This is a genomic window from Pseudomonas sp., from assembly GCF_048269965.1.
Classification (GTDB): domain Bacteria; phylum Pseudomonadota; class Gammaproteobacteria; order Pseudomonadales; family Pseudomonadaceae; genus Aquipseudomonas.
Window position 1 is genome coordinate 113,884 of record NZ_JBLWTV010000012.1, and the last position, 41,911, is coordinate 155,794.

The following is a 41,911-nucleotide window of genomic DNA, read 5'->3' on the forward strand; positions in this document are numbered from 1 at the left end:
CGCGCCAGCAAGGGCTCGGCCACTTCAGGCGCCGCCTCACGTTGACCCAATACCAGCGGCAGGGCGCCTGCGGCATCGCCCAGTTCGCCTCCGACGCAGAGCAGATCGCCAACCCGGGCGCCGCTACGCAACAGCGCCTGCCCGGACGGCACACGGCCAAACACGGTCAGCGTCAGGCTCAACGGGCCCCGCGTGGTGTCGCCACCGACCAGCGCCAGTGAACAGCTCTGCGCCATCGTTTGCAGGCCGCGAGCGAACTCGGCCAGCCAGGCTTCATTGGCGCTCGGCAGGGTCAGGGCGAGGGTAAAGGCCAGCGGCGTAGCGCCCATGGCGGCCAGATCACTGGCGGAGACGGCCAACGCGCGCTGACCGAGGAGAAAGGCATCGCAGGATTCGGGGAAGTGCACCCCGGCAACCAGGGTGTCGGTGGAAACCACCAGCTGTTCACCGGCGGGCAACGCCAGCAGTGCGCAGTCATCACCAATACCGAGAACCACTCCGTCGCCGCCCTGAGCACAACGGGCGGCGGCGAAGTAGCGGCGGATCAGCTCGAACTCATTCACGGGCAAGCAACGATCTGCTGCGCGTCGGCCCTGCTGCGTTAAAAGCAGACTCGGAATGCTCATGTGCTACAGCACACTGCGCTTCCTCGCCTGTTTGACTCGCTGGCGCTCGCCCTACGGGCCTGCCTTCGGCTGTTACTCCCGCTGGTCGTTGCGCCTTGCATGGCTCTAGCTCGCAAGATCGTGAATAAAGCATCCCCATGGGCCTCAACGTTTGTTGGCGTTGACTTCGGCGGCACGCAGCTTGGGCGCGAGCTTGTCGAGGATGCCGTTGACGAACTTGTGCCCGTCAGTGGCACCGAACACCTTGGCCAGCTCGATACCTTCGTTGATCACCACCTTGTAGGGGACGTCGACGCGGTTCTTCAGCTCGTAGGTGGACAGGCGCAGGATGGCCAGCTCGACCGGATCGATCTCTTCCAGCGGGCGATCGAGCAGCGGCGTGAAGGCCTCGTCCAGCTCGGTCTTGTGCCGTGGCACGCCGTGCAGGATCTCGTGGAAGTAGGCGCCATCTACCTTGCTGAAATCGTTGTCGACGCGGAACTGCGCCTCGATCTCGTTCAGCGGCTGCCCGGCGATGTGCCAGGAGTACAGGGCCTGCATGGCCAGGGTGCGGGCTTCACGGCGCGCGAGGATCTTGCCGCTGGGGCCCTTCTTGGCCGGCTGGCCGTTACCGGAGTTGCTCACTTGGCCTCCAACTGCGCCAGCAGGCTGACCATTTCCAGGGCAGACAGCGCAGCTTCGGCACCCTTGTTACCCGCCTTGGTGCCGGAACGTTCGATGGCTTGTTCGATGGAGTCGACAGTCAGGACGCCGAAGGCGACCGGTACGCCGTATTCCATGGAAACCTGGGCCAGGCCCTTGGTGCACTCGCCTGCGACGTACTCGAAGTGCGGAGTGCCGCCACGAATGACCGCGCCCAGGGCAATGATTGCCGCGAACTCGCCACGCTGAGCGACCTTCTGGGTAACCAGCGGAATCTCGAAGGCACCCGGCGCGCGGATGAGGGTGATATCGCTCTCGCTAACACCGTGGCGAACCAGGGCGTCGATGGCGCCGCTGACCAGGCTCTCGACGACGAAGCTGTTGAAACGGCCTACCACCAGGGCGTATTTGCCCTTCGGGGCGATGAAGGTACCTTCGATGGTCTTCAGGGTCATGACGGGTCTCACATGGGTTAAAGAGCCGGAGCGGCGGTGCACTCCGAAAATAAAATTCGTTTGGCTGCGTAGCCCGGATGCAATCCGGGGCCAGTGTGCCGATCTTCCCGGATTTCATCCGGGCTACGTGCTTTAGCTCCCCTCTCCCATAAATGGGAGAGGGGTTGGGGCGGCCCCCGTAGGGAGAGGGTTCGGCATTGGCCATAACACCCTCTCCCGCCCTCCGGGCACCCTCTCCCAAAGGGAGAGGGTCATCAGATGCGGCTCTGTCGAGCCGCTTCTTATTTAGAAGGCAGGTATTCTACAACCTCAAGGTCGAAGCCGGATATCGCGTTGAACTTCATCGGCGAACTCATCAGGCGCATCTTGCGCACACCGAGGTCGCGCAGAATCTGCGAGCCGGCGCCCACGGTGCTGTAGGTCGCCGGATTGGCCGGCTGCTGACGGCTGATCAGCGCCAGCAACTCCGGCCCGGTCAGCGGATTGCCCAGCAGCAGCACCACGCCGCTGCCGGCCTTGGCCACTTCCGCCATCGCCGCGCGCATGCTCCAGCGCCCCGGCTGGTTGACCATGAACAGGTCGCGCAGCGGGTCCATGTTGTGCACACGCACCAGAGTCGGCTCTTCGGCGCAGATGGTGCCCAGGGTCAGCGCCATGTGCGCGGTGTTCTCCACGCCATCGCGGTAGGTCACCAGGTTGAACTGGCCCAGTTCGGTGTCCAGCGGCTGTTCGCTGATGCGCTCGACGGTGCGCTCGTGGATCAGACGGTAGTGGATCAGGTCGGCGATGGTGCCGATCTTCAGACCGTGTTCTTCGGCGAACTTCTCCAGCTCCGGGCGACGCGCCATGGTGCCGTCGTCGTTCATGATCTCGCAGATCACCCCGCTCGGTTCGAAACCGCCCATGCGCGCCAGGTCGCAGGCCGCTTCGGTGTGACCGGCACGCGCCAGTACGCCGCCGGGCTGGGCCATCAACGGGAAGATATGACCCGGGCTGACGATGTCCTCGGCCACGGCGTTGCGCGCCACGGCAGCCTGCACGGTGCGCGCGCGGTCGGCGGCGGAGATGCCGGTGGTCACGCCCTCGGCCGCCTCGATGGAGACGGTGAACTTGGTGCCGAAGCCCGAGCCATTGCGCGGTGCCATCAACGGCAGCTTGAGCAGCTCGCAGCGCTCGCGGGTCATCGGCATGCAGATCAGGCCACGGGCGAAGCGGGCCATGAAGTTGATGTGTTCGGCGGTGACGCACTCGGAGGCGATGATGATGTCGCCCTCGTTCTCGCGGTCCTCGTCATCCATGAGGATGACCATCTTGCCGGCGCGGATGTCTTCGATCAGTTCTTCAGCGGTGTTGAGCGCCATCGGGGCGTCTCCTTAATTCTTCAGGTAGCCGTGTTCGGCGAGAAAGCTTTCGGTGAGGCCCGAGGCCTTGGGTTCTGCGGCCTTGTCGCCGAGCAGCAGGCGCTCCAGGTAACGCGCCAGCAGGTCGACCTCGAGGTTGACCTTACGCCCGGCCTGGTAGTCGACCATGATGGTCTCGGCCAAGGTGTGCGGCACGATGGTCAGCTCGAACTCGGCGCCATCGACCGCGTTGACGGTCAGGCTGGTGCCGTCGACGGTGATCGAGCCCTTGTGCGCGATGTATTTGGCCAGCTCGCGCGGGGCACGCACCCTGAACTGCACGGCGCGGGCGTTTTCGGCGCGCGCGACGATCTCGCCAACGCCGTCGACGTGACCACTGACCAGGTGCCCGCCGAGGCGGCTGGTGGGCGTCAGGGCCTTTTCCAGGTTCACCGCGCTGCCGGGCTTGAGGTCGACGAAGGCAGTGCGTGCCAGCGTTTCGCGGCTGACGTCGGCCCAGAAACCGTCGCCGGGCAGCTCCACGGCGGTCAGGCACACGCCGTTGACGGCGATGCTGTCGCCGAGCTTGACGTCACCCAGATCGAGCTTGCCGGTGGCCACGTAGAGGCGCACGTCACCGCCCTTGGGCGTCATGGCGCGAATGCTGCCGATGGCTTCGATTATGCCGGTGAACATAAGCCCTCCGGTTTCACGTTGAAGGTATTTCTGAACAGCATGGACGAACTCCTGTTTTGGTCAAAAACAGGGCAATGCCGATCGATAGGGATTTCGCGGACACGCACGAGGCGCCCGTGGAGGGAATCCCGCTCTCTCTTTATCCGGACTATACCGTCGGCCCCGGAATCACACCGGGTCTGCTGGACCTCGCACGGCAGGAGCCGTGGCGAGCGCTCGCGGGCTAGGTTCTGCGAACCATTACCGCCGGTGGGGAATTTCGCCCCGCCCTGAGAACGTTGCGGCCATATGAATGGCCGCGTGGCGTTTTACCATATTTATCGCTGTGGCGCATGGCTTGTAGGGTGCGCTGCGCGCACCAGGGTCAACCGCCAATATGCCAGGCCAGCGCCTGCTCCCGCGCCCGCTCGAGTCGCTGCCAGCAGGCAGGGAGAGCTTGGAGAAAACTGCGGCGGCCGCGGTGCGCACGGCGCACCCTACCTGGCCTTGGGCACTGCAGTGATCTGCCAATCGTCGCCGACGGCGCGGATATCGAGAATCTGCAGCTCCGGCGCCTCGGCCATGCGGTTGAGCGGCAGCTCGAACAGCGGCCGCGCACTGGAGCCCAGCAGCTTGGGCGCAACGAAGATGCGGTACTCGTCCACCAGCCCGGCACGGGCAAAGGCGCCGGCCAGACGCGGCCCGGCCTCGACCAGCACGTCGTTGACGCCACGGCCGGCCAGCTCCAGCAGCAGCCTGCGCAAATCGACGTGGCCATTGCTGCCCGGCACGGCGAGCAGTTCGTGGCCATCGGCCAGATAGCGATCGCGCGCGGCAGCCGCCGCACAGGTGGCCACCAGCGCCGGGCCGACCTGGAAGAAGGCCTTGCTCAGCGGCACGCGCAGACGACCATCGACCAACACCCGCAGCGGCGGCCGAGAGGCGGCCATGAAGGTGGCTTCGACACCCAACCCCAACTCATCAGGGCGCACGGTCAACCGGGCATCGTCCGCCAGCACGGTGTCGGCACCGCTGAGCACCACGCTGGACTGCGCGCGCAGGCGCTGCACCTCGGCACGCGCCGCCGGGCCGGTGATCCACTGGCTTTCGCCGCTGGCCATGGCCGTGCGGCCATCCAGGCTCATCGCCGACTTGACCCGCACGAACGGCAATCCGCTCTCCATGCGCTTGATGAAACCGGCATTGAGCGCTCGCGCCTCGCTTTCCAGCACGCCGGACAGCACTTCGATACCGGTATTGGCCAGGCGCAACAGGCCGCGACCGGCCACCTGCGGATTGGGGTCCTGCATCGCCGCGACCACCCGGCCGACACCGGCGGCGACCAGCGCATCGGCGCAGGGCGGCGTACGCCCGTGATGACTGCAGGGCTCCAGCGTGACGTAGGCGGTGGCCCCGCGCGCCCGTTCGCCGGCCTGACGCAAGGCGTGCACCTCGGCGTGCGGCTCACCGGCACGGGCATGCCAGCCCTCGCCGACGATCTCGCCATCACGCACGATGACGCAGCCGACACGCGGATTGGGATGGGTGGAGTAGAGGCCTTTGCGCGCCAGCTTGAGGGCGCGCGCCATGAACAAGTGGTCGCGCTCGCTCATCGGCTTTTCGACGGCTCGCGGGCCAGACGCTCGATTTCCTCGCGAAATTCGTTGAGGTCCTGAAAACGGCGATAGACCGAGGCGAAACGGATGTACGCCACCTCGTCGAGCTTGCTCAGCTCGGTCATCACCAGCTCGCCGAGCACCAGCGATTTCACCTCGCGCTCGCCGGTGGCACGCAGTTGCTGCTTGATGCGGGCGATGGCCTCTTCCAGGCGCTCGACGCTTACCGGACGCTTTTCCAGCGCACGCTGCATGCCGGCGCGCAGTTTCTCTTCATCGAAGGGCTGACGGCTGCCGTCCTGCTTGATCAGGCGCGGCATCACCAGTTCGGCGGTTTCGAAGGTGGTGAAACGCTCACCGCAGGCCACGCATTCGCGGCGGCGGCGGACTTGGTCGCCCTCGGCGACCAGACGGGAATCGATGACCTTGGTGTCGTTGGCGGCGCAGAAGGGACAATGCATGGCAGGCGCGGGCTATTGGCGGCAAAGGCGTCATGGTAGCGCATAGAGGCAGCAAGACAAATTAAGCTATGGGCACGCACCTCCAAGAGCCGTACATGCCATGAACCGATACCTGCCCCTCTTGCCACTGGCCCTGAGCGGCCTGCTTGTCGCCTGCGCCAGCGAGCCCACGAACACCGCACCGCCCATGCCAGCACCTGCACCGGTAGAACCCGGCGCTGCGCCGACTCTGGGCCCTGGTCTGCGCGACGAGTTGCTTGGCGTCGCCGCTGGCGCCGATGTCGACCTGGCACTGTTGGGCGTGGATATGCGCGGCAGGCCGCACGCCCTGCTCGGCCAGCTTCATCTGCGTGGCAACGGCGAAGCGCTGCCGTTCCATCTGCCGCTGAACCCGCAGCAGGCGCCTCAGGATCTGCGCCTGGAGCTGCGCGGCCGCGTCAGTCACGCCGGGCGCCTGGTGCAACGTCTGCCGGCGCGCAGCATCGCCGAACTGAGCGATCAGGACCTCGGCGCCCTGCAGCTGGTGCCGGCGCCATGAGGCCACCCGAAGCGCTGCAGCAGGCACTGAGCGACCTGCTCGGCGATGCCCGCCTGGTGGCCGAAACGCTGCCGGGTACCAATATCGCCCTGTGGCTGATCGATGCCAGCAACATGGAGCGCGCCTTCAACCCCGAGGAAACCCGGCGCATTCTCGAAGAGCCGCCCTACTGGTGCTTCTGCTGGGCCAGCGGCCTGGTATTGGCGCGCTGGCTGGCTGAGCGCCCCGAGTGGGTACGCGGCAAACGCGTGCTGGATTTCGGCGCAGGTTCCGGTGTCGCCGCCATCGCCGCAGCCAAGGCCGGCGCGGCGCAAGTGGTAGCCTGCGACCTCGACCCCGTGGCACTGGCCGCCAGCCGCGCCAATGCCGAACTCAATGGTGTGACGCTGAGCTACTCGGCAGATTTCTTCGCCGAAGCGGACCGCTACGACCTGATCCTGGTGGCCGACGTGCTTTACGATCGCGCCAACCTGCCGCTGCTCGATCACTTTTTAAGCCGTGGACGCCAGGCACTGGTGGCCGACTCACGGGTCAAGGACTTCCAGCATCCGCTCTATCAGCGCCTGGCACTGCTGGACGGCTGCACCTGGCCGGACCTGGCCGAACCGGCGGAGTTTCGCGAAGTCAGCCTGTATCATGCGCGACGACCGACGTAGCCCGGATGCAATCCGGGAAACAGGGTGCCAGCCATCCCCGGATTGCATCCGGGCTACAGGCAGTGGCGGCGCCCCCTTGTTTCGCCAGCCACCTGCCCGCATTAATAATGCCATTGCCCTTCTTTTTCGAGACCGACCATGAGCGACTCCCCTTACATCTTCGACATCTCCGGCGCCGCCAGCTTCGAGCAACTGGTGATCGAGAACTCCTTCCACAAACCGGTGCTGGTGGACTTCTGGGCCGAGTGGTGCGCGCCGTGCAAGGCGCTGATGCCGATGCTGGCGAAGATCACCGAGGAGTACGCCGGTGAATTGCTGCTGGCCAAGGTCAACTGCGATATCGAGCAGGACATCGTCATGCGCTTCGGCATCCGCAGCCTGCCCACCGTGGTGCTGTTCAAGAACGGTCAGCCGGTGGACGGCTTCGCTGGCGCGCAGCCGGAAGCGGCGATTCGCGAGATGCTCAAACCCCATGTCGCCGAACCGGCCCCCGCCGCAGCCGATCCGCTGGAAGCCGCCCAGGCGCTGTTTGCCGAAGGACGTTTTGCCGAAACCGAAGCGCTGCTCAAGCAGGTACTGACGGAAGACAACGAGCATGCGGCCGCGCTGATTCTCTACGCACGCTGCCTGGCCGAACGCGGTGAACTGGGCGAGGCGGAAACCGTCCTCAACGCGGTCAAGGGCGACGAACACAAGCAGGCGCTGGCCGGCGCCAAGGCGCAACTGACCTTCCTGCGTCAGGCCGTCGACCTGCCTGACGCCGCCACACTGAAAAGCCGTCTGGCACAGAATGCCGAGGATGACGAAGCGGTGTATCAGCTGGCCGTGCAACAACTGGCGCGCCAGCAGTACGAAGCGGCACTGGACGGTCTGCTCAAGCTGTTCGTACGCAATCGCAGCTACAGCGACGGCTTGCCACACAAGACCCTGCTGCAGGTATTCGACCTGCTCGGCGGCGACCATCCGCTGGTCACCACCTACCGCCGCAAGCTGTATCAGGCGATCTACTGACCTTAGGGGTTTTCACGCAGGGGGCGTCTCCAGGCCTGTGCCCGGTGCGCGCGGCGCACCCTACGGACCACTCGGACAAGACCTTGGCCGGCCACGGATGGCCCTTGTAGGGTGCGCTGTGCGCACCGGCAACTCGCCAATTCCAGCAGGTAATGCCCGGTGCCCGCAGCGCACCCCACGAAGGGCCAGAGCGGGGCGCAACGCCCTACTGCGTCACCCAGTGATAGATCGGCGCATCCGCACCAGTTTCCATGCGGATCTGCTCACAATGACGCAGCCGCACCAGCAGGCGCTTGCCTGCAGCTTCGCCACCCGCCAGCGCAGCCAGCTGCGCCATCAGCCGTGGCCCTTCGACCTGTCCCGCCTCACGTACCAGCTGCAACGCGGTCTGCCACAGCGCATCACCCGCATCCGTCATGGGAGTCGCTGTCATCACATTGGCGACCGGCGTAACCGCCACCTGCTGCGCCAGTTGCGCCCAATCCTCGGCATCCAGCTCCAGTGTCAGGTCCACCGGCCAGTCGCCAATGCGCCCACGTATTCGCACCATGTTCAGCCTCCAATCAGGATCCTGCATGCTCCCATGACGGCAGCAGACTGGCCAGTTCGCCATGAAAGTTGTTATAACGTAACAATCAACACGCACCCACGCCGGAGACAACCATGCGCCACCTGCTGCTCGCCCTGCCCTTCGCCTTGCTGCCCCTGGTCGCCGCCCAGGCTCATGAGCACGGCCATGATCACGACCACGAACATTCCCACGACAGCCTGGGTGCCCATGAGCATGGCGTCGCCAGCCTCAATGCCGCGCTGGACGGCAACCTGCTGGAGCTGCAACTCGAAAGTCCGGCGATGAATCTGGTCGGCTTCGAACATGCAGCCAAGAGCGATGCCGACAAGGCCAAGGTCGCGGCAGCCAAACGTGAACTGGAACAGCCCATCAGCCTGTTTGCCCTGACCAGCGGCGACTGCAAGGCCACTCAGGTCGAACTGGAAAGCCCACTGTTCGGCGACGCAGACCACGACCACGACCACGACCACGACCACGACCACGACGATCATGAGGGCGAACACAGCGATATCCACGCGCACTATCGCTTCGAATGCGCCAAGGCCAACGAATTGAAACAACTGGATCTGGACGAGCTGTTCAAACGCTTCCCCGCCACCGAGAAGATTCAGGTACAACTGATCGGCCCGAACGGCCAGCAGGGCGTGGAACTGACGCCAGCCCAGCCACGTCTGTCTTTCTGATGCCGCAGGGTGGATCGGGGCGCCTAGCTGACGCTCTTTTCATCCACCACGCCCGCGTTGTGGGAGGGCCAGGTGGCGCACCGCTTCAACCGCGAGTAAAGCTCGCCGCCAAAGCGCCTCCTGCAAACCTGCTCCGCAGTCCGCGAGCTCGGTTCAGACAATCAGGCCACCCTACCCGGCTTTTCATGAACGACGATTCGAAGAAACCATGACCCAACCTCTGATCGAACTCGCCGATCTCGGCTTCGCCTGGCCCGGCCAGGCGCAGTTGCTGGATATTCCCCATTTCACCCTGGCGCGTGGCGAGAGCCTGTTTCTCAAGGGCCCCAGCGGCAGCGGCAAGACCACCCTGCTTGGACTGCTCGGCGGCGTGCAACGAGCACAGAACGGCCATATCCGCCTGCTCGGCCAGGACCTGGGCCAGCTCTCTGCCGGCGCCCGTGATCGCTTCCGAGTCGACCACACCGGCTACATCTTCCAGCAGTTCAACCTGCTGCCGTTTCTTTCCGTGCGCGAGAACGTCGAGCTGCCCTGCCGCTTCTCGCGACTGCGCGCCGAACGCGCGCGCCAGCGCCACGGCAGCATCGATGCCGCTGCTGCGGCGCTGCTCGACCACCTCGGTCTGCGCGCCGACCTGCTCGGCCGCCGCGCCGACGAACTGTCCATCGGCCAGCAACAGCGCGTCGCCGCTGCGCGTGCGCTGATCGGCCAGCCGGAGCTGGTGATCGCCGACGAACCGACCTCGGCACTGGACTTCGACGCCCGCGAGGCCTTCCTGCAACTGCTCTTCGCCGAATGCCGCGCCGCCGGCGCCAGCCTGCTGTTCGTCAGCCACGACCAGAGCCTGGCTTCGCTGTTCGACCGCAACCTGTCGCTGGCCGAACTCAACCGCGCCACGCGCCCACAGGAGGCCTGAGATGCATCTGATCCGCATCGCCCTGGCCAGCCTGGCCAACCGCCGTTTCACCGCCCTGCTCACGGTGTTCGCCATCGCCCTCTCGGTGTGCCTGCTGCTGGCTGTCGAGCGCGTGCGTACCGAGGCCCGCGCCAGCTTCGCCAACACCATCAGCGGCACCGACCTGATCGTCGGCGCCCGCTCGGGCAGCGTGAACCTGCTGCTGTACTCGGTGTTTCGCATCGGCAACGCCACCAACAACATCCGCTGGGACAGCTTCGAGCACTTCGCCGAGCACCGCCAGGTGAAGTGGGCCATCCCCATCTCCCTCGGCGACTCGCACCGCGGCTATCGGGTGATGGGCACCAGCACCGCCTATTTCGAGCATTACCGCTACGCCCGCAGCCAGGCGCTGAAGCTGGCCCAGGGCCGTGAGTTTGCCGAAGATCCCTTCGAAGTGGTGCTCGGCGCGGAGGTGGCGCAGGCGCTGGGCTACGACCTCGGCGAAAAGATCGTCCTGGCTCATGGCGTCGCCACCATCAGCCTGGTCAAGCATGACGACAAGCCCTTCACTGTGGTCGGCATCCTCGAACGCACCGGCACACCGGTCGACCGCACGCTGCACATCTCCCTGGCCGGGATGGAGGCGCTGCACATCGACTGGCAGAACGGCATGCCGGCACGTGGCGCCGCGCAGATCAGCGCGGATCAAGCCCGCACCATGGACCTGCAACCCAAGCAGATCACCGCGCTCATGCTCGGCCTCAACAGCAAGATCGCCACCTTCAGCCTGCAACGGGAAATCAACGAGTTTCGCGGCGAGCCGCTGCTGGCCATCCTGCCGGGCGTCGCGCTGCAGGAGCTGTGGAGCCTGATGGGCACCGCCGAGCAGGCGCTTTTCGTGGTCTCGCTGTTCGTCGTGTTGACTGGTCTGATCGGCATGCTCACGGCGATTCTCACCAGCCTCAACGAGCGTCGCCGAGAGATGGCCATCCTGCGCTCGGTGGGCGCGCGCCCCTGGCATATCGCCAGCCTGCTGGTACTGGAGGCTTTCACCCTGGCGTTGGCCGGCGTGGCATTCGGGGTTGCGCTGCTCTATCTGGGCATAGCCAGCAGCCAGGGTTTCGTGCAGGCCAATTACGGCCTGTACCTGGCACTCAATGCGCCGTCGGGTTACGAATGGAAACTGCTGGGTGGCATTCTCGCCGCAGCCGTGGCGATGGGCAGCGTACCGGCCTGGCGGGCCTATCGGCAGTCGTTGGCCGATGGCCTGTCGATCAGGCTCTGAGAGCCTGTTCGCGATCTGCTGCGCGTCGGCGCTACTGCGTTAAAAACAAGCTGGATTGCCAGCCCAGTCGAAAGCCGCTTGTGGCTAACGCACTTCAGTGCGGCCCCGAAGGGGCGAGCGGAGTGAGTAATGCTCATGTACAAAAGTACAGTCGCCCGCGACCCCGGCCGTTCCTCCCTTGTTTTTGCGGGGCCGCTAGCGGTGTTGTATCGCTCTAGCTCGCAAGATCGTGAACAAGGCTCTGAGGGAAAGTTGAGAGCGCCTGACGTACACTGCGCAGGCGCTCTTATTACGAGGTTCCTCATGTCCCGCCCCCTGCTAGCCACCCTGCTGCTGACCCTGGCACTGCCGCTGGCCGCCGCTGATGTGCGCGAACTCACCTGGTCCGAGCTGATTCCGCCGGATGCTCCGCCGCAGGTCATCGACCCCGCGCCGATCCACGACCTCTCGCAACTGGCCGACGCGCTGGCCGAATCCGGTCCGGCCGCCATGCAGCAATCGCCAGCCGCCCCGGTGGTCAAGGAACTCAATGGTCAGCAGGTGAAGCTGCCCGGCTATATCGTGCCGCTCGACGTGACTGACGAAGGCCGGGTGGTGGAGTTTCTGCTGGTGCCCTACTTCGGCGCCTGCATCCACGTGCCGCCACCGCCCTCGAACCAGATCGTGCATGTCACCAGCGAGCTCGGCGTACTGCTCGACGCGCTGTACCAGCCGTTCTGGGTGGAAGGCCCACTGAAGACCGAGCACGTCAGCAGCGAACTGGCCGAGGTCGGTTACCAGATGGAAGCGGACAAGATCTACGCCTACGAGCTGCCCGATAGCTGATACCTGCCGGGGCATTCGTAGGTGGCTGCAGGAGCGGCTTCAGCCGCGAAAATGATTCGCGGATAAATCGGAACGCCGCCCGCCGCTCCTACAGATACGCCACCCAAGAAAAAGCCAGACCCTGGGGCCTGGCTTTTTACTTGGAGCACGACTCAACTGCGACTGGCGACCCGGTTCTCCCGCTCGAAACGCAACTCGCTTTCGGCCCACTGACGCCACGAACGCACCTTGGCCCGCTCGGCGCCACCGCGCTCGGCGCGCGCCAGCGCATCCAGGCCGGCCTGCCAGCGCGACTGCTCCAGTTCCAGTTGAGCGACGTACAGCCAGTGCTTGCCGTTACCGCTGCGCTCGGCCAACGGTCGCAGCACGCGTACGGCCGCAGCGCGATCACGCGCCTGCCACCAGAACAGGCCCAGACGCTCCTGGCGCGCAGCGGTGTTGGCCAGCAGGCCGCTGTCGAGCATCCCGGCGAGCAGCTTGGCGCCCTGCCAGGGCTGATCCGCAGCACCGGCGAGCAGCACCAGGTTGTCCAATTCCGACTCGCTGAAGCGCAGACCTTTGCTGTGCGCCGCACGCAGCGTCGCCAGCGCCTTGTCGTTGCTGCCGGCCATCTGCTGCAAACCGGCCAGCTGGCGCCAGCCCTTGGCATCGTTCGGCTGGCGCGCCAGCAATTGACGCTGCCAGCGCTCGGCCTGGGCGTAGCGTTTCAGATCGGCATTGGCGCCCACCAGAAACTGCAGCCAGATGTCCGCCGCATTGGGATTGGCCTGCACGTAACGCTCGGCCAGCGGTAGCGCCTTGGCCGGCTGGTTCATGCCCTGATAAGCCTGTACCAGCATCTGCAACACCTCTTCGGAGGCATTGCCCTGATTCGGCGCCAGCAGCTCGACGACCTTGGCATAACGACGCTCGCCCAGGTTGAGCTTGGCCAGATTGAGGCGCTCGCCGGCCAGCATCTCAGCGTCCAGCTTGCCGCTGCGCACGGCCTTGTCCAGCCAGTCGATGGCCTGGCCGTTGTTGCCGACCGACCAGGCCACGTAGGCCTTGCTGCGCCAGATGAGCGCTTCCTCGAGGCTGCCGCTCTTGGCCTGGACGTCATCGAGCGCGCGTCGTGCAGCAGCATGGTCGCCCTTCTGCTGCGCAACCTGCGCCGCATTCAAGGCCTTGAACACGGCCGGGTCGACGGTCTGCTGGGCCATGCCAGGCACGGCCGCAGTACCGAGCATCACGAGCAACAACCAACGGTACATGGTCAGCTCCTTTCCAGGCGGAAGTAGAGGGTTTTCACCGCTTCGCGGTCCACCGCCAGACCACCCTCGGTACGCGGCGCAAAGCGCCAGCGAGCGGCAGCACGGCGCGCTTCACGCTCGAAGACGTTACGCGGATTGGCCTCCAGCACGCGGATGTTCTCCACGTTGCCGGAGCGATTGATGGTGAAAGCCAGTTTGACGAACCCCTCGATGCCACGCTGCAGCGCATAGCGCGGATAATCCGGGCGCACATCGTTGAGCGGCATGACTTCACTCTCCATGCCGCCCATCTGCCCGCCGGATTCGGCGGCCTCGCTCGGCGGTGTCGGAGCCGGAGCACCCGGCGCAAGGCCGGACAGACTCGGTGCCGGCGCGCTGTTGACGGCAATACCACTGGCCAGGCTGGGCAGCTGGATGTCCAGCGCCGGCAGGCTGGCATTCGGCGTGGCCGTTTGCGGCGTCGGCGGCGTGGGCGGCTGCGGCGTTTGCGGCTGCGGCGGCTGCGGTGCCTGCTGACGGGTACGGCTGGCCGTCTCGCTGGCGTTGCCATCCATGCGCACGAAGTTGGCCACGCTGACCGGGTCCTGGCTCACCTTGGCGCTCGGTGGCGCGACCATGTACAGCATCAGGGCGAAGAGCCCCAAGGCCATCAGGCAGGCGCCGAGGAAAGACAGCGGCAGGCGCATCAGTTGACTCCGCTACCGGCAGCCAGGGCGACATCCTGCACGCCGGCCAGACGCGCCTGATCCATCACCTGGACCACCAGGCCGGTACGCGCATCCTGATCGGCCTGCACCACCACCGCGCCTTCCGGCTGATCGACGCGCATGCGCTCGACGTGTGCGCGCACGCTGCGGATGTCCACTGGCTGCTTGTCCATCCAGATCTGCCCGTCGGCGGTGACGGCGATGAGGATGTTGCCCTTGTCCTGCGGGCTGGCGGTTTCCGCCTGCGGGCGCTGCACCTCGACCCCGGACTCACGAATGAAGGAGCTGGTGACGATGAAGAAGATCAGCATGATGAAGACCACGTCGAGCATCGGCGTGAGGTCGATACCGGTGTCTTCGTCCTGCTGGTGGTGACGACGCATTCTCATGTTGGGCGATCTCAGTCGTGACGCAGCTGGTCGGCCAGCCGCTCGATGGCCTGGCTGGCTTCGCGTTCGAGGCGCGCCAGGCTGAACAATCCAGGAATGGCCAGAACCATGCCGGCCATGGTCGGCAGGGTCGCCTGCCACACGCCTGCGGCCATGCCGCGTGGGTTACCGGCGCCGTTGAGGGCGAGCACATCGAACACGGCGATCATGCCCAGCACGGTGCCGAGCAGGCCCAGCAGCGGATACAGCGCCACCAGGGTCTTGCCCAGGCGCAGCGGCGCCGCCAGTTGCTGACGCGCCTGCGCCAGCCAGGCCAGGCGCACGGCGCGCTGCCAGTTGCCGTTGTCATCGGCCAGCACCTGCTGCCAGGCCTCGCGGCGCTCCTGCACCCAGCCCGGGAAGATTCTGCGCATGTACCAGAAACGCTCGAACACCAGGGTCCAGAACACCACGCAGAGCACCGCCAGTGCCCACATCACCACGCCACCAGCGCCCATGAAGTCGAGCAGTGCATAGGCACTGTCGACTGCACGCAGCCAGAAGGCGAACAGATCAGTCACGGCGCGGCGCTCCCGACAGGTGCAGGGCAATCAAGCCGGCGCTCTGCTGTTCCAGAATCTGGATCAGGCCCTTGCTGCGGCTGGCCAGCAGGCTGTGCAGGAACAACAGCGGGATGGCCACCACGAGACCGAGCACGGTGGTCACCAGCGCCTGGGAGATACCGTCGGCCATCAGGCGCGAGTCGCCGCCGCCACTCTGGGTGATGGCCTGGAAGGTCACGATCATGCCGGTCACGGTGCCCAGCAGGCCGAGCAGCGGTGCAACGGCGGCGAGCAACTTGAGCAGGCCCTGGCCTTTCTCCAGCGGCGGCGTTTCCTGCAGGATCGCTTCGTCGAGCTTCAGCTCCAGTGTCTCCAGGTCCGCCAGTTGCGGCTTGGCGCCCAGCACGCCGATCACGCGACCCAGCGGGTTGTCATGGCGTGGTGCGCTGAGGTCATGCATCTGCGCCTTGACGCCACTGCCAACGCGGCCCAGATAGACCATGCGCCAGACAGCCAGAAGCAGGCCGAAAGCACCGAGCACGACGATCACCCAGCCGACCAGACCGCCCTGCTGCAGGCGATCCCACAGGGTCGGCTGTTGTTGCAGTTGCGCCAGCAGACTGCCACGGCTCGGGTCGATGGGCAGCGTGGCGAGTGCGTCGGTGCTGCTCAGGTAGTCCTCGACCTGGCCCAGACCAGAGGGCTGACGCGGCGGCGCCACCAGTTGCCCGGCATCGGCGTCGTAGCGCAGGAAGGCATCTTCGCCATATACGGCGAATGCGCCGACACGCAGCACCTGCTGCTCCTGACGCGAACCATCGGCATTCACCACCGGCAACTGCAGGCGTTCGATACGGCCGCTGGCGGCCAGGTCTTCGAGCAGCAGCATCCAGTAGCCGTCAAGGTCTTCGGCGGACGGCAGCGAGCGGCTTTCAGCCAATGCCTTGAGGCGCTTCAGACGCTCCGGATACTGGGCATTGAGCAGGCTGTCCTGCCATTGCCCGGCGACATCACCGGCACTCTGGCGCACCACACCGAACAGTTCACCGAGGTGACCGATACGCTGTGCCAGCAGCTTTTCCTGCTCGGCCAGCTCGGCCTCCTGACGGTCGAACTCGGCCTTCAGGCGCTCGCTTTCGGCTTTCTGGGTATTCAGCGCAGAGCGAGCAGCGGCCAGCAGTTGCGCCTGCTCACTGCGCTTGGCTAGAAACGCCTGCTCGCGCTCCTGCATGGCGCTGACTTCGGCAGCGCGCTCGCTGCGGATGCGCTGCAGCAGTTGATCGGGGCTGAGGGTTTCGGCCACGGCGGCCAGTGCCGGCAACAGGCTGAGCGCCAGTACGGCTACAACACGACGACTCATTGTGCGGCCTCCTCGGCCAGGGTCTTGATCGGCAGGGACAGCACGGCGGGCGCCTGCTGCTGACGGGCAATGGCGATGGCCTGGGTCAGCGGACGACGCGCGCTGCCATCGAGCACTTCCCAGGCCTTGGACTGCGGGTTCCACCAGCCACTCTCGTGGGCATCGAGGGTCTGGTAATAGAGCATGCTGCGGCCCAGGCGCAGGAACTCGACGCTACGCGAGCCGCCATCGGCCTGGTTCAGCTCGCCACGCCAGGCTTCCAGGGTGCGACCGTAGTCGCTCTCGATCTGGTAGGCCTCGAGGATGCGGCGGTACTTGTCGGCCAGGCTGACATCGGCGCGCGGCAGCAGATCCTGCAACTGAGCCAGACGATCCTCGCGTTCTTCGGGCAGGAACGGCAGATCGGCGGCAATGAATTCACCCAGCACCTCGACCATCTTGACCATCTGCGGGCTCACCGCTTCCTGGGTACGTTCGATGCCATCGAGCTGCTTCTGGTAGCTGGCCAGCTCCTGACGCTGGGCTTCGACCAGGTCACGAAGCTGACTGTTATAACCTTTCAAAGCCTCAGCCTGCTGCAGGGCATTTCGGTACTCATTGAGCATCTCGCGGCTGGCGTCATCCAGTTGCTCGACACGACCCTGAGAGGCTTGCGCCTCGGCGGCCAGGCGCTGGCTTTCGTCGAGCGCAGCATCCAGCGGCGCGGCAAGCAGCGAGCCACTGCTCAGCATCAGTGCCACGGCCAGGGAACGGAGGGGGAAGCGATTCATGCGCAGAGGGTCCTCGACAGACGGGCTTGCTTCAAAAAGAGAAACATTATCATCTACAGACGCATTCGAAGCAATGGACAAAACACCGCAGCAGAGCTCGCCGATCTATTGAGCCAGGTCAAAAAGTGGATTGTTGCTTGGCTTAGCATTGAATCCAGCCAAAGACACAACCGACTCGAATTGGAGCTCGCCATGTACAAATCACTGTTCACTGCCTCACTGCTGGCCCTGGCCATCGCTGCCCCTGTCGCCCAGGCTCACCAGGCCGGCGATATCCTCATCCGTGCCGGCGCCATCACTGTCAATCCGGAGGCCGACTCGTCCACCGTCAAGGTCGATCGTGGCGGCCTGGCCGGCACCGACCTGGGCGGCAAGGCAACCCTGAACAGTGACACCCAGCTGGGCCTGAACTTCGCCTACATGCTCACCGACAATCTGGGCATCGAGTTGCTGGCGGCAACGCCGTTCGAACACGACGTGAAGATCAAGGGCACCGTCCTCGATGCAGCCAATGGCAAGCTGGGCTCGCTCAAGCACCTGCCACCGACCCTGAGCCTGGTGTACTACCCGCTGGACGCCAAGTCGGCCTTCCAGCCTTATCTCGGCGCTGGCATCAACTACACCTGGATCTTCGACGAGCACGTCGGCAGCGCCGCCAGCGCCAACGGCTTCAACAACTTCCGCGCCAAGAACTCCTGGGGTCTCGCCTGGCAGGTAGGCGCCGACTACATGCTGACCGACAGCCTGATGATCAACGCCCAGGTGCGCTATATCGACATCGACACCACCGCTTACGTCGACAACACTGCGCTTGGCGTACGGGCCAAGGTCGACGTGGACGTCGACCCCCTCATCTACATGGTCGGCCTGGGCTACAAGTTCTGATAGCCCGCGCGGAAATGAAGAAGCCGGCAGATGCCGGCTTTTTCTTTTTCCGATGCGCAGCCCGAGCAACCTTTGGTGCACACGGCGCACCCTACGGTGCGTGCTCCGGATAGCACGCCGATAGCCCGACTATGCGTAGGGTGCGCCGCGCGCACCGATGAAGGCGCAATTTTCGCCGCGCACAGCGCATACGGAACGGCCCAGCCACGGGTTCTAACCGTCGCGGCGCCTCAGGTTTCCGGCAGCTTACAGCCCGAGCAGTTGGCGCAATCCTTCACGCAGGGGCGTCTGCTCTGGCATGCGGTAGTGAGCCTGCAAGCGCGCATTGTCAGCACGCGAATGGCGAATATCTCCAGCGCGTGCCGGTAAGTGCGTCACCGGCGGCAAACCGCCGCAAAGCACGCCGATCTCAGCCAGCAATTGATTGAGGCTTACCGCCTGGCTCCACCCCACATTGAGCGGATCACTCACCACCTGCTCGCTGAGCAAGCCCTGCATCAACAGCACGACCAGATCACCGACATAAAAGAAATCGCGAGTCTGCTCACCATCACCGAAGACGCTGATCGGCAGCCCCTGCTGCGCGCGCTGAGTGAAGATACTGATCACCCCGGAGTACGGCGAGGATGGATCCTGGCGCGGCCCGAAGATATTGAAGAAACGAAACACCGCCGGCTCCAGAGCATGCTGACGGCGGTAGAAATCCAGGTAGTGTTCGCCAGCCAGCTTGTCGGACGCGTAAGGCGTCAGCGGCGCCTTGGCGGTGGCTTCATCGATGGCCACGCCCTCGCCGTTGTTGCCATAGATAGCCGCGCTGGAGGCATAGACCACGCGTCGCACGCCATGCTGACGCATGGCCTCGCAGACATTCAGGGTGCCGATGAAATTGCTCTGGTGAGTGGACACCGGATCATCCACCGAGGCCTGCACCGACGCCACCGCAGCCAGATGCGCCACACCTGCGCAACCAGCGACCGCCTGCGCGACCACCTCGGCATCGGCGACGTCGCCTTCGATGAAGCGCAAACGCGGGTTGTCCAGCGGCAAGTTGCTGCGCTTGCCCATGGACAGATTGTCCAGCACGCGCACTCCGTGCCCAGCGGCCAGCAAGGCGTCGACCAGGTTTGAACCGATAAAGCCCGCACCACCCGTTACGAGAAATTCAGCCATGGCGATAGTAACGATCCAGTAAGCTCGGCAGAGCAGAGCGCCAGGCGCGCGGCTTGATGCCGAAGGTGTGAAGAATCTTCTTGCAGGCCAGCACGGCGTGCTGCGGCTCATCAGTTGCATCCGGGCGAGCGGCGTGCGCTTGCGGCGCGACATCCTCGACCAGATTGCTGCGATAGTGACGCGCTTCGCTCAGTACCGCCTGCCCCAGGCTCAGCGAGGTACTCGCTTCATGGCCGCCGTAATGATAGGTGCCCCACAGGGGCGACTCGCAATCGAGCTGCTTGAGCACCGCCAGGATCACCCGCGCGGCATCGTCCACCGGTGTCGGATTGCCGCGCCGGTCATCGGCGAGGTAAAGAGCCTCGTCGCGCTCGGCACGCAGCAGAAAGCGCCCCAGCAAGCCTTCACGGCTGTCATCGAGCAGCCAGCCAAAGCGCAGCAGCACATGACGCGGACAGATCGCTCGCACGCTCTGCTCCAGACGCCATAGCGCCTGGCCACGCAGGCCGAGGGGGATCGGCTCTTCCTTTTCACTGTAAGCGGTGACCCGCGAACCATCGAAGACCCGATAGCTGGACGGCTGCAGCAACACGATGGAATGGTGCTGGCACAGCTCGGCCAGACGTTCCACCGCGCGCTCCTGCGTATGCAGGCGCGACTCGACCACCGACTCGGCCTGGAACCAGTCGAAGTAGTAGGCCAGGTTGATCAGTGCATCCGGGCGGGTCTCGTCGAGCAGCTCGGTCAGACTGGCGGCGTCCCAGCCGTCTTCCGGCGGGCGTGGCGCGAGGAAGCCGATGTCTTCCTCGGCGCCAAGACGGATCAGCGCTTGCCCCAGGGCGCTACCGCCGCCCAGCAGCATCAGGCGCATTCGCATAGGCTAGAGCCCGCTCGGATCAGAACGGGATATCGTCATCGAAGCTGTCGTAGTCCGGCGCTGGCTGGGCCTGCTGCGGAGCAGGACGCTCCTGGCGCGGGGCCTGCTGCGGCTCGCGCTGCGGGGCCGGACGCGATTGACGCGGAGCGCCGCCTTCATCACCGCTCGGACGACCGCCCAGCAGCTGCATGGTGCCCTGCATGTCGACGATGATCTCGGTGGTGTAGCGCTTGATGCCGTCCTTTTCCCACTCGCGGGTCTGCAGCTTGCCTTCGATGTACACCTGCGAACCCTTGCGCAGGTACTCGCCGGCGATCTCGGCGACCTTGCCGAACAGGGCGACGCGGTGCCACTCGGTCTTCTCGACCTTCTGCCCGGTCTGCTTGTCGGTCCACTGCTCGCTGGTGGCCAGGCTCAGGTTGGTGACCGCGTTGCCGCTGGGCAGGTAGCGCGTTTCCGGGTCCTGGCCGCAGGTACCGACCAGAATGACTTTGTTAACCCCACGGGCCATAACGTTCTCCTAGACTCGGCACGCCGCTGGCGCCGATACGATCAGGCTCTCCAGCGTCGCGCGATCCACTTGTTGGGTATCGACTTTGATATAGATGGCCGCTTCGTCGACCACCACCACGGCGTCCGCCACTCCCGGCGTCGCCTTGAGGCGTTCGACCAGTTCGACATCGGCCAGTGCCGCGGCATCGAGCGGCAGGCGCAAACTGGTCACGTACGGCGGTTCGCGCATAGTAACAGCAATAGCCAGCCAAATTGCACAGAGTGCGGCGCAGCCGATGAACACACCGCCCAGACCAACGTGCTGGTACAGCCAGCCGCCGAGAATGCCGCCCAGCGCGGCACCGAGGAACTGGCTGGTGGAGTACACCCCCATCGCCGTGCCCTTGCCGCCTGCCGGCGCCACCTTGCTGACCAGCGACGGCAGGGAGGCCTCGAGCAGGTTGAAGGCGGTGAAGAACACCACGATGCCCAGCACCAGCGCCCGCAGGCTATTGCCGAAGAAGGCGAAGTAAAGCTCGCAGGCCAGCAATACGCTGACGGCGCCGAGCAGCACGCGTTTCATCCGGCGCTTTTTCTCGCCATAGATGATGAACGGCACCATGCCGAAGAAGCCGATCAACAGTGCGGTGAGGTACACCCACCAGTGCTCTTCCTTGACCAACCCACCCTGCTCCACCAGCGCCAGCGGCAAGGCCACGAAGCTGGCCATGAGCACCGCATGCAGGGCCAGGATGGCGAAGTCCAGACGCAGCAGGTCGGCGTGCCTGAGGGTCGGCCACAGCGCCTGCGCCGCCACGCCCGATTCGCGATGCTGCAGCGGGCCGGCGTCTTTCGGCACGATGCCGGCGACGATCAGAATGCCGAGCAACGCCATCGCCGCCGTCGCCCAGAACAGACCGGACAGGCCGAAGGCGCGAGTCAGCAGTGGGCCAACCACCATGGCCACGGCGAACGACAGGCCAATGCTCATACCGATCATGGCCATGGCCTTGGTCCGGTGCTGCTCGCGGGTCAGATCCGACAACAGCGCCATCACCGCCGCAGAAATCGCACCGGTGCCCTGCAGCACACGCCCGGCGATGACGCCCCAGATCGAATCGGCATTGGCCGCCAGCACGCTGCCTGCAGCAAAAATCAGCAAGCCTGCGTAGATCACCGGGCGCCGGCCGATGCGGTCACTGAGCATGCCGAAGGGAATCTGCAGCACGGCCTGGGTCAGGCCATAGGCACCGATGGCCAGGCCGATCAGCGCAGGCGTGCTGCCCGCCAGATCCATGCCGTAGGTGGCCAGCACCGGCAGCACCATGAACATACCCAACATACGAAACGCGAACACCATAGCCAGGCCGCCGGCCGCGCGGGTCTCGCTATTACTCATGCGCTCGCTGTGCGGATCGTGCATCGAATAAACCCTGAAGAAATCAGCCGGCGATTCTAGCAGCCGTCATCGTTTCGGCACAGGCGCACACTTTGCCGCAGGGTAGCGCCTGGCCCTATACTCGACCGTTTTCCGCCCGCCCAGCGAGGCCCGTTGTAAGTGGACAAGATTCTGATCCGTGGGGCTCGTACCCACAACCTCAAGAACATCGACCTGACCCTGCCGCGCGACAAGCTGATCGTGATCACCGGCCTGTCCGGCTCCGGCAAGTCCTCCCTGGCTTTCGATACCCTGTACGCGGAAGGCCAGCGCCGTTACGTCGAGTCGCTGTCGGCTTACGCCCGGCAGTTCCTGTCGATGATGGAAAAGCCTGATGTCGACACCATCGAAGGCCTGTCACCGGCGATTTCCATCGAACAGAAATCCACCTCGCACAACCCGCGCTCGACCGTCGGCACCATCACCGAGATCTACGACTACCTGCGCCTGCTCTATGCCCGCGCCGGCATTCCGCGCTGCCCGGATCACGATGTGCCACTCGAAGCGCAGACCGTCAGCCAGATGGTCGACCAGGTGCTGGCCCTGCCGGAAGGCCGCAAACTGATGCTGCTGGCGCCGGTGATCCGCGAGCGCAAGGGCGAACACCTGTCGGTATTCGAGGAGCTGCGCGCGCAGGGCTTCGTCCGCGCACGGGTCAATGGCAAGCTGCATGAACTGGATGAGCTGCCCAAGCTGGACAAGCAGAAGAAGCACTCCATCGACGTGGTGGTGGACCGCTTCAAGGTCCGTGAAGACCTGCAGCAGCGCCTGGCCGAGTCCTTCGAGACGGCGCTCGGCCTGGCCGACGGCATCGCCCTGATCGCCCCCATGGATGATGAGCCGGGCGAAGAGATCATCTTCTCCGCGCGCTTCGCCTGCCCGCATTGCGGCCACTCGATCAGTGAGCTGGAACCCAAGCTGTTCTCCTTCAACAACCCGGCCGGCGCCTGCCCGACCTGCGACGGCCTGGGCGTGAAGCAGTTCTTCGACGTCAAGCGCCTGGTCAATGGCGAACTGACCCTGGCCGAAGGCGCCATACGCGGCTGGGACAGACGCAACGTCTACTACTTCCAGATGCTCGGCTCGCTGGCCGCACACTATGGTTTCAGCCTCGAAGAACCCTTCGACGAACTGGCCGCCGAACACCAGAAAGTCATTCTGTTCGGCAGCGGTTCGCAGAGCGTCGATTTCAAGTACCTCAACGATCGCGGCGATATCGTCAAACGTTCGCACCCCTTCGAGGGCATCATCCCCAACCTCGAACGGCGCTACCGCGAGACCGAGTCGGCCAGCGTGCGCGAGGAGCTGGCCAAGTTCCTCAGCACCCAGCCCTGCCCCGATTGCCGTGGCACGCGCCTGCGCCGCGAGGCGCGACATGTCTGGGTCGGCGAGAAGACCCTGCCGGCAGTGACCGGCCTGCCGGTGGGCGACGCCTGCGATTACGTCGCCAACCTGCACCTGACCGGCCGCCGTGGCGAGATCGCCGAGAAGATCCTCAAGGAAATCCGCGAGCGCCTGCAGTTTCTGGTCAACGTCGGCCTCGACTACCTGACCCTGGACCGCAGCGCCGACACCCTGTCCGGCGGCGAAGCGCAGCGTATCCGCCTGGCCAGCCAGATCGGAGCCGGCCTGGTGGGCGTGATGTATATCCTCGACGAGCCGTCCATCGGCCTGCATCAGCGCGACAACGAGCGCCTGCTGGGCACCCTCAACCACCTGCGCAACCTGGGCAATACGGTGATCGTGGTCGAACACGACGAAGACGCCATCCGCATGGCCGATTACGTGGTCGATATCGGCCCGGGCGCTGGCGTGCATGGCGGACGCATCGTCGCCGAAGGCACGCCGGACGAGGTGATGAATCACCCCGACTCACTGACCGGCAAATACCTGTCCGGGCGCGAGAAGATCCGCTATCCGGCGCAGCGCACCCCGCGCGACAAGAAGAAACTGCTCAAGCTCAAGGGCGCCCGGGGCAACAACCTGCGCAATGTCGATCTGGAGATTCCGGTAGGTCTGCTTACCTGCGTCACCGGCGTGTCCGGCTCGGGCAAGTCGACGCTGATCAACAACACCCTGTTCCCGCTGACCGCCACTGCACTGAACGGTGCGACCACCCTGGAAGCGGCGCCGCACGACTCCTTCGACGGCCTGCAGCACCTGGACAAGGTGGTCGACATCGACCAGAGCCCGATCGGCCGCACGCCGCGTTCCAACCCCGCCACCTATACCGGCCTGTTCACACCGATTCGCGAGCTGTTCGCTGGCGTGCCGGAATCACGCTCGCGCGGCTACGGGCCGGGGCGCTTTTCCTTCAACGTCAAGGGCGGGCGCTGCGAGGCGTGCCAGGGCGACGGCGTGATCAAGGTGGAGATGCACTTCCTGCCGGACATCTACGTGCCGTGCGACGTGTGCAAGGGCAAGCGCTATAACCGCGAAACCCTGGAAGTGAAGTACAAGGGCAAGAGCATCACCGAAGTGCTGGACATGACCATCGAGGAGGCCCGCCCCTTCTTCGACGCCGTGCCGGCCATCGCCCGCAAGCTGCAGACGCTGATGGACGTCGGCCTGTCCTACATCAAGCTGGGCCAGAGCGCGACCACCCTGTCCGGCGGCGAGGCGCAGCGGGTCAAGCTGAGTCGCGAGCTGAGCAAGCGCGATACCGGCAAGACCCTGTACATCCTCGACGAACCGACCACCGGCCTGCACTTCGCGGACATCCAGCAACTGCTGGATGTGCTGCACCGTCTGCGCGACCACGGCAACACCGTGGTGGTGATCGAACACAACCTGGACGTGATCAAGACCGCCGACTGGTTGGTGGATCTTGGCCCTGAGGGCGGTTCCAAGGGCGGCATGATCATAGCCACCGGCACACCGGAAGAGGTGGCCGACAACCCGGCATCGCATACCGGGCACTTCCTCAAGCCATTGCTGGAACGCGACCGCGCCTGACGGCGGGCGCCTAGAAGCGGTTACACGGAGCGGTCTCCAGCAGCGCCTGCTCGAATCGCTCCAGAAACACAGCCTCGGCATGGGTACGTTTCTGGTCGCGATTCCACAGCAGGTACACATTCACATCGATCACCCCTTCGGCTGGCGGCAGACGCCACACCTCGCCAGCCTGCACGTCCTTGGCGACGATATGTTCCGGCAGGCAGCCGATGCCGTAGCCAGCGGCGACCAGACGGCGAATCTCGTCGAGGCTCGATGACGAAGCCACGATACGCCCAGTGAAGCCCTGCTGATCCCGGAAGACGGTCAGCGGCGACAGATTGCCGCCAATCTGGTCGCTGGTGAAACTGACGAAGTTCTCGCTCTTGAGGTCGGCCAGCTTCAAGTTGTTGCGCCCGAATAGCGCGTGGCGCTTGCCGCAGAAGAACGCATAGCGCTGCTTGAGCATCACCCGCTGCTCCAGGCGTGGCTGCGGCGTGCGGCACAGGCTCAACCCGAACGAGGCGGTTTTCTGCAGCAGCGCGCTGACCACGTCGGAGCTGCGCAGCACGTCGAACTCGAACTCGACCCGTGGATAGTCGAGGTGGAAGTTGGCCAGAAAGTCGTCATAGAAGCGCGACTCGATGCGACTGATCATCAGGATGCGTATCTTGCCGGCAACGGTCTCTTCCGGCGCGTCGAGCGCAGGCCCAAGGCGCGACACGGTGCCGTACAGTTCGGCGGCGATCTGCATGACTTCCTCACCTGCCTTGGACAGCGCGATACGCGGCCCGCTGCGTATCACCAGAGTGCTTTCCAGTTGCTCCTCGAGCCGCTTGAGTGCCTGACTGACAGCCGGCTGGCTGAGGTGCAGACGCGCAGCGGCACGGCTGATGCTGCCTTCCTGGCCGATCACCAGAAAGGTGCGCAAGAGGTTCCAGTCAAGCCGGTCGTTGAGAAAGCGGCGGGCTTCCGCTTGGCGATACCCTCCATTCATAGGCCTTCAATCATCCACGATACTTATACTTGAGTATTGAAATTAGAAGCTTTGCTTAGCATAGGGGCATGGGCATGATTCGGCAATGCACCGCCAGAGTGCGACCAATCCCCACAGGGATGTGCTGTTTCTCCTGCCTATAAAAAAGAATCCGGGAGCCCGCGATGACCACCCCTACCACTACGCCGCGTCGTGCTGCAGCAGCCGCCTTCATCGGTACCACCATCGAGTTCTACGACTTCTACATCTACGCCTTCGCCGCCGCGCTGGTGCTCGGGCAGCTATTCTTCCCCAGCGAAAACGCGGTGCTCAGCACCATGGCGGCGTTCGCCACCTTCGCTGTTGGCTTCATCGCCCGCCCCTTTGCTGGAGTAGTGTTCGGCCACCTGGGTGATCGCTTGGGCCGCAAGAAAATGCTGCTGTTCACCATGCTGCTGATGGGCGTCGCCACTACCTGCATCGGCCTGCTGCCGACCTATGCCCAAGCCGGCATCTGGGGGCCGATCGGTCTGGTGGTGCTGCGCTTTCTGCAGGGCATTTCGGTGGGCGGCGAATGGGGCGGAGCGGTGCTGATGGCCAGTGAGCACGCCCCCAAAGGCCGCAAGGTGTTCTTCGCCTCATTCGCCCAGCTGGGCAGCCCGGCGGGCCTGCTGTTGGCGCTGATCGCCTTTCGCGCCATCAGCGAGATGGATGAGGACGCGCTGATGAGCTGGGGCTGGCGCGTGCCCTTCCTGCTCAGCAGCGTGCTGATGCTGGTGGGCCTGGCAATCCGCTTCGGTGTTCCCGAGTCGCCAGAGTTCGCCCAGCTCGAGGAGCAGAAGCAGACCGCCAAGAGCCCGGTGCAAGACGTGCTGCGCCATAACTGGCGGCAGATCCTGTTCGCCGCAGCGGCAGTGACCATAGGTTCAGGCGGTTTCTTCTTCACCAACACCTTCATGATCACCTACGTGACCCAGTACCAGGGCATAGCCAAGTCGACCATTCTCGACTGCCTATTTCTGGTGACCATCCTGCAGTTCCTCTCTCAGCCGTGCTCGGCGCTGCTGGCCGAACGCTTCGGTGAAGGGCGCTTCCTGAAGTGGGTGGCCGCGCTGTGCATGCTGGTGCCGTACCCGATGTTCCTGCTCGTGCAGACCGGCGACCTGATCTACATGACCGCCGGCATCGCCCTGGCCGTGTTGCTGCTGGCGGCGCTGTATTCGGCGATTGCCGGTTACATGGCCGAGGCCTTTTGCGTCCAGGTGCGCTACTCGGGCATTTCCATCGCCTACCAACTGGGTAGCGGCCTGACGGGCGGTCTGACACCGCTGATCGGCACTTATCTGGCCGGTCAGTTCGCCGGGCAGTGGTGGCCACTGGCACTGTTCTTCAGTGTGCTGGCCCTGATGTCGCTGGTCGGCGTGATCGGTCTGTCGCGCCTGCGCGCCATGGAGCGCCACCACCTCGACCTGTCGACCCCGGAGGTCGTTACCCCATGAGCAAACCCGAGATCATCAGTGACATCGAATGGCAGGCGCGCTGCGAGCTGGCCGCCCTGTACCGGCTGGTCGCCTACTACCGCATGACCGACCTGATCGACACCCATATCACCCTGCGCGTGCCGGGTCCCGAGCATCACGTCCTGATCAACCGCTACGGCGTGGCGTTCGAGAAAATGCGTGCCAGCGATCTGGTGCTGATCGACCTGCTGGGTAATGTCGTGGACCGACTGGGCGGCGAGCGGCGGGTAAACACCGCCGGTTTCGTCATCCACTCGGCGATCCACGAAGCGCGCCCGGACATGCGCTGCATCGTGCACACCCACACCGCTGCCGGCATGGCGGTGGCGGCGCAACGCGACGGTCTGCTGCCGCTGACCCAGCACGCCCTGAAGTTCTACGGCAAGTTGGCGTACCACACCTATGAAGGCATCGCGCTGTCACTCGAAGAGCGTGTGCGCTTGGTGGCTGACCTGAGCGACCACAAGGCGATGATCTTGCGCAATCACGGTCTGCTGGTCGGCGGGCAGAGCGTGGCGCATGCCTTTCACGAGATCTATTTCCTCGAACGTGCCTGCCAGGCGCAGATCCAGGCGATGACTGCGGGCGTGGCGCTGAACATCCCCAGCGAAGCGGTGTGCCGGCATACCGCCGAGCAGTTCGCCCGCGATGGCATCGAGAGCATCATAGGACTGGCCTGGCAAGCCGCTGTGAGCCTGATCGAGGAGCAGCGCCGTGACTGGTGCAGCTGAGTCCATGGCCAGTATCGTCGTGCTCTGTCGTGAGCGCAGGCTCGAAGACTGGCTCGTTGACCTGTTCACACACCACGCGCCCGAATTGAAGGTGCTGCGTCCTGATGATCCGGGTGCCGAGCTGGCCGAAGGCGCGGCCTGCTGGTATCCCACCGATGGTAGCCTGGGCCGCCTGCCGGCCTTGCGGTTGATCCACTCGATCGGCTCGGGTGTCGACCACCTGGAGCACGACCGCTCCCAGCCTGCGGGGCTGCCCATATGCCGGGTGGTCGACCCAGATCACTCCCTGGGCATGGCCGAATACGTGCACTGGGGCGTGCTGCATTTCCACCGAGGTTTCGATCAGGTCTTCAATGGCCGCGCCAGTCAGCAGTGGCAGCGACCACTACAGCGCGCCGCACGGGACTTCCGTATCGGCGTCATGGGTCTGGGCGCCATCGGTACACCGGTGGCCAGCCGACTGGCCCGGTCCGGTTATGCGGTGCGCGGCTGGGCGAGGACAGCACGCGAACTCGACGGCATCGCCACCTTTGCCGGTAACGAGAGGCTGAGCAGTTTTCTCAACGACCTCGATCTGTTGGTCAACTTGCTGCCGCTGACCACCGCCACACGCGGCCTGCTCACACGCAGCCTGTTCGAGCAAATGGCCCCTGGCGCCGCGCTGATCAATTGCGCTCGTGGCGAGCACTTGGTCGAAGCCGACCTGCTCGATGCCTTGGCCAGCGGCCAACTGCGCGGCGCTCTGCTCGACGTGTTCGCCAAGGAGCCGCTGCCGGACGACTCACCACTCTGGCAGGCTCCCGGCGTCTGGGTCACGCCACACATAGCATCGGCTGCATCCGATACCTGCATCGCCCGACAGATAGCCGACAACCTGCAGCGCCTGCAAGCCGGCCTCCCCCTCAACAACCTGATCGACCCCGAGCTGAGTTACTGAATCGCAGATGGGCGTCGCCGCTGCGCGCCCGTCAAACCACGACCTTGGATAATCGCCATGAAGACTTTCTTCCACCCACAGCAACGCCTGCACCATCCTCGCAGCTACCTGTCGCGCGGGCAGATGCGCGAGCCCCAGGAAATCCCGGCTCGCATCGATCCCCTGCTGGCCATGACGCGCCAGCTTGGTTTCACGGTCATCGAACCTTCGGATCACGGCCTCGCGCCGCTACGCGCCGTGCACAGCGACGCCTATCTGGACTACCTGCAGAGCGCCTACGCCCAGTGGCACGAGGTCGATGAGGACTGGGGTGACGAGGTGATGTCGAACATCTTCATCCGCGAGAACAATCCGTTGCGCGGCATACTCGGCAGGACCGCACGCTACCTGGCCGATGGCAGCTGCCCAATCGGTGAACATACCTGGACAGCCGCCTACTGGTCGGCCCAGGCCGCCGTTGCTGCGGCCCTGGCGGTTCGCGATGGCGAGCCCCAAGCCTATGCGCTATGCCGCCCACCGGGCCACCACGCGCGGGCCGAGGCAGCTGGGGGGTTCTGCTTTCTCAACAACGCAGCCATCGCGGCTCAGGTGCTACGTGAGAATTTCGGGCGGGTCAGCATCCTTGACACCGACATGCACCATGGCCAGGGCATCCAGGAAATCTTCTACGAACGCGACGACGTCCAGTACGTTTCCATCCACGGCGACCCGACCAACTTCTATCCGGTGGTGGCCGGCTTCGATGACGAGCTGGGAGCAGGCCAGGGAACAGGCTTCAACCTCAACCTGCCGATGCCTCATGGCGCCTCAGAGGAAGACTTCTTCACCTGCATGAACCTGGCCGAGCAGGCGATCAACACCTTTGCCCCGCAGGTACTGGTGTTATCGCTGGGCTTCGACATCTACGAGCATGACCCGCAGTCCAAAGTCTCGGTCAGCCACTCGGGTTTCGAAGCACTTGGTCAACGTATCCGCGCGCTCGGCATGCCCTGCGTGATCGTACAGGAGGGCGGTTACGACCTGGCCACGCTCAACGAAAATGCATCAAGGTTCTTCAAGGGGCTGCTGGGCACCTGACCCGAAACGAGCACATCGAGAAACCGCAGTAGTGCCCATCCGCAAATCACGGGCGCGCCCCAAGTGCAGCAAGCGGTGGTGAGCAGGCGAACCTGTCGCCAGATCCACCGCAGCGGCTCACATCTGGCTCTGCAGGTACTTCTCCAGCCCCAGTTTGTCGATCAGCTGCAGCTGAATCTCCAGCCAGTAGGCGTGGTCTTCCTCGGTGTCCTTGAGCTGGACCAGGAGGATGTCGCGGGTCTGATAATCCTGGTGTTTCTCGCACAGCTCGATGCCCTTGCTCAGGGCAGCGCGCACTTCGTATTCCAGGGCCAGATCCAGCTTCAGCGCTTCGGGCACGGTCTGCCCGTACTTGAAGGGGTTGGGTGCCATGTCCGGCACACCCTCGAGGAAGATGATGCGCTTGAGCAAGGCATCGGCGTGCTGGGTTTCCTCTTCCATCTCGTGGTTGATGCGCTCGTAGAGCTTGCTGAAGCCCCAGTCCTCATACAGCCGCGAATGGATGAAGTACTGGTCGCGCGCGGCCAACTCGCCCTTGAGCAGGTGTTTGAGATAATCGATGACTTCGCTATGGCCTTTCATGCCGGCAATCCTTGTTGCATTCGTGAGCAGGGGGCAATGCTCCGCCTGACGCCCGGCTCGGTCAAGCAAAAGCACAACGCCTCCACGAGGGAGGCGTTGCGGTTCACTGACGCACCGTCGGTGCGCCACTCAGGCTCAGGCCAGATCGAAACGATCCAGGTTCATCACCTTGGTCCAGGCGGCGACGAAGTCCTTGACCAGCTTCTCCTTGCCGTCGGCACTGGCATAGACCTCGGCGTAGGCGCGCAGTACCGAGTTGGAACCGAACACCAGGTCGTTGCGGGTGGCGGTGTATTTCACCTGCCCATCCTTGCGTGTACGCCCTTCGAATACTTCGTTGCTGTCATCGGCGGCCTTCCATACGGTGCCCATATCCAGCAGGTTGACGAAGAAATCGTTGGACAGCACGCCGACCTTGTCGGTGAACACGCCATGCTGGCTGCCGTCGTGGTTGGCGCCCAGCACACGCAGGCCGCCGACCAGTGCAGTCATCTCCGGCGCGGTCAGTGTCAACAGCTGCGCCTTGTCGATCAGCATCGTCTCGGTGGGCACGCCCAGGTTGCCTTTGCTGTAGTTGCGGAAACCATCGGCAGCAGACTCCAGTACATCGAATGAGTCGACATCGGTCTGATCCTGACGCGCATCGACACGGCCCGGCGCGAAAGGCACGTCTACCGTTACACCGGCAGCCTTGGCGGCCAGTTCGACACCGACACTACCGGCCAGCACGATCACGTCAGCCAGGGAGGCCTTGCCGGATGCCTGCTGGATTTCCAGCAGTTTCGGCAGCACCTTGATCGCCCGCTGGTTGGCGGCCCAATCCTTCTGCGGTGCCAGCGCCAGGCGCGCACCGTTGGCACCACCGCGCTTGTCGCCACCGCGGAAGGTCGATGCCGAAGCCCAGGCCACGGACACCAGATCACCCACCGACAGCCCGGAAGCGGCGATCTTCGCTTTCAGATCGGCAATATCGGCAGCGCTCGGGTTGTGGGTGGCAGCAGGCAGCGGGTCTTGCCAGATCAGGTCCTCTTTCGGCACTTCCGGGCCCAGGTAACGGGCTTTCGGCCCCATGTCGCGGTGGGTCAGCTTGTACCAGGCACGCGCGAAGGCATCGGCAAAGGCCTGCGGATCTTCATAGAAGTGCTTGGAGATCTTGCCGAACTCCGGATCGAAGCGCAGGGTCAGGTCGGTGGTGAGCATGGTCGGCTTGTGGAATTTGCCCGGCACATGCGCATCCGGGATGATCTCAGGCGCATCCTTGGCCACCCACTGCTTGGCCCCAGCTGGCGACTTGGTCAGCTCCCATTCGAACTTGAACAGGTTCTCGAAGAAATTGTTGCTCCACAGTGCCGGCGTCTTCGTCCAGGTCACTTCCAGGCCACTGGAAACCGTGTCCTTGCCGAAGCCACTGCCGAAATTGCTGGTCCAACCCAGGCCTTGGGCTTCGATAGGTCCGGCCTCGGGCTCAGGTCCCTTGTGCGACTCCGGCGCCGCCCCGTGTGCCTTGCCAAAGGTGTGGCCGCCAGCGATCAAGGCGACGATTTCTTCGTCGTCCATCGCCATGCGATAGAAGGTGGCACGAATGTCCTTGGCTGCGGCCAGGTAGTCGCCGCTGGCATTGGGGCCCTCCGGGTTCACGTAGATCAGCCCCATGTGGGTGGCGCCAAAGGGTGCGGTCAGCTCGCGTTCGTCATTGACGCGCTTGGGATCGACACCCAGCCAGGCGACTTCGGCGCCCCAGTTGACGTCCTGATCCGGCTCCCAGACGTCTTCGCGACCGGCACCGAAGCCGAAGGTGCGGAAACCCATGGATTCCAGTGCGACGTTACCGGCGAGGATGTACAGGTCGGCCCAGGAAATGGACTGGCCATACTTCTGCTTGATCGGCCACAGCAGGCGACGCGACTTGTCGATGTTGACGTTGTCCGGCCAGGAGTTGAGCGGCGCGAAACGCTGCTGGCCACGGCCGCCACCGCCACGGCCATCGGTGGTGCGATAGGTACCGGCAGAGTGCCAGGCCATGCGGATGAACTGCGGCCCGTAGTGACCGAAGTCGGCGGGCCACCAGTCCTGGCTATCGGTCATCAGCCTGACCAGATCGGCCTTGAGCGCCTTGTAATCGAGCTTCTTGAAGGCTTCGGCGTAGTTGAATGTTTCACCCAGTGGATTGGATCGGTCGGAGTGCTGATTGAGCAAATCCACACGCAGCTGATTCGGCCACCAATCTTTGTTGGTCGTGCCTCCACCAGCGACGTGGTTGAACGGACATTTACCTTGGTTCGACATGGTTCTCTCCTTCTCCTCATCGGGTCGGTCCCAGCGAGTGCGACCAACAATGGGACAAGCCTAGACCCGCTTTGCCAAGCGAACCAATTCATGAAGCGTAACGGCGCGATAGTTATTTTCTTTCGAGCACGCCATGAAAAAACGGGCCAACAGGGCCCGTTTTTCCGAGGATGGGCAAGGAGATTCAGGCGACGATAATGAAGCCCACGAAAGCCACTGCGGCGGCCACCAGCGTATACGGCAGCTGAGTGATCGCATGGCTGATCAGGTTGCAGCCCGAGCCCTGTGCCGCCAGCACGGTGGAGTCGCTGTAGAAGCAGGCCTGGCTGCCGAAGGCCGCCGCCGACATCAGTGCGCCGATCACCAGGGGAATGTCCGCACCCAGGGCGTAGGCCAGGGGCATGACGATCGGGATGGTCACGGCGAAGATGCCCCAGGACGAGCCAGTGGCGAACGACAGCACCGCCATGCACAGGAACACCATGGCCGGCAGCATCTGCGGCGTCATGTAAGGTTTGAGCGTCTCGACCACGTACTGCGGCAGCATCAGTTGATCGCAGACATCCTTGAAGACGAAAGCCGCCACGCAGATGCCGATGGCCGGCAGCATCGTCTTGAAGCCGTCGACCATCTGATCGAGCATCTCCGCCAGCGGCATCAAGCGCTGCACCAGATAGAACGGCAGAGTCAGCAACATGGTGGCGATCATGCCCATCCACACGTCGATGTCGAAATACACGGTGAAGCCGACCAGCATGGCCAGCGGCACCAGGAAGTTATGCAGCTTGCCCCCCTCCTTGTCGGCCCCTTCGAACTCCTCCTCCAGTGACTTCATCGAGTAGTTGTGCTCGGGGCTCAGCTCGCCAACGTGCATGGCACCGGCGGAGCCGTGGCGCGCCTGCAACTCGGCCTTGCGCATCGGCCCGATATCCGGGAACAGCCCGGCAGCCACCAGCAGTACCAGCAGCACTGCAGCCCAGGCGTAGAGCATGTAGGGAATGGCCTGGATATAGACATTTATGCCCTGACCACTCTCGGCGATGCCATTGTTCTCCAGCAGGCCGCCAAAGAACACCGCCCAGGTGGACAGCGGGACCAGTACGCAGATCGGTGCAGCGGTGGAGTCCACCACGTAAGCCAGCTTCTCGCGCGAAACACTGAAACGGTCGGTGACGCGTTTCATGGTCTCACCCACCGTCAAGGCATTGAGGTAGTCGTCGACGAAGATCACCACGCCGAGCACGAAGGTCATCAACAGCGAGGAGCGACGCCCCTTGGCCAGCTTCAGTGCGCTGCGACCGAAGGCCAGGGCACCACCGGTACGCACCAGCAGGGCGATCAACGCACCGAAGCTGCCGCACACCAGGATGAGCCAGCCGATGGTTTCGTCCTGCATCACCTTCAGCGAGATTTCCGCGAAGCTACCCAGCGCATCCTGGGGCGAGAGCAGCAACAGACCGCTGCAGGCGCCGACCAGCAAGGCGAGGATGGGGCGACGCAGCCAGATGGCGAGAGTCAGGACAACGACAGGAGGGATGAGACTCAAAGCAGTAGGTTCGGACATGATCAGCAATTGTTCTTGTTGGGGCCGGCACAGCGGCGAAGCGGAGACAGCCGCACCTTACCCGAGCCCCATGACGTACACAATATCAAACAATACGTGCGGAAAAATATTCACACCACTGACTAGCCACCTTCGGCTCGACAAATCACGGGCAACAAAAAACCGGGCGCGAGGCCCGGTTTTTTGTACAACCAGCAACTTACTCGGCAGCTTCTACCGAACCGCCGACCGGACGGTCGACCAGTTCAACGTAAGCCATCGGAGCGTTGTCGCCAGCGCGGAAACCGCACTTGAGAATGCGCAGGTAGCCGCCGTTACGGGTGGCGTAGCGCTTGCCCAGATCGTTGAACAGCTTGCCTACGATGGCTTTCGAACGGGTACGGTCGAAGGCCAGACGACGGTTGGCAACGCTGTCTTCCTTGGCCAGGGTGATCAGCGGCTCGGCAACGCGACGCAGTTCCTTGGCTTTCGGCAGGGTAGTTTTGATCAGCTCGTGCTCGAACAGCGAGACCGCCATGTTCTGGAACATGGCCTTGCGGTGAGCGCTGGTGCGGCTGAGGTGACGGCCACTTTTACGATGACGCATGGTTCAATTCCTTACCAAACTTGTTCGTTCGGTGATGATGACGATCAGGCAGTGGCCTTATCGTCTTTCTTCAGACTTGCCGGCGGCCAGTTGTCGAGGCGCATACCGAGGGACAGACCGCGAGAAGCCAGAACATCCTTGATTTCGGTCAGGGATTTCTTGCCCAGGTTCGGGGTTTTGAGCAGCTCTACTTCGGTGCGCTGAATCAGGTCACCGATGTAGTAGATGTTCTCTGCCTTGAGGCAGTTGGCCGAACGTACGGTCAGTTCCAGATCATCGACAGGACGCAGCAGGATCGGATCGATCTCGTCTTCCTGCTCGACCACCACGGGCTCACTGTCACCTTTGAGGTCGACGAACGCGGCCAGCTGCTGCTGCAGGATGGTCGCGGCACGACGGATAGCCTCTTCAGGGTCCAGGGTACCGTTGGTTTCCAGGTCGATAACCAGTTTGTCCAGGTTGGTACGCTGCTCGACACGGGCGTTTTCCACCACGTAAGCAACCCGACGCACAGGGCTGAACGAAGCATCCAGCTGCAAGCGACCAATGCTGCGGCTTTCATCTTCGTCGCTCTGACGCGCGTCAGCCGGCTCATAGCCGCGACCACGAGCTACGGTGAGCTTCATGTTCAGCGCGCCATTGGAGGCCAGGTTGGCGATTACGTGGTCGCCATTGACGATTTCGACATCGTGATCCAGCTGAATATCGGCAGCGGTAACTACGCCCGGGCCCTTCTTAGCCAGAGTCAGGGTCACTTCGTCACGGCCGTGCAGCTTGATAGCCAGACCTTTCAGGTTGAGCAGGATCTCGATGACATCTTCCTGCACACCTTCGATCGCGGAGTACTCATGGAGTACGCCATCGATCTCGGCCTCGACTACTGCACAGCCAGGCATGGAGGACAACAGGATGCGGCGCAGCGCGTTGCCCAGGGTATGGCCAAAGCCACGCTCGAGAGGCTCGAGGGTGATCTTGGCGCGGGTCGGACTGACCTCCTGCACATCGATGTGACGGGGGGTCAGGAACTCATTTACCGAAATCTGCATGGATGCACCTATTTTCTAGCCCTTACTTGGAGTAGAGCTCGACAATCAGGCTCTCGTTGATGTCGGCGGACAGATCGCCACGAGCCGGTACGTTCTTGAACACACCAGACTTCTTCTCGGCGTCTACTTCTACCCACTCAACACGGCCACGCTGGGCGCAGAGCTCGAGAGCCTGAGCGATGCGCAGCTGATTGCGCGATTTCTCGCGAACAGCAACGACGTCGCCAGCCTTAACTTGGTAGGACGGTACGTTTACGGTCTGACCGTTGACGCTGATCGCTTTGTGCGAAACCAGCTGACGGGACTCGGCACGAGTAGCGCCAAAACCCATACGGTAAACCACGTTGTCCAGACGGCACTCCAGCAGTTGCAGCAGATTTTCGCCGGTGGCGCCTTTCTGGCTGGCAGCTTGCTTGTAGTAACCGCTGAATTGACGCTCCAGTACGCCGTAGATACGACGAACTTTCTGCTTCTCACGCAGCTGGGTGCCGTAGTCGGACTGACGGCCACGGCGCTGGCCGTGGATACCCGGGGCTGCTTCGATGTTGCACTTAGATTCAAGCGCGCGAACACCACTCTTCAGAAAGAGATCGGTGCCTTCACGACGAGACAGTTTGCACTTGGGACCAATGTAACGAGCCATTTCTCACTGTCTCCTGATTACACGCGACGCTTCTTCGGCGGACGGCACCCGTTGTGCGGGATTGGCGTCACGTCGGTGATGCTGGCGATTTTGTAGCCGCAGGCGTTCAGAGCACGCACGGCGGATTCGCGACCTGGGCCTGGACCTTTGACGTTGACGTCGAGGTTCTTCAGACCGTACTCCAGTGCAGCCTGACCAGCGCGCTCGGCGGCGATCTGGGCAGCGAACGGAGTGGACTTACGCGAGCCGCGGAAACCCGAACCACCGGAGGTAGCCCAGGACAGGGCGTTACCCTGACGGTCGGTAATGGTCACGATAGTGTTGTTGAAAGACGCGTGGATGTGGGCGATGCCATCAACCACCGTCTTTTTGACTTTTTTACGAGTACGAGCAGCAGGTTTTGCCATGACTAAATTCCTGTCGATTCGCGAATGCGATTACTTGCGGATCGGCTTACGCGGGCCCTTGCGGGTGCGAGCGTTGGTCTTGGTACGCTGACCGCGAACCGGCAGACCTTTACGATGACGCAGGCCACGGTAGCAACCCAGATCCATCAAGCGCTTGATCTTCATATTCACTTCACGACGCAGGTCGCCTTCGGTATTCACCTTGGCTACTTCGCCACGCAGCTGTTCGATCTGCTCGTCAGTCAGATCCTTGATTTTCGCAGCCGGATTTACACCGGTAGCGGCACAGATTTTCTGTGCAGTGGTGCGACCAACACCAAAGATGTAGGTCAGCGAGATAACAGTGTGCTTGTTATCCGGAATGTTAACGCCTGCAATACGGGCCATTCAGTGGAACTCCAATTGACAGCTACCTACGCCCCGGAAGCCAAGAAATAGGGCGCGAGATATTAACGCTGTAATAACAAATAATCAACCCGGCAGCGCACTAGCTGCCGGGCTTATCACGCGTGGTTCACACTCAGCCTTGGCGCTGCTTGTGACGCGGCTCTGCGCTGCAGATCACCCGCACGACACCTTCGCGACGGATAATTTTGCAGTTACGGCACAGCTTTTTCACCGATGCACGAACTTTCATTACCAACTCCTCGAACCTTACGGGTGGATCAGCGGAGCATGCCGCTGCCATAGCCCTTCAGGTTGGCTTTCTTCATCAGGGAATCGTACTGGTGAGACACGAGGTGCGATTGCACTTGGGACATGAAGTCCATTACAACCACGACCACGATCAGCAACGAGGTCCCGCCAAGGTAGAACGGAACGTTGGCTGCAACCACCAGGAACTGGGGCAGCAGGCACACGGCCGTCATGTACAGAGCACCGAACATGGTCAAGCGGGTCAGAACGCCATCGATATAGCGTGCCGACTGCTCGCCCGGACGGATGCCCGGAATAAAGGCACCGGACTTCTTCAGGTTTTCCGCTACGTCTTTCGGGTTGAACATCAGCGCTGTGTAGAAGAAGCAGAAGAAAATGATCCCTGCACTAAACAGCAGAATGTTCAACGGCTGACCAGGAGCGATAGCCTGCGAAATGTCCTGCAGCCAGCCCAAACCCTCGGACTGACCAAACCAGGCACCCAGCGAGGCCGGGAACAGCAGAAGGCTGCTGGCGAAGATGGCCGGGATTACGCCCGCCATGTTCACCTTCAACGGCAGGTGGCTGGTCTGCGCAGCGAAGACCTTGCGGCCCTGCTGACGCTTGGCGTAGTGCACCGCAATGCGACGCTGACCACGCTCAATGAACACCACGAAACCGATGATCGCTACTGCCAGCAGGCCGATGGCGATCAGAGCGAAGATGTTGATATCGCCCTGGCGGGCAGACTCGAAAGACTGCCCGATTGCCGACGGCAGACCGGCCACGATGCCTGCAAAAATCAGCATCGAGATACCGTTGCCGACACCGCGCTCGGTGATCTGCTCGCCCAGCCACATCATGAACATCGCGCCCGCCACAAAAGTGGTGATCGCCACGAAGTGGAAGCCGAAATCGACCGAGAACGCAACGCCCTGGCTAGCCAGACCAACGGACATACCGATGGCCTGAACGAACGCCAGGACGAGAGTGCCGTAGCGGGTGTACTGGCTGATCTTGCGACGGCCAGCTTCACCTTCCTTCTTCAACTGCTCCAGCTGCGGGCTGACGGCGGTCATCAGCTGCATGATGATCGATGCCGAAATGTACGGCATGATCCCCAGTGCAAAGATGCTCATCCGCTCCAGCGCGCCGCCGGAAAACATGTTGAACAAGCTAAGAATGGTCCCCTCATTCTGCCGGAACAGATCCGCCAGTCGGTCTGGGTTGATGCCAGGAACCGGGATGTGCGCACCTATCCGGTAGACGATGATCGCCAGGAACAGGAAACGCAGACGAGCCCAGAGTTCGGACAACCCGCCACCTGCCAGCGCTGAGAGAGCACCTTGCTTAGCCATTTAGTCCTCGAACTTACCGCCAGCTGCTTCGATAGCCGCACGCGCACCCTTGGTGGCGGCGATACCTTTCAGGGTGACCGCACGGGTAACCTCACCGGACAGCATGACTTTCACACGCTGTACGTGATGGCCTACCAGATTGGCATCCTTCAGAGCCTGCAGAGTGACAACACCCTCTACCTTGTTCAGCTCGGAGGTACGCACTTCAGCGCGATCCATAGCCTTCAGGGAGACGAAGCCGAACTTCGGCAGACGGCGGTGCAGCGGCTGCTGACCACCCTCGAAGCCCGGAGCGATGGAACCACCAGAGCGGGAGGTTTGACCTTTGTGGCCACGGCCACCAGTCTTACCCAGACCGCTACCGATGCCACGGCCCGGACGGTGCTTCTCGCGACGGGCACCCGGCGCGGAACGCAGATCGTTCAGTTGCATGATTAACCCTCCACCTTCAGCAGGTAGTAAGCCTTGTTGATCATGCCGCGGTTTTCCGGAGTATCCAGAACCTCTACGGTGTGACCAATGCGACGCAGGCCCAGGCCCTTGACGCAAGCTTTGTGATTGGCCAAGCGGCCATTGGTGCTCTTGATCAGAGTCACTTTGACGGTATTAGCCATGGTTAGAGAATCTCCTCGACGCTCTTGCCACGCTTGGCCGCAACGGAACCCGGAGACTGCATGGTCTTCAGACCCTTGAAAGTGGCATGAACCACGTTCACCGGGTTGGTCGAGCCGTAGCACTTGGCCAGAACGTTCTGCACACCAGCCACTTCCAGCACGGCACGCATGGCGCCGCCGGCGATGATACCGGTACCTTCCGAAGCCGGCTGCATGAACACCTTGGAGGCGCCGTGAGCGGATTTGATCGGGTACTGCAGAGTGGTGCCGTTCAGATCAACTTGGATCATGTTGCGACGAGCGGCTTCCATCGCTTTCTGGATAGCAGCCGGAACTTCGCGGGACTTGCCACGGCCGAAACCGACGCGACCCTTGCCATCACCCACCACGGTCAACGCGGTGAAAGTGAAGATACGGCCACCCTTTACGGTCTTGGCAACGCGGTTAACCTGAACCAGCTTCTCGATGTAGCCTTCGTCGCGCTTTTGGTCGTTATTTGCCATAACTTAGAACTCCAGCCCGCCTTCACGAGCAGCATCAGCCAGCGCCTTGACGCGGCCGTGGTACTTGAAGCCAGAACGGTCGAATGCCACCTGGGTCACACCAGCGGCTTTCGCACGCTCAGCAACCAGCGCACCAACTTTCTTGGCTGCGTCGACGTTGCCGGTGGCGCCATCACGCAGTGCTTTGTCCAAGGTAGAGGCGCTGGCCAGAACCTTGCTGCCGTCGGCCGAGATGACCTGGGCATAGATGTGCTGCGAAGAGCGGTACACGCACAGACGCACGGCTTCGAGCTCGTGCATTTTGAGGCGTGCTTTGCGAGCGCGACGCAGACGAGTAACTTTTTTGTCGGTCATTTTTCAGCCCCTTACTTCTTCTTGGCTTCTTTACGACGGACAACTTCATCCGCGTAACGAACGCCTTTGCCCTTGTAGGGCTCAGGACGACGGAAGTCACGGATTTCCGCAGCCACCTGACCCACCAGTTGCTTGTCGATACCCTTGATCAGGATTTCGGTCTGGTTCGGGGTTTCGGCCACGACGCCTTCCGGCAGTTCGTAGTCGATCGGGTGGGAGAAGCCCAGTGCGAGGTTCAGCACCTGGCCTTTGGCTTGAGCTTTGTAGCCCACGCCGACCAGTTGCAGCTTACGCTCGAAGCCTTGGCTGACACCGATGACCATGTTGTTCACCAGGGCGCGAGTAGTACCGGCCATAGCGCGGTTCTGCTGATCGCCATTACGAGCGGCGAAACGCAGTTCGCTACCTTCCTGGATCACTTCCACGGACGAGTGAACGTTCAGTTCCAGAGCGCCCTTGGCACCCTTGACCGAGAGCTGCTGACCGGCGAGTTTGATCTCGACACCGGCAGGCAGCACAACGGGGTTCTTAGCAACGCGAGACATGCTTATCCCCCCTTAGAACACGGTGCAGAGCACTTCGCCGCCGACACCGGCAGCGCGCGCAGCGCGATCCGTCATCACACCTTTGTTGGTGGAGACGATGGAAACACCGAGACCGCCGCGAACCTTCGGCAGGTCATCGACGGATTTGTATTGACGAAGGCCAGGACGGCTCACGCGCTTGACTTCCTCGATGACCGGACGGCCTTCGAAGTACTTCAGCTCGATGGACAGTTGTGGCTTGGCTTCACCATTGACTTCATAACCCGCAATGTAACCTTCGTCTTTCAGAACTTTGGCTACTGCTACCTTCAGAGTGGAAGAAGGCATGCTTACGACGGACTTTTCAGCCATCTGGGCATTACGGATACGAGTTAGCATGTCCGCTAACGGGTCCTGCATACTCATGGGCTAGACGCTCCTGATACAAAAAGAACAGCCCGAGGTCTGTGG

48 protein-coding genes and 1 riboswitch (1 of these 49 cut by a window edge) are annotated in these 41,911 nt (G+C 63.2%); of the genes, 13 read left to right on the forward strand and 35 right to left on the reverse strand.

Annotated elements, in window-relative coordinates; translation table 11 throughout:
* From thiL to nrdR, 7 genes are all read right to left on the reverse strand, one after another.
* On the reverse strand, positions 1 to 563 hold the 5' portion of the coding sequence (gene thiL / locus ACN0X6_RS15345; protein WP_417705178.1) for a thiamine-phosphate kinase. 391 nt of this gene lie to the left of the window's left edge; only the first 563 of its 954 coding nucleotides appear in the window; it begins with the start codon at positions 561 to 563; its stop codon lies off the left edge, out of view.
* A gap of 207 nt (positions 564 to 770) precedes the next feature.
* Positions 771 to 1,250 carry a transcription antitermination factor NusB gene (gene nusB / locus ACN0X6_RS15350; RefSeq protein WP_417705180.1) on the reverse strand — a complete coding sequence of 160 codons (480 nt, stop codon included), beginning with the start codon at positions 1,248 to 1,250 and terminating at the stop codon, positions 771 to 773.
* Complete coding sequence (gene ribE / locus ACN0X6_RS15355) at positions 1,247 to 1,723, reverse strand: 6,7-dimethyl-8-ribityllumazine synthase (RefSeq protein WP_417705182.1); 477 nt, start codon at positions 1,721 to 1,723, stop codon at positions 1,247 to 1,249. The genes nusB and ribE overlap by 4 nt, the downstream gene beginning before the upstream one ends.
* A gap of 281 nt (positions 1,724 to 2,004) precedes the next feature.
* Positions 2,005 to 3,084: a bifunctional 3,4-dihydroxy-2-butanone-4-phosphate synthase/GTP cyclohydrolase II gene (gene ribBA / locus ACN0X6_RS15360; protein WP_160016992.1), complete on the reverse strand. Its 1,080-nt coding sequence runs from the start codon at positions 3,082 to 3,084 to the stop codon at positions 2,005 to 2,007.
* Positions 3,085 to 3,096: 12 nt separating this feature from the next.
* On the reverse strand, positions 3,097 to 3,759 hold the full coding sequence (locus ACN0X6_RS15365) for a riboflavin synthase (protein WP_417705184.1): 663 nt from the start codon (positions 3,757 to 3,759) through the stop codon (positions 3,097 to 3,099).
* Positions 3,760 to 3,885: 126 nt separating this feature from the next.
* A riboswitch (FMN riboswitch) is annotated at positions 3,886 to 4,040 on the reverse strand.
* Between the two features lie 195 nt (positions 4,041 to 4,235).
* Positions 4,236 to 5,351 (reverse strand): bifunctional diaminohydroxyphosphoribosylaminopyrimidine deaminase/5-amino-6-(5-phosphoribosylamino)uracil reductase RibD, encoded by a 1,116-nt coding sequence (gene ribD / locus ACN0X6_RS15370; protein WP_417705186.1) that lies wholly within the window; start codon positions 5,349 to 5,351, stop codon positions 4,236 to 4,238.
* Positions 5,348 to 5,815, reverse strand: coding sequence for a transcriptional regulator NrdR (gene nrdR, locus ACN0X6_RS15375; protein ID WP_003243991.1), 468 nt, complete (start codon positions 5,813 to 5,815; stop codon positions 5,348 to 5,350). The genes ribD and nrdR overlap by 4 nt, the downstream gene beginning before the upstream one ends.
* Before the next feature lie 100 nt (positions 5,816 to 5,915).
* On the opposite strand from nrdR, the gene ACN0X6_RS15380 reads away from it, so the two are divergent.
* From ACN0X6_RS15380 to trxA, 3 genes are all read left to right on the forward strand, one after another.
* The gene (locus ACN0X6_RS15380; RefSeq protein ID WP_417705188.1) at positions 5,916 to 6,353 is read left to right on the forward strand and encodes a hypothetical protein; all 438 of its coding nucleotides are present in this window, start codon (positions 5,916 to 5,918) and stop codon (positions 6,351 to 6,353) included.
* Positions 6,350 to 7,009, forward strand: a complete 660-nt coding sequence (locus ACN0X6_RS15385) for a class I SAM-dependent methyltransferase (protein WP_417705190.1) — start codon at positions 6,350 to 6,352, stop codon at positions 7,007 to 7,009. Before ACN0X6_RS15380 ends, ACN0X6_RS15385 begins: the two co-directional genes overlap by 4 nt.
* 138 nt (positions 7,010 to 7,147) lie before the next feature.
* Positions 7,148 to 8,020 (forward strand): thioredoxin, encoded by an 873-nt coding sequence (trxA, locus tag ACN0X6_RS15390; RefSeq protein WP_417705192.1) that lies wholly within the window; start codon positions 7,148 to 7,150, stop codon positions 8,018 to 8,020.
* Between the two features lie 205 nt (positions 8,021 to 8,225).
* Here the strand turns inward: trxA and ACN0X6_RS15395 are convergent, their stop codons facing one another.
* A complete protein-coding gene (locus ACN0X6_RS15395) occupies positions 8,226 to 8,570 on the reverse strand; it encodes a hypothetical protein (RefSeq protein WP_417705193.1) in 345 nt (114 codons plus the stop codon).
* A 113-nt stretch (positions 8,571 to 8,683) separates the two neighbouring features.
* Between ACN0X6_RS15395 and ACN0X6_RS15400 the strand changes: the two genes are divergently transcribed.
* From ACN0X6_RS15400 to ACN0X6_RS15415, 4 genes are all read left to right on the forward strand, one after another.
* Positions 8,684 to 9,274, forward strand: a complete 591-nt coding sequence (locus ACN0X6_RS15400; protein WP_417705195.1) for a DUF2796 domain-containing protein — start codon at positions 8,684 to 8,686, stop codon at positions 9,272 to 9,274.
* A gap of 208 nt (positions 9,275 to 9,482) precedes the next feature.
* On the forward strand, positions 9,483 to 10,190 hold the full coding sequence (locus ACN0X6_RS15405) for an ABC transporter ATP-binding protein (protein ID WP_417705197.1): 708 nt from the start codon (positions 9,483 to 9,485) through the stop codon (positions 10,188 to 10,190).
* A 1-nt stretch (position 10,191) separates the two neighbouring features.
* On the forward strand, positions 10,192 to 11,457 hold the full coding sequence (locus tag ACN0X6_RS15410) for an ABC transporter permease (RefSeq protein ID WP_417705199.1): 1,266 nt from the start codon (positions 10,192 to 10,194) through the stop codon (positions 11,455 to 11,457).
* A 303-nt stretch (positions 11,458 to 11,760) separates the two neighbouring features.
* Positions 11,761 to 12,282: a DUF3299 domain-containing protein gene (locus tag ACN0X6_RS15415; protein ID WP_192980437.1), complete on the forward strand. Its 522-nt coding sequence runs from the start codon at positions 11,761 to 11,763 to the stop codon at positions 12,280 to 12,282.
* 152 nt (positions 12,283 to 12,434) lie between these two features.
* Here ACN0X6_RS15415 and ACN0X6_RS15420 read toward each other — a convergent pair whose 3' ends face one another.
* From ACN0X6_RS15420 to ACN0X6_RS15445, 6 genes are read right to left on the reverse strand one after another with little or no spacing between them, the layout of a single operon-like run.
* Entirely contained in the window at positions 12,435 to 13,532 is a 1,098-nt protein-coding gene (locus ACN0X6_RS15420; RefSeq protein ID WP_417705200.1) for a tetratricopeptide repeat protein, read from the reverse strand.
* Between the two features lie 2 nt (positions 13,533 to 13,534).
* A complete protein-coding gene (locus ACN0X6_RS15425; RefSeq protein ID WP_417705202.1) occupies positions 13,535 to 14,218 on the reverse strand; it encodes a TonB family protein in 684 nt (227 codons plus the stop codon).
* Positions 14,218 to 14,628, reverse strand: a complete 411-nt coding sequence (locus ACN0X6_RS15430) for an ExbD/TolR family protein (protein ID WP_021489595.1) — start codon at positions 14,626 to 14,628, stop codon at positions 14,218 to 14,220. Before ACN0X6_RS15430 ends, ACN0X6_RS15425 begins: the two co-directional genes overlap by 1 nt.
* A gap of 11 nt (positions 14,629 to 14,639) precedes the next feature.
* The gene (locus tag ACN0X6_RS15435) at positions 14,640 to 15,188 is read right to left on the reverse strand and encodes a MotA/TolQ/ExbB proton channel family protein (protein ID WP_417705204.1); all 549 of its coding nucleotides are present in this window, start codon (positions 15,186 to 15,188) and stop codon (positions 14,640 to 14,642) included.
* Complete coding sequence (locus tag ACN0X6_RS15440) at positions 15,181 to 16,530, reverse strand: MotA/TolQ/ExbB proton channel family protein (protein ID WP_417705206.1); 1,350 nt, start codon at positions 16,528 to 16,530, stop codon at positions 15,181 to 15,183. The genes ACN0X6_RS15435 and ACN0X6_RS15440 overlap by 8 nt, the downstream gene beginning before the upstream one ends.
* Complete coding sequence (locus ACN0X6_RS15445; RefSeq protein WP_417705208.1) at positions 16,527 to 17,300, reverse strand: DUF3450 domain-containing protein; 774 nt, start codon at positions 17,298 to 17,300, stop codon at positions 16,527 to 16,529. Before ACN0X6_RS15445 ends, ACN0X6_RS15440 begins: the two co-directional genes overlap by 4 nt.
* A 192-nt stretch (positions 17,301 to 17,492) precedes the next feature.
* Here ACN0X6_RS15445 and ACN0X6_RS15450 point away from each other — a divergent pair, with 192 nt between their 5' ends.
* Entirely contained in the window at positions 17,493 to 18,185 is a 693-nt protein-coding gene (locus tag ACN0X6_RS15450; RefSeq protein WP_417705210.1) for an OmpW/AlkL family protein, read from the forward strand.
* Between the two features lie 246 nt (positions 18,186 to 18,431).
* Here ACN0X6_RS15450 and ACN0X6_RS15455 read toward each other — a convergent pair whose 3' ends face one another.
* Genes ACN0X6_RS15455 through ACN0X6_RS15470 form a run of 4 tightly spaced genes read right to left on the reverse strand, consistent with a single transcriptional unit; the run spans position 18,432 to position 22,147 of the window.
* Positions 18,432 to 19,355 (reverse strand): NAD-dependent epimerase/dehydratase family protein, encoded by a 924-nt coding sequence (locus ACN0X6_RS15455; protein ID WP_417705211.1) that lies wholly within the window; start codon positions 19,353 to 19,355, stop codon positions 18,432 to 18,434.
* On the reverse strand, positions 19,348 to 20,232 hold the full coding sequence (locus ACN0X6_RS15460; protein ID WP_417705213.1) for a sugar nucleotide-binding protein: 885 nt from the start codon (positions 20,230 to 20,232) through the stop codon (positions 19,348 to 19,350). Before ACN0X6_RS15460 ends, ACN0X6_RS15455 begins: the two co-directional genes overlap by 8 nt.
* A 19-nt stretch (positions 20,233 to 20,251) precedes the next feature.
* Positions 20,252 to 20,743 carry a single-stranded DNA-binding protein gene (locus tag ACN0X6_RS15465; protein ID WP_003463262.1) on the reverse strand — a complete coding sequence of 164 codons (492 nt, stop codon included), beginning with the start codon at positions 20,741 to 20,743 and terminating at the stop codon, positions 20,252 to 20,254.
* Positions 20,744 to 20,752: 9 nt separating this feature from the next.
* Complete coding sequence (locus tag ACN0X6_RS15470; RefSeq protein WP_417705215.1) at positions 20,753 to 22,147, reverse strand: MFS transporter; 1,395 nt, start codon at positions 22,145 to 22,147, stop codon at positions 20,753 to 20,755.
* Between the two features lie 135 nt (positions 22,148 to 22,282).
* On the opposite strand from ACN0X6_RS15470, the gene uvrA reads away from it, so the two are divergent.
* On the forward strand, positions 22,283 to 25,117 hold the full coding sequence (gene uvrA, locus ACN0X6_RS15475) for an excinuclease ABC subunit UvrA (protein ID WP_417705217.1): 2,835 nt from the start codon (positions 22,283 to 22,285) through the stop codon (positions 25,115 to 25,117).
* 10 nt (positions 25,118 to 25,127) lie between these two features.
* On the opposite strand, the gene ACN0X6_RS15480 is transcribed toward uvrA, so the two are convergent.
* The gene (locus ACN0X6_RS15480; protein ID WP_417705219.1) at positions 25,128 to 26,093 is read right to left on the reverse strand and encodes a LysR family transcriptional regulator; all 966 of its coding nucleotides are present in this window, start codon (positions 26,091 to 26,093) and stop codon (positions 25,128 to 25,130) included.
* Positions 26,094 to 26,257: 164 nt separating this feature from the next.
* Here ACN0X6_RS15480 and ACN0X6_RS15485 point away from each other — a divergent pair, with 164 nt between their 5' ends.
* The 4 genes from ACN0X6_RS15485 to ACN0X6_RS15500 are packed head-to-tail and all read left to right on the forward strand — an operon-like array spanning position 26,258 to position 30,337.
* Positions 26,258 to 27,571 (forward strand): MFS transporter, encoded by a 1,314-nt coding sequence (locus tag ACN0X6_RS15485; protein ID WP_417705221.1) that lies wholly within the window; start codon positions 26,258 to 26,260, stop codon positions 27,569 to 27,571.
* Entirely contained in the window at positions 27,568 to 28,323 is a 756-nt protein-coding gene (locus ACN0X6_RS15490; protein ID WP_417705222.1) for a class II aldolase/adducin family protein, read from the forward strand. The genes ACN0X6_RS15485 and ACN0X6_RS15490 overlap by 4 nt, the downstream gene beginning before the upstream one ends.
* Before the next feature lie 4 nt (positions 28,324 to 28,327).
* Positions 28,328 to 29,260: a 2-hydroxyacid dehydrogenase gene (locus ACN0X6_RS15495; protein WP_417705239.1), complete on the forward strand. Its 933-nt coding sequence runs from the start codon at positions 28,328 to 28,330 to the stop codon at positions 29,258 to 29,260.
* A 57-nt stretch (positions 29,261 to 29,317) separates the two neighbouring features.
* Complete coding sequence (locus ACN0X6_RS15500) at positions 29,318 to 30,337, forward strand: histone deacetylase family protein (RefSeq protein WP_417705224.1); 1,020 nt, start codon at positions 29,318 to 29,320, stop codon at positions 30,335 to 30,337.
* Positions 30,338 to 30,454: 117 nt separating this feature from the next.
* On the opposite strand, the gene bfr is transcribed toward ACN0X6_RS15500, so the two are convergent.
* The 16 genes from bfr to rpsH form a co-directional block, all read right to left on the reverse strand.
* Positions 30,455 to 30,919, reverse strand: a complete 465-nt coding sequence (bfr, locus tag ACN0X6_RS15505; RefSeq protein ID WP_417705225.1) for a bacterioferritin — start codon at positions 30,917 to 30,919, stop codon at positions 30,455 to 30,457.
* Between the two features lie 135 nt (positions 30,920 to 31,054).
* Entirely contained in the window at positions 31,055 to 33,205 is a 2,151-nt protein-coding gene (gene katG, locus ACN0X6_RS15510) for a catalase/peroxidase HPI (RefSeq protein WP_417705227.1), read from the reverse strand.
* A gap of 184 nt (positions 33,206 to 33,389) precedes the next feature.
* Positions 33,390 to 34,769 (reverse strand): Na+/H+ antiporter NhaC family protein, encoded by a 1,380-nt coding sequence (locus ACN0X6_RS15515; protein WP_417705228.1) that lies wholly within the window; start codon positions 34,767 to 34,769, stop codon positions 33,390 to 33,392.
* 199 nt (positions 34,770 to 34,968) lie between these two features.
* A complete protein-coding gene (gene rplQ / locus ACN0X6_RS15520) occupies positions 34,969 to 35,355 on the reverse strand; it encodes a 50S ribosomal protein L17 (protein WP_003243945.1) in 387 nt (128 codons plus the stop codon).
* 44 nt (positions 35,356 to 35,399) lie between these two features.
* On the reverse strand, positions 35,400 to 36,401 hold the full coding sequence (locus ACN0X6_RS15525) for a DNA-directed RNA polymerase subunit alpha (protein ID WP_003463273.1): 1,002 nt from the start codon (positions 36,399 to 36,401) through the stop codon (positions 35,400 to 35,402).
* Positions 36,402 to 36,423: 22 nt separating this feature from the next.
* Complete coding sequence (gene rpsD / locus ACN0X6_RS15530; protein WP_017675608.1) at positions 36,424 to 37,044, reverse strand: 30S ribosomal protein S4; 621 nt, start codon at positions 37,042 to 37,044, stop codon at positions 36,424 to 36,426.
* Between the two features lie 17 nt (positions 37,045 to 37,061).
* On the reverse strand, positions 37,062 to 37,451 hold the full coding sequence (gene rpsK, locus ACN0X6_RS15535) for a 30S ribosomal protein S11 (protein ID WP_003243933.1): 390 nt from the start codon (positions 37,449 to 37,451) through the stop codon (positions 37,062 to 37,064).
* 30 nt (positions 37,452 to 37,481) lie between these two features.
* Entirely contained in the window at positions 37,482 to 37,838 is a 357-nt protein-coding gene (gene rpsM, locus ACN0X6_RS15540) for a 30S ribosomal protein S13 (RefSeq protein ID WP_003463275.1), read from the reverse strand.
* A 133-nt stretch (positions 37,839 to 37,971) separates the two neighbouring features.
* On the reverse strand, positions 37,972 to 38,088 hold the full coding sequence (gene rpmJ, locus ACN0X6_RS15545) for a 50S ribosomal protein L36 (RefSeq protein ID WP_002555468.1): 117 nt from the start codon (positions 38,086 to 38,088) through the stop codon (positions 37,972 to 37,974).
* A gap of 28 nt (positions 38,089 to 38,116) precedes the next feature.
* Positions 38,117 to 39,445, reverse strand: coding sequence for a preprotein translocase subunit SecY (gene secY / locus ACN0X6_RS15550; protein WP_036999706.1), 1,329 nt, complete (start codon positions 39,443 to 39,445; stop codon positions 38,117 to 38,119).
* Positions 39,446 to 39,877, reverse strand: a complete 432-nt coding sequence (gene rplO, locus ACN0X6_RS15555; protein WP_017675610.1) for a 50S ribosomal protein L15 — start codon at positions 39,875 to 39,877, stop codon at positions 39,446 to 39,448.
* A 2-nt stretch (positions 39,878 to 39,879) separates the two neighbouring features.
* Entirely contained in the window at positions 39,880 to 40,059 is a 180-nt protein-coding gene (gene rpmD / locus ACN0X6_RS15560) for a 50S ribosomal protein L30 (protein WP_003243922.1), read from the reverse strand.
* Between the two features lie 2 nt (positions 40,060 to 40,061).
* Positions 40,062 to 40,562, reverse strand: coding sequence for a 30S ribosomal protein S5 (rpsE, locus tag ACN0X6_RS15565; RefSeq protein WP_017675611.1), 501 nt, complete (start codon positions 40,560 to 40,562; stop codon positions 40,062 to 40,064).
* Between the two features lie 3 nt (positions 40,563 to 40,565).
* The gene (gene rplR / locus ACN0X6_RS15570; protein WP_017675612.1) at positions 40,566 to 40,916 is read right to left on the reverse strand and encodes a 50S ribosomal protein L18; all 351 of its coding nucleotides are present in this window, start codon (positions 40,914 to 40,916) and stop codon (positions 40,566 to 40,568) included.
* Between the two features lie 11 nt (positions 40,917 to 40,927).
* Positions 40,928 to 41,461 carry a 50S ribosomal protein L6 gene (rplF, locus tag ACN0X6_RS15575; RefSeq protein ID WP_017675613.1) on the reverse strand — a complete coding sequence of 178 codons (534 nt, stop codon included), beginning with the start codon at positions 41,459 to 41,461 and terminating at the stop codon, positions 40,928 to 40,930.
* A 12-nt stretch (positions 41,462 to 41,473) separates the two neighbouring features.
* Positions 41,474 to 41,866, reverse strand: a complete 393-nt coding sequence (gene rpsH / locus ACN0X6_RS15580; RefSeq protein WP_003243915.1) for a 30S ribosomal protein S8 — start codon at positions 41,864 to 41,866, stop codon at positions 41,474 to 41,476.
* Positions 41,867 to 41,911 lie beyond the last annotated feature (45 nt).

Excerpts from the sequence above, each read along its gene's own strand:
- ACN0X6_RS15425 (WP_417705202.1), bottom strand. The coding sequence starts at position 14,218 with ATGCGCCTGCCGCTGTCTTTCCTCGGCGCCTGCCTGATGGCCTTGGGG.
- ACN0X6_RS15395 (WP_417705193.1), bottom strand. The coding sequence starts at position 8,570 with ATGGTGCGAATACGTGGGCGCATTGGCGACTGGCCGGTGGACCTGACA.
- rpsH (WP_003243915.1), bottom strand. The coding sequence starts at position 41,866 with ATGAGTATGCAGGACCCGTTAGCGGACATGCTAACTCGTATCCGTAAT.
- ACN0X6_RS15490 (WP_417705222.1), top strand. The coding sequence starts at position 27,568 with ATGAGCAAACCCGAGATCATCAGTGACATCGAATGGCAGGCGCGCTGC.
- rpsM (WP_003463275.1), bottom strand. The coding sequence starts at position 37,838 with ATGGCCCGTATTGCAGGCGTTAACATTCCGGATAACAAGCACACTGTT.
- ACN0X6_RS15525 (WP_003463273.1), bottom strand. The coding sequence starts at position 36,401 with ATGCAGATTTCGGTAAATGAGTTCCTGACCCCCCGTCACATCGATGTG.
- rplO (WP_017675610.1), bottom strand. The coding sequence starts at position 39,877 with ATGCAACTGAACGATCTGCGTTCCGCGCCGGGTGCCCGTCGCGAGAAG.
- ACN0X6_RS15385 (WP_417705190.1), top strand. The coding sequence starts at position 6,350 with ATGAGGCCACCCGAAGCGCTGCAGCAGGCACTGAGCGACCTGCTCGGC.
- ribBA (WP_160016992.1), bottom strand. The coding sequence starts at position 3,084 with ATGGCGCTCAACACCGCTGAAGAACTGATCGAAGACATCCGCGCCGGC.
- ACN0X6_RS15515 (WP_417705228.1), bottom strand. The coding sequence starts at position 34,769 with ATGTCCGAACCTACTGCTTTGAGTCTCATCCCTCCTGTCGTTGTCCTG.
- ACN0X6_RS15405 (WP_417705197.1), top strand. The coding sequence starts at position 9,483 with ATGACCCAACCTCTGATCGAACTCGCCGATCTCGGCTTCGCCTGGCCC.
- ACN0X6_RS15460 (WP_417705213.1), bottom strand. The coding sequence starts at position 20,232 with ATGCGAATGCGCCTGATGCTGCTGGGCGGCGGTAGCGCCCTGGGGCAA.
- ACN0X6_RS15480 (WP_417705219.1), bottom strand. The coding sequence starts at position 26,093 with ATGAATGGAGGGTATCGCCAAGCGGAAGCCCGCCGCTTTCTCAACGAC.
- ACN0X6_RS15410 (WP_417705199.1), top strand. The coding sequence starts at position 10,192 with ATGCATCTGATCCGCATCGCCCTGGCCAGCCTGGCCAACCGCCGTTTC.
- trxA (WP_417705192.1), top strand. The coding sequence starts at position 7,148 with ATGAGCGACTCCCCTTACATCTTCGACATCTCCGGCGCCGCCAGCTTC.
- ACN0X6_RS15440 (WP_417705206.1), bottom strand. The coding sequence starts at position 16,530 with ATGAGTCGTCGTGTTGTAGCCGTACTGGCGCTCAGCCTGTTGCCGGCA.
- rplR (WP_017675612.1), bottom strand. The coding sequence starts at position 40,916 with ATGACCGACAAAAAAGTTACTCGTCTGCGTCGCGCTCGCAAAGCACGC.
- ACN0X6_RS15400 (WP_417705195.1), top strand. The coding sequence starts at position 8,684 with ATGCGCCACCTGCTGCTCGCCCTGCCCTTCGCCTTGCTGCCCCTGGTC.
- ACN0X6_RS15500 (WP_417705224.1), top strand. The coding sequence starts at position 29,318 with ATGAAGACTTTCTTCCACCCACAGCAACGCCTGCACCATCCTCGCAGC.
- ACN0X6_RS15455 (WP_417705211.1), bottom strand. The coding sequence starts at position 19,355 with ATGGCTGAATTTCTCGTAACGGGTGGTGCGGGCTTTATCGGTTCAAAC.
- rpmD (WP_003243922.1), bottom strand. The coding sequence starts at position 40,059 with ATGGCTAATACCGTCAAAGTGACTCTGATCAAGAGCACCAATGGCCGC.
- rpmJ (WP_002555468.1), bottom strand. The coding sequence starts at position 38,088 with ATGAAAGTTCGTGCATCGGTGAAAAAGCTGTGCCGTAACTGCAAAATT.
- rpsD (WP_017675608.1), bottom strand. The coding sequence starts at position 37,044 with ATGGCTCGTTACATTGGTCCCAAGTGCAAACTGTCTCGTCGTGAAGGC.
- ACN0X6_RS15495 (WP_417705239.1), top strand. The coding sequence starts at position 28,328 with ATGGCCAGTATCGTCGTGCTCTGTCGTGAGCGCAGGCTCGAAGACTGG.
- ACN0X6_RS15415 (WP_192980437.1), top strand. The coding sequence starts at position 11,761 with ATGTCCCGCCCCCTGCTAGCCACCCTGCTGCTGACCCTGGCACTGCCG.
- nrdR (WP_003243991.1), bottom strand. The coding sequence starts at position 5,815 with ATGCATTGTCCCTTCTGCGCCGCCAACGACACCAAGGTCATCGATTCC.
- rpsK (WP_003243933.1), bottom strand. The coding sequence starts at position 37,451 with ATGGCAAAACCTGCTGCTCGTACTCGTAAAAAAGTCAAAAAGACGGTG.
- rplF (WP_017675613.1), bottom strand. The coding sequence starts at position 41,461 with ATGTCTCGCGTTGCTAAGAACCCCGTTGTGCTGCCTGCCGGTGTCGAG.
- ribE (WP_417705182.1), bottom strand. The coding sequence starts at position 1,723 with ATGACCCTGAAGACCATCGAAGGTACCTTCATCGCCCCGAAGGGCAAA.
- ACN0X6_RS15470 (WP_417705215.1), bottom strand. The coding sequence starts at position 22,147 with ATGCACGATCCGCACAGCGAGCGCATGAGTAATAGCGAGACCCGCGCG.
- ACN0X6_RS15445 (WP_417705208.1), bottom strand. The coding sequence starts at position 17,300 with ATGAATCGCTTCCCCCTCCGTTCCCTGGCCGTGGCACTGATGCTGAGC.
- ACN0X6_RS15465 (WP_003463262.1), bottom strand. The coding sequence starts at position 20,743 with ATGGCCCGTGGGGTTAACAAAGTCATTCTGGTCGGTACCTGCGGCCAG.
- ACN0X6_RS15365 (WP_417705184.1), bottom strand. The coding sequence starts at position 3,759 with ATGTTCACCGGCATAATCGAAGCCATCGGCAGCATTCGCGCCATGACG.
- bfr (WP_417705225.1), bottom strand. The coding sequence starts at position 30,919 with ATGAAAGGCCATAGCGAAGTCATCGATTATCTCAAACACCTGCTCAAG.
- ACN0X6_RS15450 (WP_417705210.1), top strand. The coding sequence starts at position 17,493 with ATGTACAAATCACTGTTCACTGCCTCACTGCTGGCCCTGGCCATCGCT.
- rpsE (WP_017675611.1), bottom strand. The coding sequence starts at position 40,562 with ATGGCAAATAACGACCAAAAGCGCGACGAAGGCTACATCGAGAAGCTG.
- katG (WP_417705227.1), bottom strand. The coding sequence starts at position 33,205 with ATGTCGAACCAAGGTAAATGTCCGTTCAACCACGTCGCTGGTGGAGGC.
- secY (WP_036999706.1), bottom strand. The coding sequence starts at position 39,445 with ATGGCTAAGCAAGGTGCTCTCTCAGCGCTGGCAGGTGGCGGGTTGTCC.
- ribD (WP_417705186.1), bottom strand. The coding sequence starts at position 5,351 with ATGAGCGAGCGCGACCACTTGTTCATGGCGCGCGCCCTCAAGCTGGCG.
- ACN0X6_RS15485 (WP_417705221.1), top strand. The coding sequence starts at position 26,258 with ATGACCACCCCTACCACTACGCCGCGTCGTGCTGCAGCAGCCGCCTTC.
- rplQ (WP_003243945.1), bottom strand. The coding sequence starts at position 35,355 with ATGCGTCATCGTAAAAGTGGCCGTCACCTCAGCCGCACCAGCGCTCAC.
- ACN0X6_RS15380 (WP_417705188.1), top strand. The coding sequence starts at position 5,916 with ATGAACCGATACCTGCCCCTCTTGCCACTGGCCCTGAGCGGCCTGCTT.
- ACN0X6_RS15430 (WP_021489595.1), bottom strand. The coding sequence starts at position 14,628 with ATGAGAATGCGTCGTCACCACCAGCAGGACGAAGACACCGGTATCGAC.
- ACN0X6_RS15420 (WP_417705200.1), bottom strand. The coding sequence starts at position 13,532 with ATGTACCGTTGGTTGTTGCTCGTGATGCTCGGTACTGCGGCCGTGCCT.